The 56,391-nt window shown below is 72.0% G+C and carries 50 protein-coding genes and 1 pseudogene (2 of these 51 cut by a window edge); 23 read left to right on the top strand and 28 right to left on the bottom strand.

What is annotated here, in order from left to right; all coding sequences use genetic code 11:
- The 4 genes from WJM95_RS20570 to WJM95_RS20555 form a co-directional block, all read right to left on the bottom strand.
- On the bottom strand, positions 1 to 660 hold the 5' portion of the coding sequence (locus WJM95_RS20570; RefSeq protein WP_339131152.1) for a glycosyltransferase family 2 protein. It extends 552 nt beyond the left edge of the window; 660 of the gene's 1,212 nt are visible here — the first part of the coding sequence; its start codon is at positions 658 to 660; the stop codon falls past the left edge of the window.
- On the bottom strand, positions 657 to 2,351 hold the full coding sequence (locus WJM95_RS20565) for a phospholipid carrier-dependent glycosyltransferase (RefSeq protein WP_339131151.1): 1,695 nt from the start codon (positions 2,349 to 2,351) through the stop codon (positions 657 to 659). The genes WJM95_RS20570 and WJM95_RS20565 overlap by 4 nt, the downstream gene beginning before the upstream one ends.
- Positions 2,348 to 3,610, bottom strand: coding sequence for a glycosyltransferase (locus tag WJM95_RS20560; protein ID WP_339131150.1), 1,263 nt, complete (start codon positions 3,608 to 3,610; stop codon positions 2,348 to 2,350). Before WJM95_RS20560 ends, WJM95_RS20565 begins: the two co-directional genes overlap by 4 nt.
- Positions 3,611 to 3,789: 179 nt before the next feature.
- Positions 3,790 to 5,826 (bottom strand): thioredoxin domain-containing protein, encoded by a 2,037-nt coding sequence (locus tag WJM95_RS20555; protein ID WP_339131149.1) that lies wholly within the window; start codon positions 5,824 to 5,826, stop codon positions 3,790 to 3,792.
- A gap of 116 nt (positions 5,827 to 5,942) precedes the next feature.
- On the opposite strand from WJM95_RS20555, the gene WJM95_RS20550 reads away from it, so the two are divergent.
- Complete coding sequence (locus WJM95_RS20550; protein WP_339131148.1) at positions 5,943 to 9,137, top strand: tetratricopeptide repeat protein; 3,195 nt, start codon at positions 5,943 to 5,945, stop codon at positions 9,135 to 9,137.
- Between the two features lie 17 nt (positions 9,138 to 9,154).
- On the opposite strand, the gene WJM95_RS20545 is transcribed toward WJM95_RS20550, so the two are convergent.
- On the bottom strand, positions 9,155 to 9,415 hold the full coding sequence (locus WJM95_RS20545; protein ID WP_339131147.1) for a hypothetical protein: 261 nt from the start codon (positions 9,413 to 9,415) through the stop codon (positions 9,155 to 9,157).
- On the bottom strand, positions 9,408 to 10,268 hold the full coding sequence (gene mca, locus WJM95_RS20540; RefSeq protein WP_339135719.1) for a mycothiol conjugate amidase Mca: 861 nt from the start codon (positions 10,266 to 10,268) through the stop codon (positions 9,408 to 9,410). Before mca ends, WJM95_RS20545 begins: the two co-directional genes overlap by 8 nt.
- Positions 10,269 to 10,440: 172 nt before the next feature.
- Here mca and WJM95_RS20535 point away from each other — a divergent pair, with 172 nt between their 5' ends.
- Both WJM95_RS20535 and greA read left to right on the top strand, forming a co-directional pair.
- Positions 10,441 to 10,836: a DUF4307 domain-containing protein gene (locus WJM95_RS20535; RefSeq protein ID WP_339131146.1), complete on the top strand. Its 396-nt coding sequence runs from the start codon at positions 10,441 to 10,443 to the stop codon at positions 10,834 to 10,836.
- 215 nt (positions 10,837 to 11,051) lie between these two features.
- On the top strand, positions 11,052 to 11,549 hold the full coding sequence (greA, locus tag WJM95_RS20530) for a transcription elongation factor GreA (RefSeq protein ID WP_326785819.1): 498 nt from the start codon (positions 11,052 to 11,054) through the stop codon (positions 11,547 to 11,549).
- Between the two features lie 93 nt (positions 11,550 to 11,642).
- Here greA and WJM95_RS20525 read toward each other — a convergent pair whose 3' ends face one another.
- The 3 genes from WJM95_RS20525 to ilvA form a co-directional block, all read right to left on the bottom strand.
- On the bottom strand, positions 11,643 to 12,500 hold the full coding sequence (locus WJM95_RS20525; protein ID WP_339131145.1) for an ABC transporter permease: 858 nt from the start codon (positions 12,498 to 12,500) through the stop codon (positions 11,643 to 11,645).
- Positions 12,497 to 13,507, bottom strand: coding sequence for an ATP-binding cassette domain-containing protein (locus tag WJM95_RS20520; RefSeq protein ID WP_339131144.1), 1,011 nt, complete (start codon positions 13,505 to 13,507; stop codon positions 12,497 to 12,499). Before WJM95_RS20520 ends, WJM95_RS20525 begins: the two co-directional genes overlap by 4 nt.
- 205 nt (positions 13,508 to 13,712) lie before the next feature.
- Entirely contained in the window at positions 13,713 to 14,942 is a 1,230-nt protein-coding gene (gene ilvA, locus WJM95_RS20515; RefSeq protein ID WP_339131143.1) for a threonine ammonia-lyase, read from the bottom strand.
- Positions 14,943 to 15,107: 165 nt separating this feature from the next.
- Between ilvA and WJM95_RS20510 the strand changes: the two genes are divergently transcribed.
- The 3 genes from WJM95_RS20510 (at position 15,108) to WJM95_RS20500 (ending at position 16,621) form a co-directional block, all read left to right on the top strand.
- A complete protein-coding gene (locus WJM95_RS20510) occupies positions 15,108 to 15,614 on the top strand; it encodes a MarR family transcriptional regulator (protein WP_339135717.1) in 507 nt (168 codons plus the stop codon).
- 261 nt (positions 15,615 to 15,875) lie between these two features.
- Entirely contained in the window at positions 15,876 to 16,373 is a 498-nt protein-coding gene (locus tag WJM95_RS20505; RefSeq protein ID WP_339131142.1) for a sigma factor-like helix-turn-helix DNA-binding protein, read from the top strand.
- Positions 16,370 to 16,621 (top strand): hypothetical protein, encoded by a 252-nt coding sequence (locus WJM95_RS20500; protein WP_339131141.1) that lies wholly within the window; start codon positions 16,370 to 16,372, stop codon positions 16,619 to 16,621. Before WJM95_RS20505 ends, WJM95_RS20500 begins: the two co-directional genes overlap by 4 nt.
- Positions 16,622 to 16,750: 129 nt before the next feature.
- Here WJM95_RS20500 and WJM95_RS20495 read toward each other — a convergent pair whose 3' ends face one another.
- Complete coding sequence (locus WJM95_RS20495) at positions 16,751 to 17,905, bottom strand: cystathionine gamma-synthase (RefSeq protein ID WP_339131140.1); 1,155 nt, start codon at positions 17,903 to 17,905, stop codon at positions 16,751 to 16,753.
- Between the two features lie 113 nt (positions 17,906 to 18,018).
- On the opposite strand from WJM95_RS20495, the gene WJM95_RS20490 reads away from it, so the two are divergent.
- Entirely contained in the window at positions 18,019 to 19,137 is a 1,119-nt protein-coding gene (locus WJM95_RS20490) for a hypothetical protein (RefSeq protein WP_339131139.1), read from the top strand.
- 183 nt (positions 19,138 to 19,320) lie between these two features.
- Positions 19,321 to 19,998 carry a DUF4389 domain-containing protein gene (locus WJM95_RS20485; protein ID WP_339131138.1) on the top strand — a complete coding sequence of 226 codons (678 nt, stop codon included), beginning with the start codon at positions 19,321 to 19,323 and terminating at the stop codon, positions 19,996 to 19,998.
- A 25-nt stretch (positions 19,999 to 20,023) separates the two neighbouring features.
- Here the strand turns inward: WJM95_RS20485 and WJM95_RS20480 are convergent, their stop codons facing one another.
- Positions 20,024 to 20,851, bottom strand: a complete 828-nt coding sequence (locus WJM95_RS20480; protein ID WP_339131137.1) for a ZIP family metal transporter — start codon at positions 20,849 to 20,851, stop codon at positions 20,024 to 20,026.
- A gap of 198 nt (positions 20,852 to 21,049) precedes the next feature.
- Positions 21,050 to 21,604: a hypothetical protein gene (locus WJM95_RS20475; RefSeq protein ID WP_339131136.1), complete on the bottom strand. Its 555-nt coding sequence runs from the start codon at positions 21,602 to 21,604 to the stop codon at positions 21,050 to 21,052.
- A 309-nt stretch (positions 21,605 to 21,913) separates the two neighbouring features.
- Between WJM95_RS20475 and WJM95_RS20470 the strand changes: the two genes are divergently transcribed.
- Positions 21,914 to 23,143, top strand: a complete 1,230-nt coding sequence (locus WJM95_RS20470; RefSeq protein WP_339131135.1) for a serine hydrolase domain-containing protein — start codon at positions 21,914 to 21,916, stop codon at positions 23,141 to 23,143.
- 127 nt (positions 23,144 to 23,270) lie between these two features.
- Here WJM95_RS20470 and WJM95_RS20465 read toward each other — a convergent pair whose 3' ends face one another.
- Complete coding sequence (locus tag WJM95_RS20465; protein ID WP_339131134.1) at positions 23,271 to 24,311, bottom strand: NAD(P)-dependent alcohol dehydrogenase; 1,041 nt, start codon at positions 24,309 to 24,311, stop codon at positions 23,271 to 23,273.
- Positions 24,312 to 24,483: 172 nt separating this feature from the next.
- Between WJM95_RS20465 and WJM95_RS20460 the strand changes: the two genes are divergently transcribed.
- A complete protein-coding gene (locus tag WJM95_RS20460; RefSeq protein WP_339131133.1) occupies positions 24,484 to 25,398 on the top strand; it encodes a helix-turn-helix transcriptional regulator in 915 nt (304 codons plus the stop codon).
- A 67-nt stretch (positions 25,399 to 25,465) separates the two neighbouring features.
- Here WJM95_RS20460 and WJM95_RS20455 read toward each other — a convergent pair whose 3' ends face one another.
- From WJM95_RS20455 to WJM95_RS20435, 5 genes are all read right to left on the bottom strand, one after another.
- A complete protein-coding gene (locus WJM95_RS20455; protein WP_339131132.1) occupies positions 25,466 to 26,236 on the bottom strand; it encodes an antibiotic biosynthesis monooxygenase in 771 nt (256 codons plus the stop codon).
- A gap of 96 nt (positions 26,237 to 26,332) precedes the next feature.
- Positions 26,333 to 27,016 (bottom strand): ABC transporter ATP-binding protein, encoded by a 684-nt coding sequence (locus WJM95_RS20450; RefSeq protein ID WP_339131131.1) that lies wholly within the window; start codon positions 27,014 to 27,016, stop codon positions 26,333 to 26,335.
- A 32-nt stretch (positions 27,017 to 27,048) separates the two neighbouring features.
- Positions 27,049 to 28,512, bottom strand: coding sequence for an ABC transporter permease (locus WJM95_RS20445; protein WP_339131130.1), 1,464 nt, complete (start codon positions 28,510 to 28,512; stop codon positions 27,049 to 27,051).
- Positions 28,513 to 28,677: 165 nt separating this feature from the next.
- The gene (locus WJM95_RS20440; RefSeq protein WP_339131129.1) at positions 28,678 to 29,946 is read right to left on the bottom strand and encodes an Ig-like domain-containing protein; all 1,269 of its coding nucleotides are present in this window, start codon (positions 29,944 to 29,946) and stop codon (positions 28,678 to 28,680) included.
- A gap of 244 nt (positions 29,947 to 30,190) precedes the next feature.
- Complete coding sequence (locus WJM95_RS20435; RefSeq protein ID WP_339131128.1) at positions 30,191 to 30,535, bottom strand: hypothetical protein; 345 nt, start codon at positions 30,533 to 30,535, stop codon at positions 30,191 to 30,193.
- 110 nt (positions 30,536 to 30,645) lie between these two features.
- On the opposite strand from WJM95_RS20435, the gene WJM95_RS20430 reads away from it, so the two are divergent.
- Together WJM95_RS20430 and WJM95_RS20425 are read left to right on the top strand one after the other, a co-directional pair.
- Positions 30,646 to 31,062, top strand: a complete 417-nt coding sequence (locus tag WJM95_RS20430; RefSeq protein ID WP_339131127.1) for a hypothetical protein — start codon at positions 30,646 to 30,648, stop codon at positions 31,060 to 31,062.
- A 39-nt stretch (positions 31,063 to 31,101) separates the two neighbouring features.
- Positions 31,102 to 31,854: a DUF2625 family protein gene (locus tag WJM95_RS20425; RefSeq protein ID WP_339131126.1), complete on the top strand. Its 753-nt coding sequence runs from the start codon at positions 31,102 to 31,104 to the stop codon at positions 31,852 to 31,854.
- Between the two features lie 173 nt (positions 31,855 to 32,027).
- Here WJM95_RS20425 and WJM95_RS20420 read toward each other — a convergent pair whose 3' ends face one another.
- The 5 genes from WJM95_RS20420 to WJM95_RS20400 all read right to left on the bottom strand — a co-directional run bounded on the left by WJM95_RS20420 (position 32,028) and on the right by WJM95_RS20400 (position 38,100).
- Entirely contained in the window at positions 32,028 to 33,818 is a 1,791-nt protein-coding gene (locus WJM95_RS20420) for a DEAD/DEAH box helicase (RefSeq protein WP_339131125.1), read from the bottom strand.
- 132 nt (positions 33,819 to 33,950) lie between these two features.
- The gene (locus WJM95_RS20415) at positions 33,951 to 34,154 is read right to left on the bottom strand and encodes a cold-shock protein (RefSeq protein ID WP_055556530.1); all 204 of its coding nucleotides are present in this window, start codon (positions 34,152 to 34,154) and stop codon (positions 33,951 to 33,953) included.
- A gap of 223 nt (positions 34,155 to 34,377) precedes the next feature.
- Positions 34,378 to 35,916, bottom strand: a complete 1,539-nt coding sequence (hutH, locus tag WJM95_RS20410) for a histidine ammonia-lyase (RefSeq protein WP_339135715.1) — start codon at positions 35,914 to 35,916, stop codon at positions 34,378 to 34,380.
- Between the two features lie 124 nt (positions 35,917 to 36,040).
- Positions 36,041 to 37,195, bottom strand: coding sequence for a diguanylate cyclase (locus WJM95_RS20405; RefSeq protein ID WP_339131124.1), 1,155 nt, complete (start codon positions 37,193 to 37,195; stop codon positions 36,041 to 36,043).
- 77 nt (positions 37,196 to 37,272) lie between these two features.
- Positions 37,273 to 38,100 (bottom strand): enoyl-CoA hydratase-related protein, encoded by an 828-nt coding sequence (locus WJM95_RS20400; RefSeq protein WP_339131123.1) that lies wholly within the window; start codon positions 38,098 to 38,100, stop codon positions 37,273 to 37,275.
- Between the two features lie 203 nt (positions 38,101 to 38,303).
- On the opposite strand from WJM95_RS20400, the gene WJM95_RS20395 reads away from it, so the two are divergent.
- Positions 38,304 to 40,190 carry a hypothetical protein gene (locus WJM95_RS20395; RefSeq protein ID WP_339131122.1) on the top strand — a complete coding sequence of 629 codons (1,887 nt, stop codon included), beginning with the start codon at positions 38,304 to 38,306 and terminating at the stop codon, positions 40,188 to 40,190.
- Between the two features lie 10 nt (positions 40,191 to 40,200).
- Here the strand turns inward: WJM95_RS20395 and WJM95_RS20390 are convergent, their stop codons facing one another.
- A complete protein-coding gene (locus WJM95_RS20390; protein WP_339131121.1) occupies positions 40,201 to 41,565 on the bottom strand; it encodes an adenylate/guanylate cyclase domain-containing protein in 1,365 nt (454 codons plus the stop codon).
- A 521-nt stretch (positions 41,566 to 42,086) separates the two neighbouring features.
- The gene (locus WJM95_RS20385; protein ID WP_339131120.1) at positions 42,087 to 42,956 is read right to left on the bottom strand and encodes a biotin--[acetyl-CoA-carboxylase] ligase; all 870 of its coding nucleotides are present in this window, start codon (positions 42,954 to 42,956) and stop codon (positions 42,087 to 42,089) included.
- 181 nt (positions 42,957 to 43,137) lie between these two features.
- On the opposite strand from WJM95_RS20385, the gene WJM95_RS20380 reads away from it, so the two are divergent.
- The 4 genes from WJM95_RS20380 to WJM95_RS20365 all read left to right on the top strand — a co-directional run bounded on the left by WJM95_RS20380 (position 43,138) and on the right by WJM95_RS20365 (position 45,990).
- Positions 43,138 to 44,730, top strand: coding sequence for an acyl-CoA carboxylase subunit beta (locus WJM95_RS20380; RefSeq protein WP_339131119.1), 1,593 nt, complete (start codon positions 43,138 to 43,140; stop codon positions 44,728 to 44,730).
- A gap of 32 nt (positions 44,731 to 44,762) precedes the next feature.
- A complete protein-coding gene (locus tag WJM95_RS20375) occupies positions 44,763 to 44,972 on the top strand; it encodes an acyl-CoA carboxylase epsilon subunit (RefSeq protein ID WP_339131118.1) in 210 nt (69 codons plus the stop codon).
- Between the two features lie 177 nt (positions 44,973 to 45,149).
- Positions 45,150 to 45,278 (top strand): hypothetical protein, encoded by a 129-nt coding sequence (locus tag WJM95_RS20370; RefSeq protein WP_339131117.1) that lies wholly within the window; start codon positions 45,150 to 45,152, stop codon positions 45,276 to 45,278.
- A gap of 91 nt (positions 45,279 to 45,369) precedes the next feature.
- Entirely contained in the window at positions 45,370 to 45,990 is a 621-nt protein-coding gene (locus tag WJM95_RS20365; RefSeq protein WP_339131116.1) for a nucleoside triphosphate pyrophosphatase, read from the top strand.
- Between the two features lie 269 nt (positions 45,991 to 46,259).
- On the opposite strand, the pseudogene WJM95_RS20360 reads toward WJM95_RS20365, so the two are convergent.
- Positions 46,260 to 46,676, bottom strand: a pseudogene (locus tag WJM95_RS20360) (hypothetical protein); the annotation flags it as partial.
- 353 nt (positions 46,677 to 47,029) lie between these two features.
- Between WJM95_RS20360 and WJM95_RS20355 the strand changes: the two are divergent.
- Complete coding sequence (locus WJM95_RS20355; RefSeq protein WP_339131115.1) at positions 47,030 to 48,802, top strand: biotin carboxylase N-terminal domain-containing protein; 1,773 nt, start codon at positions 47,030 to 47,032, stop codon at positions 48,800 to 48,802.
- A gap of 269 nt (positions 48,803 to 49,071) precedes the next feature.
- Positions 49,072 to 49,689, top strand: coding sequence for a helix-turn-helix domain-containing protein (locus WJM95_RS20350; RefSeq protein WP_339131114.1), 618 nt, complete (start codon positions 49,072 to 49,074; stop codon positions 49,687 to 49,689).
- A 170-nt stretch (positions 49,690 to 49,859) separates the two neighbouring features.
- Here WJM95_RS20350 and WJM95_RS20345 read toward each other — a convergent pair whose 3' ends face one another.
- Complete coding sequence (locus tag WJM95_RS20345; protein WP_339131113.1) at positions 49,860 to 50,828, bottom strand: DeoR/GlpR family DNA-binding transcription regulator; 969 nt, start codon at positions 50,826 to 50,828, stop codon at positions 49,860 to 49,862.
- 167 nt (positions 50,829 to 50,995) lie between these two features.
- On the bottom strand, positions 50,996 to 52,444 hold the full coding sequence (locus WJM95_RS20340; protein WP_339131112.1) for an NAD(P)H-quinone dehydrogenase: 1,449 nt from the start codon (positions 52,442 to 52,444) through the stop codon (positions 50,996 to 50,998).
- A 107-nt stretch (positions 52,445 to 52,551) separates the two neighbouring features.
- Between WJM95_RS20340 and WJM95_RS20335 the strand changes: the two genes are divergently transcribed.
- The 4 genes from WJM95_RS20335 to WJM95_RS20320 all read left to right on the top strand — a co-directional run.
- On the top strand, positions 52,552 to 52,989 hold the full coding sequence (locus tag WJM95_RS20335) for a gamma-glutamylcyclotransferase (RefSeq protein WP_266762095.1): 438 nt from the start codon (positions 52,552 to 52,554) through the stop codon (positions 52,987 to 52,989).
- A 186-nt stretch (positions 52,990 to 53,175) separates the two neighbouring features.
- Entirely contained in the window at positions 53,176 to 54,000 is an 825-nt protein-coding gene (locus WJM95_RS20330; protein WP_339131111.1) for a purine-nucleoside phosphorylase, read from the top strand.
- A gap of 85 nt (positions 54,001 to 54,085) precedes the next feature.
- Positions 54,086 to 55,717 (top strand): phospho-sugar mutase, encoded by a 1,632-nt coding sequence (locus WJM95_RS20325; RefSeq protein WP_339131110.1) that lies wholly within the window; start codon positions 54,086 to 54,088, stop codon positions 55,715 to 55,717.
- 309 nt (positions 55,718 to 56,026) lie between these two features.
- A protein-coding gene (locus WJM95_RS20320; protein WP_339135713.1) for a hypothetical protein crosses the window boundary here: on the top strand, positions 56,027 to 56,391 show its 5' portion. 742 nt of this gene lie beyond the right edge of the window; the window shows 365 of its 1,107 coding nt (coding positions 1-365); its start codon is at positions 56,027 to 56,029; its stop codon lies beyond the right edge, outside the window.

Genomic DNA, 56,391 nt, shown 5'->3' with positions numbered 1-56,391 from the left:
GCGCACGGCGAGTTCGAGCAGGATCTTGTAGCCGAGCGGCCGCAGCGCCTCGGCGGTGACCGCGCTGCGCCGGATCGCGAAGAACCCGCTCATCGGGTCGCTGATGCCCCGCAGCGCGCGCGGGAAGAGGGCCTTGGTCAGCCAGGTCGCGGCGCGCGACACGGCGATCCGGTAGCCGCCCGCGAGTCCGGCCCTGCTGCCGCCCTCGACGTACCGGCTGGCGACCACGAGGCTCGCGTGCGTGCGCTCCCCCGAGGCGATCAACTCCGGTATCAGGGAGGGCGGATGCTGGCAGTCCCCGTCCATGACGACGATCCACTGGGAGCTCGCCGCCCTGAGTCCCTCGACCACCGCCCCGCCGAGCCCGCCCTCGGGCACCTCGCGGTGCAGGACGGTCACCGGGAACGGGCAGTCCCGGGCCGCCTGCTTGATCACCTCGGGGGTGTCGTCCGTGGAGTCGTCCACGAAGACCACCTCGCAGGGCAGCCCGGCCGGCACCGAGTCGGTGATCTGGTGCAGCAACTCCCTTATGTTCGCTGCCTCGTTGAAGGTCGGTACGACGACGGTGACGGCGCCGGGTTCGGGGATCGCGGCGACGCGTACCGCCGGATCGCCCAGTTCGCCCAGTCCGCCGGGGGCGGTGCTCTCGAAGCTGCTCATCGACTGCCTCCGGAACGGGCCGTGGTGGTGGTGTCCTTGCTGTCGCCGGTGTCGCCGGTGTCACCGCCGCCGTCGATCCGCCGGATCTCGATGCGGTCCTCGCCCGTGCCGAAGGTGGCGACGGCCGTGGAGTGCTCGATCGCGGCCCTCACGTTCGGCAGGTCGGGCGCGTCGCGCCGGACCGTCGGGGAGGCGACCACGTAGTCGAGGTCCCTCCAGCCGCGTGGCAGCGTCCTGGTGACCGCGGGGTCGAGGTCCGCCTTGTAGAACCAGATGGCGCCGAGGCCCGGCCGGTAGCCGTCGTGCACCAGGTCGAGCCAGAGCGCGTCGTCGACCAGGACCCGGGTGTCCGCGGGGTCCTTCACCTCGGTCCTGAGCCAGGAGGAGGCCGCCCGGTAGGGGGCGTTGGCGTCCGCGGTCACGGCGGTGCGGTCGCCGTCGTACCAGCGCGGCACGACGAGGGCGCAGGCGGCCACCGCCAGCGCGGCGGCCAGTCCCCGCCGCCCCCACGTCACATACGCCCGTTCCGCGTCCGTGCGCCGTCTGCGCAGCACGGCGTGGGCGACGCTCGCGGTGCCTCCGGCGAGGACGAGGGCGAGGAAGGGCAGCGCCTGGATGACGTACATCGCGGGCAGGTAGCCGTTCGGGCGCAGGGCCACCACGGCGAGGATCGCCACGGTGAGCGCGGGTCCGGCCAGGGCGCGCGCGGTCACCGACCAGCGGAAGGTGACCAGGAGCAGCAGGGCTCCGGCGAGCCCGCCGAGCGGCAGGATCTGGTCGTAGTACAGCCAGGAGTGCAGCACACCGTACGAGCCGGTGCCGTGCTCCAGGACGAAGCCCGAGCCGGGGCGGCTCATCTGGTAGGTGATGCCCTCCCACAGCGAGACATGCCCGCCGCCGGGGAGCAACTCGCCTTTGAGCAGGGCGAAGAGCGGGTAGGCGGCGCCGATCAGGACGCAGGCGGTGACGGCGCCGGTGAGCGCGAACTTGCGGGTGTCGCGATGGCTGTGCCGCCACATCGTGACGAACAGCGCGGGCAGGACGACCAGCATCGTCTCCTTGGTCAGCACGGCGGCGGCGGCCGCGAGGCCCGCGCCGAAGTGGTGCCAGAGGTGACGGCTCGGCGACGCGGCCAGGCAGAACGCGAGCAGCGTCCACATCACCGCGATGTTGTCGAGGAAGATCTCCCGCTGGAGCACGACCGAGAGCGGGGAGAGACCGAAGAGGACCATCGCGAGCCCGGCCGCCCAGCGCGGCAGGGACAGCCGCCGCGCCAGGACGTACAGCAGGACCGCGCTCACCGCGCTGATCACCAGCATCATCGGGCGCATCGAGCCGACCGTCATCAGCGACGGGCCGATGCGCGCGGGAATCCAGGTCACCAGGGCGATCTGGAGCCAGCCGAGCGGCGGGTGGTCGTACCAGTACGTGTAGTGGGCCAGGCCCCTGCCCTGCTGGACGGACCAGGCCTGGGCGAGGTAGGTGCCCTCGTCGTCGCTCAGGGCCGGATAGGCGGCGATGTTCCAGCCCTGCACGACGAGGATCGCCGCGAGCAGCACCGCGCACAGGACCAGATCGGGGCGCGAGCCGCGGAAGAGCGGGCCGGGAGGCGCGACGGGAACGCTTTCGGGCGCGGGAGGCCGCTGCGCGGGGACCGTGGGTGCGGTCGCCGCGGGAAGGGTGGAGGTCACGCGGGGACGTCCTCTCGGATCGCGTCGGTGAGATGCGCGCCGACATGACTGGTCAACTCCCAGTCGTTGCGCCCCCGTTGCTCACGCCAGACGGCGCGCACGGCGGCACCCGCGAGCAGCACCTGGTAGAAGGGACCGCCGGCGACCAGCTTCAGGTAGTGCACGGGGCGGACGCGCAGCCCGTACTGCTTGCCGAAGTCGTGCAGTCCGACGATCTCGAAGACGAAGGTCACCAGGGCGGTCACGGCGGGCAGGAAGGTGACGAAGGCGATCCCGACGGGCACGTCGAGGAAGAGCGCCACCGCCACGTTCAGCGGGATGATCACTCCGGAGAACGCCTGGAGATACGGCGTCATCAGCGTGTAGCGGGCGAGCAACCGCTGTCCGAAGCCGGGCAGTTGCTTCCAGTCGCGCTTGCGGTAGACCTGGAGGAAGCCCTGGTTCCACCGGGTGCGCTGTTTGAGCAGCGACATCAGGGAGCCGGGCGTCTCCTCCCTGGTCACCATGGCGGAGTCGTAGGCGACGACGACCTTCTTGCCGACGCTGGACAGCCGTACGCCCAGGTCGCAGTCCTCCGCGAGGCAGTCGGGGTCCCAGCCGCCGGCCTCCCGCAGGACCGCCGTCCGTACGAAGACGGTGTTGCCGCCGAGCGGGATGAACCCCTTCTGCGCGTGCAGGTGAAGGCGGGAGCGGAACCAGAAGAAGTACTCCAGGCAGTTGCGCAGGCTGTACCAGCTGGAGTGGAAGTCGATGAGCTGCACCCCGCCCTGGACGACGTCCGCTCCCGTCGTGCGGAACGCGTGCTCGACATGGGCGAGCAGCTCCGGATGGACCTGGTCCTCGGCGTCGAAGACCCCGACCACGTCGCCGCGGCAGTGCGGCAGGGCCGTGTTCATGGCCTTCGGCTTGTTCTTCCTCTCGTGGCGGTCGACGACGACCCGGACGCGCGGATCGCGCGCCTCGGCGCTCCGGGCCACCTCGGTGGTCTCCGGATCGTCGTGCCCCACGATGACGATGATCTCGAAGTCGGCGTGGCCGGATTCCAGCAGCCGCCGGATGGTGTGGTCGAGCACGGCCTGCTCGTGCCGCGCGGGGAGCAGCAGCGAGAAGGACAGGCCCTCACCCCCGTCCGGACTGGCGAACCGGGTGGAGGCGAGCACTTCGGGCGTACGCCACGCGTGCATCTGCCACCACAGGGTGAAGGCGGCCATCCAGAAGAGCGACAGAGAAACAGCAGCGATGAAGGCAGACGTGAGCACAGATCCCCCCAGATCCCCTAACCCCCGTCGTGACAGCGCGTAACGGCTGCCACGACCCCACGCAGAAGCTATGGGTGATCTGTGAAGGACACGGGTTGCCCCGATGAAGAGCGTGTTTCATCACGCTCGGTCAAATTGCCGAACAAACCGCCCTCTGGGGCCTTTGGACCGGTTGGGGGTTACGTGTTTCGGCCGTTCAGAGCCGCGCGAAGACGGTCGGGATCGGTCGTCGGGGCGTCACACGCGAAGTTACGGCAGACGTACGCGGCCGGCCTCCCGTCCACCAGGGGGCGCCCGGCGAGCAGCGGCAGCTCGTCACTGCCCGGTTCACCCACCGCCACCACGGTCCCCGGCGTGGTGCCCAGAAGTGCCGCCCGCCGCAGGGCCGTTGTATCGGGATCGTCCGTCCCGCCGACCACCGCGACCTCCCGGGGACCGTCGAGCAGCGCCTCGGCCACCGCGAGCCCCCAGCCGATGAAACGGGGCGCCCGGGGCCCGAGCGCCTTCACGACACCGAGCGCCCGCTCGGCGGCGGTGCGATGGGGTTCGGCGCCGGTCTGCGCGCTGTAGGAGAGCAGCGCCCCGGCCGCGGCGCTCCAGCCCGAGGGCGTGGCGTTGTCGGTGGGGTCCTGCGGCCGGCGGATCAGCCGCTCCGCGTCGGCGGCCGTGTCGTAGAGCGCACCCGACTCGGCGTCCGTGAACTGGGCGAGGACGTGGTCGAGCAGGAACCCGGCGAACTCCAGCCAGACCCCTTCCCCGGTCACGGACGTCAGCGCGAGGAAGCCCTCGGCGACGTCCGCGTAGTCCTCAAGGACCCCCGCGTGGGCGCCGGCCCGGCCGTCCTTGCTCGTACGGACCAGCCGCGCCCGGTCGTCCAGGTGCAGCCGTACGAGGAGGTCGGCGGCGCCGATCGCGGCCTCCACCAGGTCGGGGCGGCCGAAGTAGGCGCCGGTCTCCGCGAGGGCGGCCACCGCGAGCCCGTTCCAGGCGGCGACCACCTTGTCGTCGCGTCCGGGGGCCGGGCGCCCGGCCCGGGCCGCGAGCAGCCGCTCCCGCACGGAGGCGATCCGCTCCGCCTCGAAGACGCCCTCCTGCTGCGGAAGCTGGAGCACGGAGGCGCCCTCCTCGAAGGTGCCCTCCTCGGTGACCCCGAAGTACTGCGCGGCGAGTGCGGCGTCCTCCTCACCGAGCGCCTCGCGCAACTGCGCGGGCGTCCACACGTAGTAGGCGCCCTCGACGTGCCGGCCGCTGCCGTCGTCGCTGTCGGCGTCGAGCGCGGAGGCGAACCCGCCCTCGGTGGTGCGCAGTTCACGGACCATGAAGTCCGCGGTCTCCAGCGCGACCCGCCGCGCGAGCTCGGACCCGGTGGCCCGCCAGAGATGGGCGTAGGCCCGGCACAGGAGGGCGTTGTCATAGAGCATCTTCTCGAAGTGCGGGACCACCCACTCCCGGTCGACGGAGTAGCGGGCGAAGCCACCGCCGAGCTGGTCGTAGAGACCGCCGCGCGCCATCCGCTCGCAGGTGTCCACGGCCATCTGGAGGGCGCCCTCGGAGCCGGTCCTCGCGTGGTGGCGCAGCAGGAACTCGATCACCATGGACGGCGGGAACTTGGGCGCGCCGCCGAATCCGCCGCGCGCGGCGTCGTAGTCCCGGGTGAGCCCGAGCAGCGCTCCGGCCAGGTCCTCCTCGCCCGGCACCCGGCTGTCCCCGAAGGACATCTCCCGCTCGGCGAGATCCCGCGTGATCTTCCCCGCGACCTCGGCGACCTCGTCCCGCCGGTCCTTCCACGCGGTCGCCACGCCCTCCAGCACCTGGCCGAAGGACGCCATGCCGTGCCGGGGCTCGGGCGGGAAGTAGGTGCCGAAGTAGAAGGGCTCGGCGTCCGGGGTGAGGAACACGGTCATCGGCCAGCCGCCCTGCCCGGTCGCCGCCTGCACCGCCTCCATGTAGACGGCGTCGACGTCGGGCCGCTCCTCGCGGTCGACCTTGACGCTGACGAAGTGTTCGTTCAGATAGGCGGCGGTCGCCTCGTCCTCGAAGGACTCGTGTGCCATGACGTGACACCAGTGGCAGCTGCTGTACCCGACGCTCAGCAGAACGGGCCGGTTGCTTCTGCGGGCCTCGTCGAAGGCCTCGGCCGACCAGGGCCACCAGTCGACGGGGTTGTCGGCGTGCTGGAGCAGATACGGGGACGTCTCATGGGCCAGTCGGTTCACCCTGCCACTCTCCCACGGCGTCCGGTACGGCACGAATGATCGACGCCCCCTCGCGTTCGCGTCTTCGCCGAAGGACACTCGTAGGCCAGACAGTTGCTGCCGGAGGGGGACGTGACATGCGGGACGGCCATCGGGCGGAGGCCGAGCGGCTGTTGGTCCGGGCCGTCGAGGAGGAGGTACGCCGCTCAGGGGGGCGCGCGGACCGCGGCGCCCTGTTGTCTCGGGCGCGGGCCTCGCTCGACGCGATGGCGGAGACGGCCGCCGAGGAGTACACGGCGTACACCCGGGCGCTGGACGAGGCGGAGGAGGGACGGCAGACCTTCGGGCAGCGGTTCGCGCGCGAGGGATCCGGAACCGCGTTATGGGTGGCCGCCGTCGGCGCGCTCGCGGCCGTCGCCGCCGACCTCGCCCTCGGCACCGGCGCGGGCACGGCCGTGGGCACCGGAGCGACGGTGGCCGTGGCGGGCGCGACGGCCACCGTCCTCAAGGTGACGGCCTCGCACATGCCCGCCGAGAGCCGCCGTGCCGGAGCGCTCGGCCGGCCCGGCGGGCCCGAACAGCTGCGCCTCCAGTGGCTGACGGCCCTGGAGGTACGGGGCGTGCGCCCGTTCCTCGACCAGCAGCGGGTGCTCACCGCCACCACCGGCGCCAAGAAGGGCGCGCCCCAGCTGCGGCGCACCGACAAGAGCGCCGCGGCCCGCCGGCGCAGCGTGCTGGAGCACTCCTTCGGTCAACTTCCGGAGCGGGACGGCCCGTTCACCGGACGCCGGACCGAACTGTCGCGGATCGCGCAGTGGGTGCACGCGGCCCGGGCGAGCACGGAGACGAAACCGACGGTGGTGGTGCTGCACGGCGCGCCCGGCTCCGGGCGGAGCACCCTCGCGGTCCGCGCGGCGCACGCCCTCAAGGACCAGTTCCGCGGGGCCTGCGTGGTCGACCTGCGGGGCGACAGCCCGGACGATCCGCCGCTGCCCACCCGCGACGCGCTGCTCCATCTGCTGAACCGGCTGGGCGCCCCGCGCGAACAGCTCCTGTTCCGCGAGCGCGCCTCGCAGGACCAGCAGGTCAAACGGCTGGGCGAGCTGTACCACCAGCATCTGACGGGCCTGCCCGTGACGATCGTGCTGGACGACGCGAGCGACGCCGAGCAGGTGCGCACCCTGGTCCCCGAGCGCTCCGAGAGCCTGGTCCTGGTCACCGCGCGCAAGCCGCTCGACCTGCCGGCCGACCTCGCCGCCTGGGTGCACCAGCTCCCCGTGGACGTGCTGGACGCGGCGGGCTCCGAGGAGCTGCTGACCGCGGCGGCGCAGGACGCGTCGGGCCCGTACGACGCCGAATCCGCCGACCGGATCAGGGAGTTGTGCGGCGGCCTGCCGCTGGCCCTGCGGATCGCGGGCTCCTCGCTCGGCCCCCGCACTCCCCGCGCCCTGGCCGGCGACCTCGCGGCCTACGGCCCGGTGGAGCCCGTCGAGCGGGTGCTGTGGCTGCGCTACACCGACCAGTCGGACATGGCACGGCGGCTGCTGCGCAGGCTGGCCCTGGCCGGCCGGGCCTCGCTGGGCGCGGCCGCGGCGGCGTCGCTGCTCGCGACGGACGAACCCGAGGCCGTCCGTCATCTGACCGCCCTGTCCCGGGCGGGCCTGATCGACCATGTGCGCGGCAGCCGCTACCGCCTGCACGATCTCGTGCGGACGTTCGCCGGGGCCCGTCTCCTGGACGAGGAGGAGGCCTCGGAGCGCACGGCGGCGCAGGAACGCCTGATCGTGAACTACGCGGAGCTCGCCGACTCGGTGATCCGCCTGGTGGACGGCAAGACCTCGACGCGCGCCGACCAGTTCGGACCGCACGGCTTCACCTCGCTGGACGCCGCCCTGCGCTGGCTGGACGACGAGTCGAGCTTCATCACGGCGGCCCTGCGGCACGCGGAGGGGGTGGACCAGGCGGCGGTGCTCCATCTCCTGGGCGCCCTGTGCGACTACTGCCTGCTGCGCGGCGACCTGTACCGGCTGGGCGAGATCAGCGAGCTGACCCAGGCCGTCGACCAGGGGCTCCTGGTCCGCTCGGTGCAGTGGCGCACCGGTATCGCGGCCCGCCAGCTCGGCGAGCTGGACAAGGCGCGCACGACCCTCGCCGCGGTGGTGGACCTGTACTTCGAGGCCCATCACGACGCGGGGGCCGCCCGGGCGCTGTGCTCCCTCGGCATCACGCTGCACCACCAGGGCGGTCTCGTCGAGGCGGCGGCCAAGCTCCAGGAGGCCATGGATCTCCAGGCCTCACCCGAGCTGGCGGCCGACCGTGCCTGGACGATGCACGCGCTGGCGGCGGTGGAGCGCGACCGGTCCCGGCTCGGCCAGGCACTGGGCCTGCTCACCGAGTCCCTGGTGCTGCACCGCGAGAGCGGCTCGGTGCACGGCGAGGCCTGGGCCCACTTCCAGCTCGGCCAGCTGGGGCTGCGGATGGGTGACGTGCCGCGTGCCGAGCGTGAGCTGCGCGCGGCACTCGATCTGTACGGGCGGACGCGCGACGCCCGTGGCGAGGCCTGGGCGCTCACGCAGCTGGCCCGTGCCCGGCTCGTCGAGGGCGACGCGTCCGCGGCGGTCGACGGGCTGCGCCAGGCGGCCTCCCGGCACCGCGAGAACGAGGACGCGCGCGGCGAGGCATGGACGGTCTACTACCTGGGCCAGGCCCTGGAGGAGACCGGTGATCTGGACCGGGCGGTGCGCGAGCTGGAGCGCTCCCGGACGATGTTCTCGCGCATGCGGGACGTGTACGGACTGGCCTGCGCCCGCCATCACTCGGCCCGCGTGACCCGCGACCAGCGCGCGGCGCAGACGGGCTCGCTGCGCAACTCGGGATTCGCCCGGCAGCTCCTCGTCGACGCCCGCGCGGACTTCCAGCGCATCGGGGTGGCGCACGGCGAGGCGTGGACGTGCCTGGAGCTCGCCGTCGTCGACGCCGGCAACGCCCGTACCCAGCAGGCGCTGGACCTGTGCGACGAGGCCGTCGGGCTGTTCGCCTCGTACGGTGACCGCCGCGGGGAGGACTGGGCCCGCTTCCTGCGCTGCACGCTGCTGCCGTACGCGGCGCCGGGCGGCCACGAGGTGGGTGCCGCGGTGGCCGCCGAGGAGCTGGCGCAGCTCTCACGGGCCGGCCACGCCACCCGGGACGGCAGGCTGGACGGCTTCACCGAGGCGTATCAGCTGCTGCTGGAGCGCGGCGTGGACCTGGACGGCGGCTGGCAGGCCTGGCGTCTGGGCATGGTCCCGGACCGGCACGCCCGCGATGTGATGGGCGTACCGGTGACGACGTGAGCCGTGCCGGGGGTCGCTCAGCCCTTGGCCGGGCTGGGCTTGCCGCCGGAGGCGGAGCGGTCCGCGTCGGCGGGGCCCTCCGCCCCGGCCTCGGGGTCCTGCTCGAAGGTGACCTTGCCCATGTGGCGGTTCATGGACTTCATCAGACCCCAGACGGCCAGGGCCATCACCGCGAAGACGATGAAGCCGAGGACGCCGGGGGTGACCTTGTTCTCGTCGACCTCCTTGGCCAGGGGGACGAGGTGCGTCAGTGCCAGGCTTGCGCTCATGTCAGGCATTGTCGCGGATGCCCGCAAAGAGGTCGTCCTCGGGGAGGGATGTGTCCACGAGGGACTTCGCGAGCTCGTACTCCTCGGTCGGCCAGACCTCCCGCTGGATGTCCATGGGGACCTTGAACCAGCCGCCGTCGGGGTCGATCTGCGTGGCGTGCGCGATCAGCGCCTTGTCACGGATCTCGAAGAAGTCCGCGCACGGGACATGCGTGGTCAGCGTGCGTTCGGCGCGCTCGAACTCGCTCCAGCGCTTGAGCCAGTCCCCGTACGGCGACTCCATCCCGCGGTCCAGGAGCGCGTGGTGCAGCGCCTCGGTGCGCGGGCGGTTGAAGCCCTGGTTGTAGTACAGCTTCTGCGGCCCGAACGCCGGTCCGAACTCGGACTCCGGGTACTTCTCGGTGTCCGTCGCGCCCTCGAAGGCGACCATCGAGATCTTGTGGGTCATGATGTGGTCGGGGTGCGGGTAGCCACCGTTCTCGTCGTACGTGGTGATCACCTGCGGGCGGAACGAGCGGATCTGCTTGACCAGCTCGCCGGCCGCCTTGTCGATGTCCTCCAGGGCGAAGCAGCCCTCGGGCAGCGGCGGCAGCGGGTCGCCCTCGGGCAGGCCCGAGTCCACGAAGCCGAGCCACTCCTGCTTGACCCCGAGGATCTCGCGGGCCTCGTCCATCTCCTTCTTGCGCACCTCGTGGATGTTCTCCTCGATGTACGTGTCGCCCTGGAGCTTGGGATTGAGGATGGAGCCGCGCTCCCCACCCGTGCAGGTCACGACCAGCACGTCCACCCCCTCGGACACGTACTTCGCCATGGTGGCCGCGCCCTTGCTCGACTCGTCGTCGGGGTGGGCGTGCACGGCCATCAGTCGCAGCTGGTCAGTCAAGACTCAATCCTCGGTCAGTCGGCTGTCGCCTGGGTGGGTCGGCTGTCGGCGCCCGGCGTGAATCCGCGCTGCGGGCGGCTTCTATAGTGACGGAATCGGGGGGCGAATAATTCCGGGGTCCGCCCCAGGAACCCCGGCCGAGAGGACGATCATGAGTACGGCGAGCGCGCAGCTGCCCGAGGGCCGGTACGGCCGCTCCGCCGACGAGCGTGCCGACCGCAAGCTCAGGATCGTCGGCGCCGTACTGGGGGCCGTCCTGATCGGCGTGGTCGGCTGGTTCGGCTACGACTACATCGCCGGCGCCAGGATCAGCGCCCAGGTGATCACCTTCGAGGCGGTCTCGGACAACGCGGTGGAGGTGCACCTCGAGGTGCACAAGGACACCGGTACGAAGGGCTACTGCACCCTGCGGTCGCAGAGCGCGGACGGTACGGAGGTGGGCCGCGCGGACTTCCGCTTCGACCAGCGCGCGTCCCGTCTCGACAAGGTGGTCACGCTGCGGACGACGGCCCGGGGCTCCACGGCGGAACTCCTCGGCTGCCACTAGGGCTGAGCGGCACCGCCGACCCCGGTCGATGCCCTCGGCCACGGCCGGAATCACTCTGCGCTACCAGGGCTGACCTGCGTCGATGAAATTCTGATGTCTTATGTCCTCCCCTCGGAGCCGCTGAATTGTTAGGCTCGTGGTTTCGCCCACCCGTGAGAGAACATGCTTCTGGGTAGGGCGATGCTTTGTATTCCCAGTACCTACGAGGAGCACCTGTGACCCAGACCAGCGAGAACGTCACCTGGCTGACCCAGGAGGCGTACAACCAGCTCAGGGCCGAGCTGGAGTACCTGTCTGGTCCCGCGCGCACGGAGATCGCCGCCAAGATCGCGGCCGCGCGCGAGGAGGGCGACCTGCGCGAGAACGGCGGGTACCACGCGGCCAAGGAAGAGCAGGGCAAGCAGGAGCTCCGTGTGCGCCAGCTGACCCAGCTCCTGGAGAACGCCAAGGTCGGCGAGGCTCCCGCGGCGGACGGCGTGGTCGCACCGGGCATGATCGTGACCATCGCCTTCGACGGCGACGAGGACGACACCCTGGACTTCCTGCTCGGTTCCCGCGAGTACGCGAGCTCCGACATGGAGACGTACTCTCCGCAGTCGCCGCTGGGCGCCGGAGTGAACGGCAAGAAGGTCGGCGAGGACGCCCAGTACGAGCTGCCGAACGGCAAGCTCGCCTCGGTGAAGATCCTCAAGGCCGAGCCGCACCGGGGCTGAGCCCGCGACCGACGACGATGCCCCCGGACGCGTGCCGGGGGCATTGCCATGTCCGCGTCGATCGAGGTGGTCACCTCGACCGGCGCGACCGCCTCACGCCGTCGCCGAGCGGTACTTGCGGACGGCGAGCGTCCGGAAGATCACCACGATGAGGACCGAGTAGATCACCGAGGCCCAGACCGGGTGCTGCATGGGCCATGCGTCGGACGTCGACACGCCGGGGTTGGCGAACAGCACACGGCAGGCCTGCACGGTGGCGCTGAACGGGTTCCAGTCCGCGACATGCCGCAGCCAGGGGGTCATGTTGCTGGTGTCCACGAACGCGTTCGAGATGAACGTGACCGGGAAGAGCCAGATCAGCCCGCCGGAGGTCGCCGCCTCGGGCGTGCGGACGGACAGGCCGATGAGCGCGCCGATCCAGGTGAACGCGTACCCGAGCAGGAGCAGCAGCCCGAAGGCTCCGAGGACGCGGAACGCGTTGGTGCTGCCGTCCGAGCCGACTCTCCAGCCGACCAGTACGGCGACCACCGCGAGGACGAGCAGGGTCAGCGCGGTCTGCACGAGGTCGGCCAGGGTGCGGCCGGTGAGCACCGCGCCCCGCGCCATGGGCAGCGACCGGAAGCGGTCGATGAGGCCCTTGTGCATGTCGTCGGCGATGCCCGCGCCGGCGCCCGCGGTGGCGAAGGTGACCGTCTGGGCGAAGATGCCGGCCATCAGGAAGTTGGTGTAGGCGGTGGCGCTGGTGCTGCCGCCGATCTTCATGGACCCGCCGAAGACGTAGGTGAACAGCACCACGAACATGATCGGCTGGATCAGTCCGAAGATCACCATTTCCGGGATCCTGGACATTCTGATCAGGTTCCGCCTGGCGATGACCAGGGAGTCCCTGATGGATTGGTAGACGGGGTTCGAGGGTGCCGTGACCTGCACGGCGTCACTGACGGCGCTCACTTCGCGGCCTCCTTCTTGCTCTTGCCCGTCCGGGTGTCCGCCGGCCCGCCGTTCTCTTCGGACTTCTCCTCGGCCACGTGGCCGGTGAGCGAGAGGAAGACGTCGTCGAGGGTGGGGCGGCGCAGGCCGATGTCGTCGATCTCGATACCGCGGCCGTCCAGCTCGCGGATCACCTCGGCGAGGAGCTTCGCGCCGCCGGTGACGGGCACCGTGAGCTTGCGGGTGTGCTCCTCGACCGTCGTCTCGCCCTTGCCGAAGCCGCGCAGCACCTCGGAGGCGGTCGCGATGTGCTCGCGCTCGTGCACGACGACCTCGACGCGCTCGCCGCCGGTCTGCGCCTTGAGCTCGTCGGCGGTGCCGCGGGCGATGACCCGGCCGTGGTCGACCACGCAGATGTCGTGCGCGAGGTGGTCGGCCTCCTCCAGATACTGGGTGGTCAGCAGCAGGGTCGTACCGCCGGAGACCAGCCGCTTGATGACGTCCCACAGCTGCTGGCGGTTGCGCGGGTCGAGGCCGGTGGTGGGCTCGTCCATGAACATCACCGGGGGCGAGACGACCAGGGCCGCCGCCAGGTCGAGCCGGCGGCGCATACCTCCCGAGTACGTCTTCGCGGTGCGGTCGGCGGCGTCGGCGAGGTTGAACTGCTCCAGCAGCTCCTCCGCGCGGACCTTCGCGGCCTTCGCCCTCATCTGGTAGAGCTGTCCGACCATCTGGAGGTTCTCGCGGCCGGTCAGGTATTCGTCGACCGCCGCGAACTGGCCGGAGAGGCCGACCCTGCGCCGTACGGCGTCGGGGTCCTTGAGCACGTCGACGCCCGCGACGACGGCCTTGCCGCTGTCGGGGCGCAACAGGGTCGTCAGACAGCGGACCGCGGTCGTCTTGCCCGCGCCGTTCGGCCCGAGCAGGCCGAGCACGGTGCCCTCCGGGACATCGAGGTCGACGCCGTCCAGAGCCCTTACGTCACCGAAGGTCTTCACCAGGCCTTCGGCGTAGATGGCGCCTGGCATGAGTGTTCTCCACGTCGTTGGGGAATTTTCGGATGTGCGCGTGCTTGCGGATGTGCGCGTACTACTGGGGACTCGCGCACGACGAGAAAGTCATCGGCCCGACTGCGTCGCACCGATCCGGACTCCCACCGTAACGCGATGTATCGCGTCACTCAATGCATTTTCACCGAACGGGTCGACCGGGCCCCCGCGGGCGGCTCCGGCCTCAGTCGATGACGGTGTAGCCCGCCTCGCGCAGCGCCAGGTTCACCTCGGCGCAGTGGTCGTGGCCCTTCGTCTCCAGGTGCAGCTCGACCTCCACCTCCGTGAGCCCGAGCCGGGGATCGGTCCGCACATGGCTCACGTCCAGGACGTTAGCGTCCGCCACTGACAACACCCCCAGAAGCGTGGCCAGGGCCCCGGGCCGGTCGGTCAGCCGCAGCGTGACGGCCAGGTAGCGGCCGCCCGCCGCCATGCCGTGGCGCAGGATGCGCTGCATCAGCAGCGGATCCACGTTCCCGCCCGACAGCAGCGCCACCACCGGGCCCTCGAAGCTCCCGGGATCGCGCAGCAGCGCCGCGACCGAGCTCGCGCCGGCCGGTTCGACGACCAGCTTGGCCCGCTCGAGGCACAGCAGCAGTGCGCTGGACAGGTCGTTCTCGGAGACCGTGCGGACCTCGTCGACCAGCTCCTCGACCAGCCGGAACGGCACGTCGCCTGGACGGCCGACCTTGATGCCGTCGGCCATCGTGGCCGGGTTCGCGATCGACAGCGGCCGCCCGGCCGCGAGCGAGGGCGGGTAGGCCGCCGCGCCCTCGGCCTGCACCCCGATGATCCGTACGTCCGGACGCAGCGACTTCACCGCGAGGGCCACGCCCGCCGCGAGGCCGCCGCCGCCGATCCCCAGGACGATCGTGCGCACCTCGGGGCACTGCTCCAGGATCTCCAGGCCCACCGTGCCCTGGCCCGCGATGACGTCCGGGTGGTCGAAGGGGTGGATGAACACGGCACCCGTCCGCCGCGCGTACTCCTGGGCGGCGGCCAGGGTCTCGTCGACCACCTGGCCGTGCAGCCTCACCTCGGCGCCGTAGTCGCGGGTGGCGGCGACCTTGGGCAGCGGGGCGCCGTTCGGCATGAACACCGTGGAGCGCACGCCGAGCAGCGAGGAGGCGAGCGCGACCCCCTGCGCGTGGTTGCCCGCGCTCGCCGCGACGACCCCGGCCGCGCGCTCCTCGGGGAGCAGGCCCGCGATCCGCACATACGCGCCGCGCAGCTTGAACGATCCCGTCCGCTGGAGGTTCTCGCACTTGAACTGCACCGGCGCGCCCACCAGCTGGGACAGATACCTGCTGCCCTCCATCGCGGTCACCCGCGCCACACCCGAGAGCATCTTCTGCGCGCCGCGCACGTCGTCGAGAGTCACACTGGGAAAGGAGTCAGCCGTGCTGTAGCTCATGACCACCAGTCTCGCAGTTCACGCGGGCGCACCTCCGTGGTGACCACGCTCCGAGACCCGGTTTGCGCAGCGCCGGTACGGCCCGCGCCCCGGCCGCGTAACCTGTCCCCCAACCCAGCTCCCCACGCATGAATTGAGCCCCCGGCCATGCCCACTACACCAGAGATGTCGATGGACATGACGACCGTCGGTGACACCGGTCTTCTCGAAGCCCTTCAGCACGAGGTCGCGGTCTTCGCGCGCCGTGCGGAACAGACCCGGCTCGGCGGGGTGGGGCAGGTGCGCAACTCCATGGACCGGGCCGCCTACCTGCTGCTCAACCGCCTGGACAAGGAAGGCCCGATGGGCGTCAAGGCGCTCGCGGCGAGCATGGGCATCGACTCCTCGACGGTCACCCGGCAGGTCGCCCCGCTGGTCGACACCGGCCTCGTCAAGCGCACCTCGCACCCCGAGGACGGCCGCGCCGTCGTGCTCCAGCTCTCCCCGCGCGGCCAGTCCCGGCTGGACGAAGTACGCACCTCCCGGCGTCAGTTGATGGCCGAGCTGACACACGATTGGGCACCGGAGGAGCGTGAGGCGTTCTGCGCGCTCCTCACCCGCTTCAACGGCGCGCTCTCGGCCCGCCAGGCCACCCAGGGCATGCCGGCCACGGAGTCCGAGCCGACCTCCTGAACACGGCCGCGGGCGGACCGGGCCCAGTGGTCCCGGGCCGCCGCTCCCCATCCCGCGCGCGTACGGACGCCTCCCGCGCGCGGGCCTCACGCCCGTACGTCACGCGCGCGCGTACGTCCCGCGCGCGTGCATGTGCGCCGGGCTCTTGACCGGAAGGCGCCACCTGGCCTCATATGAGACCGGGTCCTCGTCGTACGGGGTACGACGGGTCGCACGTGGCCGCGGGCCCCTTCTCAGAGCGGTCCTCGGGCGGGAGGCGTGGTGCGAGAACGGCGTGCCTCCCAAGGCGTCCGCCGGGCGCGGGAGTTCGAGGCGTTCGTGGCGGGCGCGGCGGGGCGGCTGCTGCACACCGCCACGCTGCTCACGGCGGAGCCCCGGGACGCCAACCCGCGCGCGCGGCGGCTGCTGACGCTGGCCCTCGCCCACACGTACGCCTCCTGGGACCGGCTGCACGGCGAGGACCCCTACGACAGCGCCCGCCGGCAGCTGGCCGCGCGGTTCCAGCGCACGGCCTGGTACCAGTACGGGGGCTTCGGGCGCCGGCGTACCTCCCCGGACCACATCCTGGCCCGGCTCACGCCCCAGGAACGGCTGATCCTGGTCCTCAGGCTGTACGAGGGGGTCGCGGAGGAGCAGGCGGCGGCCCTGCTCGGTCTCCCGGCGGAACGGGTACGGGCGATCTGCGCCCGCGCCATGGCGACACTGCTGCACCCGCCGCGCGGTCCGGCGCCCGCCCGTATGGAGGTGGCGCCGTCATGAACCTGCCGGAGCGCGAGGCGGCCGTACGACGGCTCCTGGAACAGGCACCGCCGCCCGTGGTGCCGCCCGACCTGTACGGCGAGGTCGTGCGGCGCGGTGGCCGCATGCTGCGGCGCGGGAGGGCCGCGCGGCGGCTGCTGTGGCTGGCACTGCTCGGCGCGGTCGTCGTCTTCGCGGTCTGGGCGGCCACGGCCCGCCCCTGGGTGGAGCCGCCGTCGGAGACGACTCCCCTCGTGACGGACTGGTGAACCGGCCGGCACGGGCGGGACGGGGTGGGACGACCGCCGACCGTGGCCTGCCGCCGCCCGCGACCCGGTGATCCGGGCCCGCGGGCGGCGGACGGCGGGGAGCTGCGGAGGCCCGCCGGGGCCCCTGCCTCAGCCCAGGGCCTGCTGGAGGTCCTGGAGCAGGTCGTCGATGTTCTCGATGCCCACGGAGATACGCACGAGGTCGGCGGGGACCTCCAGCGCCGAGCCGGCGGCCGAGGCGTGCGTCATGCGTCCCGGGTGCTCGATCAGGGACTCCACTCCGCCCAGCGACTCGCCCAGCGTGAAGATCTTGGCGCGGTTGCAGACCTCGACGGCCGCCTCCTCGCCGCCCGCGACCTGGAAGGAGACCATGCCGCCGAACGCCCGCATCTGCTTGGCGGCGGTCTCGTGACCGGGGTGCTCCGGCAGACCCGGGTACAGGACGCGGGTCACGCGCGCGTGCCGGGTGAGCATCTCGGCGATCCGGCCCGCGTTCTCGCTGTGCCGGTCCATGCGCACGGAGAGCGTCTTGGTGCCGCGCAGCACCAGCCAGGAGTCGAAGGGCCCGGCGACCGCGCCCATCGCGTTCTGGTGGTACGCCAGCTCCTCGCCGAGTTCCTTGTCCCCGGTGATCAGGGCGCCGCCGACGACGTCCGAGTGGCCGCCCATGTACTTGGTCAGGGAGTGCACGACGACGTCCGCGCCGAGCGCGAGCGGCTGCTGGAGGTAGGGGGTCGCGAAGGTGTTGTCGACGACGAGCCGGGCGCCCGCCTCCCGCGCGATCTGCGCGACCACAGCGATGTCCGTGATGCCGAGGAGGGGGTTGGAGGGCGTCTCGACCCAGATCACCTTGGTCTTGGGGGTCAGGGCGGCCCGCACCGACTCGGGGTCGCTGGTGTCGGCCACCGACCATTCCACGCCCCAGCGGGAGACGACCTTGGCGAAGAGCCGGAAGGTGCCGCCGTAGGCGTCGTTGGGGATCACCACGTGGTCGCCGGGGCTGAGCAGCGTACGCAACAGGCAGTCCTCGGCCGCCAGTCCCGACGCGAACGCGAGGCCGCGGCGACCGCCCTCCAGGGCTGCGAGGTTCTCCTCCAGGGCGGTCCTGGTGGGGTTGGCGCTGCGGCTGTACTCGTAACCGCCGCGCAGGCCGCCGACGCCGTCCTGCTTGTAGGTGGAGACCTGGTAGATCGGCGGGACGACCGCTCCGGTGAGGGGGTCGGCGGTGTTGCCCGCGTGGATCGCGATCGTCTCGAAATGCTGACTGATGTGCCTGTCGCTCATGAGTCCCGAGCGTAGTGCTCTCCGGATGTTCATGACGTCGCGACGGGACCGTCCTCGAAGCCGTCCCGGGACCGGGTTCGCCAATTGCCGGACCCGTCTGGTTCGCTTGAGCCATGGAGATTCTCTGGGTCCTGATGGCGCTGGCCATGTTCAGCGTGGTCCTGCTGCCGGTGCTCCGGCGCAGGCGCACCGGTATACAGCTCGTCACGCCCGGTGACCCGGACGCCGCGGACCCGGCGAACTACGGCTTCCTGCGCCAGGAGGAGCTGGACATCCGTATGCCGGGACCCGACGCGGATCTGCTGAGCGTCCTGGACGTGGTGCAGCGGACCCAGGACTACCGCGCGGCCTCGCAGCTGCTGGCCGGCACGGAGACCGAGGGCGAGATCCGCTGGCAGCGGGTGCAGGCCTTCGCGGGCGCCGCGTCGCTGGAGCTCCAGCAGCGGCCCGGCGGGGTCAGCGAGACGCCGGGCGGCCAGTGGCTGCGCGTGTGGCGTGCCGAGGCCCCCAAGGACGCCGGCGGCGCCGCGGTGCACGCCGAGTTCCTGGTGCAGCAGGCCTGGCGGACGTCGACCCCGGGGACCGACGACTTCCGGATCATCATGGAGGAGGCGCGGTCCGCGTGCGGCGAGGCGGCGCTGCTGTCCCCCGGTGACCCGATCCCGTACATCGTCGAGCTGTCGGTGGCCCGTGGACTCGGCTACTCCCAGCCGGAGTTCGAGAAACTCTGGCTGAAGATCCTGGACCGCGCGCCCTCCCACATGGGCGCGCATCTGGCGGCCCTGCACTACTGGTGCGAGAAGTGGCACGGTTCGCGGGAGACGGCGCAGGCGTTCGCCGAGGCGGCCGCGGCCCGCGCGCCGCAGGGCTCCCTGCTGGCGGCGATGCCGCTCTTCGCGGTCTTCGAGCACCTTCCCGAGGTGAACCTGGTCCGCAGCTTCTACCAGAGCGAGGTCGTCACCAAGGCCGTCCACGGCGCGCTGTACGCGGTCCACGCGGCCCGCCCCGACGACCCGATGCTCGCCCACGTACGCCATCTGCTGGTCTGCTTCCTGGTCCGCGGCGAGCGCTGGGCCGAGGCGATGGACCAACTGGTGCACGTGGACGGCCACGTGGGCGCCCTCCCCTGGACCCTGAGCCCCGACCCGGCCTCGGACTACGCGATCTACCGCGCCCTGGCGGTGGCAGGCTACGAGGCGAACGGCGGAAGCCCGGCGACACTGTCGCACTGAGGCCGGTACGGGGGGCGGTGCCGCCTCGTCGGCACGCACAGGTGGCGGAAGCACCCGAGTCGCGGCCCTCCGTCTCGCGTGCGAGCCTGAATTCATGATCGGGCGATCGCCTGCCTGCCCGTACAGGTGAGGGCAGCCGCGGACGGCCCGCCGGGCGGGGACGCTCGAAAGGGGTTTGCCCACATGATTCCTGGCACCGCGTCACCCGTGCGCGTCGAGGCGTTCGTCGATCCTCAGCTGTCCAGATGGATGTGGCTGGTGAAGTGGTTCCTCGCCATCCCGCACTACATCGTGCTGTTCTTCCTGTGGATCGCGTTCGCCTTCGTCACCCTCTTCGCCTTCTTCGCCATCCTGTTCACCGGCCGCTACCCCCGCTCCCTCTTCGACTTCAACGTCGGCGTGATGCGGTGGAACTGGCGTGTCAGCTACTACGCGCACACCGTGCTCGGCACCGACCAGTACCCCCCGTTCACCCTGGCGGACGTGCCCAGCTACCCGGCGCGTTTCGATGTCGCCTATCCCGAGCGTCTGTCCCGCGGCCTGGTCCTGGTGAAGTGGTGGCTGCTGGCCATCCCGCAGTACATCGTCGTCGGGATCTTCTTCGGCGGCTGGGGCGATTGGGAGAACTGGCGTGGCGTCGGCCTGATCCCCTTTCTCTCCCTGGTCGCCGTGATCATCCTGATGTTCACGGGCCGCTACCCGGGTCACCTCTTCGGCTTCCTGCTCGGTCTGGCCCGCTGGGTCGCACGGGTCGGCGCCTATGCAGCGCTGATGACCGACGAGTACCCGCCGTTCCGCCTCGACCAGGGCGGGCAGGACTCCCCTCTCACGAAGATCCCGGCGAGCGGTTCCCGTCCGTAGCCCGAGCAGGAAGGACGGTCCCCGTTCAGGCGCCGGCGGCCGTGACGACGGCGTCCGTGGCGAAGCCGAGCAGCAGGCCGGCCAGGATGCACCAGGTGGTGAGCGTCTTCAGTCCGGTCTTGCGGGCGACGGCCAGCAACTCGATCACCACGTAGAGGATCGAGCCGGCGGCGAGGCCGAGGAAGGCGATCGAGAGGGTGTCGTTCACCAGGTGCTGGCCGACGACCGTGCCGAGGAAGGTGGGGCCGCCGCCTATCAGGCCGAGCCACAACAGCGTGGACCAGGAAGGACGTTCGCCCTCGGCGGCGAGCGGGGCGACGATGCCGAAGCCCTCGGTGGCGTTGTGCAGGCCGAACCCGATGATCAGTAGGACGGCGAGGGAGAGTTCGCCCTTGGCGGCGGAGTTGCCGATGGCCAGCCCCTCGGCGAAGTTGTGCAGGCCGATACCGGTGGCGATCATCAGCGCGAGCGAGCCCGCCTGACTGCGGGTCGCCGGGGCCAGCTCGGTGGTGGCGGCGGCGCCGGGTCCCGCGGGGCGCGCGGCGGCGGCCCGGCGGCGGGCCATCCAGCCGTCGTAGTGCACGAGCCCGGCCAGCCCGAGCGTCAGCCCCACGGCCAGCGTGCCGCCTCCGGTGGCGACCGAGCCCCAGTCGTGGCCGGCGAGCGCCCCGTCGACCGGCTCCCAGGCGTGTGCCAGGACGTCCCACACGAGGAAGACCAGGATGCCGATGGCGACGGCGTTCAGGCCCGCCTTGAGGCGGGGTGTCGGCGTCCGCAGGCGGCCGATGGGGAGGCCGAGATAGATGGTGAAGCCTGCGATGGCACCGAGCAGGACGACGTTCGCGCTGGACATGGATTCTCCGGTCTGGGGTTCGAGGACGCCCCAGAAGGTAAGCCAGGGAAGGCTTACCTAACAAGACAGAAGACGGACCTGCGGAGAACCTTGGTCAAGCCATTACGCAACGACACACAGCCCCTGGAACCCGGCTTCGGGCCAACTGCGGTGCGGCCCATCGGAATTGGCCTCCCCGGCCCGGCCGACGCCGCTCCGTCACCCCCAGCCCCCAAGTGCCCCCGCCATCGCCGCCACTCCCCCGATGAGCGCGCTCGCCAGTGTCGCGGCCAGCAGTGCCCCGAGCAGTTTCGTCAGGGCGCGGGGGGTGTCCCGGGAGCCCGTCACGGCGCTCGTCACCGCGGCGCCCAGGACCAGCACCATCAGGCCGAAAAGGGACACCGCCAGCCAGCCGAACACGGCGCCCGCGCCCGTCCGTTCGTAGCCGCCCGAGGCCGTCCGGCGCAGGCCCACCACTCTGCCGACCGACAGGTGGTTGTCGATCGTGGCGTCCGGATCCACCATCGTCCCGTCGTCGGAACGGAAGACGCCGTGGCAGTGTGGAGACCGGTGGCCTCCGATCCCGCTCCATGTGCAGGCCTCGACCTTGAGATGGCCGGACGTGCCCGCCAGGCCCGAGGCGTAGACGAAGTGCGTCACCGCCAGCCAGGTGATCGCCGTGCCGATCGCGAACAGACCGGCGATCACCAGGAGCAGGATCCCCGTCGGCTTCGCCCGCCGCAGGCGCTCACGGCGGCTCGTCCCTTCCGTCATCCCGTCCCCCGTTCCCGCTCGCGCGATCCCGTTCCCGCTCCCGTCGCCCGCCCCCGCGTTCCCGCTCCCGCTCCCGTTTTCGTCACCGCTCCCGCCCGGACCAGGGCCGTCCTGATCCCTCACGCCGTACAGCAGACCCGCGAGCGCACCGAAGGGTTGCGGGCGGCCGCGTCCCTGCGTGGCTCCGATCGAGTGGACTTGCCGGAACGCTGATCGGACCGGCGCTCCTGTCGACGGCCCGGATGGTGGTGTTGCCGTCTGTTCCCGTGTCCCCCGTGACCTGGACCTGATCCGGAAGAGGCGCCCCCCATGCGACATCGCTCCTACCGCCGACCGTTCGCCGCCGCCCTGCTCGCAGCGTCCGTGCTGGCCCCGATCACAGCCACCCCCGCCGCGGCCCTCCACCCGACGGGCGCCCGCGCCACCGTCGCCCGCGCGGCGGACACCGGCGGATACGGAACGGACGACAACGCGCGCGGCAGTCTGAGCCCCGCGCTGAGCGCACGGCTGGACAAGGCCGTCGCGGACGTCCGGCGGCAGGCGAACATCCCCGGTGTCGTCGTCGGACTGTGGATGCCCGGCAAGGGGAACTACGTCCGCGCGACCGGCGTCGCCGACACCACCACCCGCAAGCCGATGTCCGTCGACTCCTACGTCCGGATCGGCAGCGAGACCAAGACCTTCACCGTCACCGCGCTGCTCGAACTCGTGGACCGGCACCGGGTCCGCCTGGACGACCCGATCTCCCGCTACATTCCCGGCGTCCCGAACGGCCGGAACATCACCCTGCGCCAGCTCGCCGAGATGCGCAGCGGACTGTTCCCGTACACGTCCGACCCGGACTTCGTGCACGACCTGCTGAGCGACCCCCAGCGGGTCTTCACCCCGCGGGAACTGCTCGCGTACGGCTTCAAGCACCGGAACACGTTCGCGCCCGGCGCGCAGTTCCAGTACTCCAACACCAACCTCGTCCTGCTCGGCCTGGTCGTCGAGAAGGCCGGCGGGCAGAAGCTGCGCGACTTCATCCACCAGCGCGTCCTGCGCCCCGCGGGCCTGCGCCACACGCTGTTCCCGAAGGGGAACGAGTTCCCGAAGCCGCACCCGCAGGGCTACACCGACCAGACGCTGAGCGGCGAGGTCGCGAACTCCACGAACTGGAACCCGAGCTGGGCCTGGGCCGCGGGGGCGATGATCTCGAACCTGCACGACCTGCGGCGCTGGGCGAAGGTCGTCGCCACCGGCACCCTGCTCAGCCCCCAGACCCAGGCCCAGCGCCTGAAGACACTGCCGACCGGCTTCCCGGGAACGACGTACGGCCTCGGCATCTTCAACGCCAGCGGGTGGATCGGGCACAACGGCTCCCTGCCGGGATACGAGACCGTGACCGTCTATCTGCCCTCGAAGAAGGCCACCCTGGTCATCATGATCAACACCGACATCACCTACCAGGGCCAGGAACCGTCCACGCTGGTCGCCCGGGCCGTCACACAGATCGTCACCCCGGACAACGTCTACGCGGGCGCGGTCGTCGGCCGCTGAGGCCGATCGCCAGGAGCCGGACGCCGGACTCCGACAGGAAGGTGCCGCCCCGGTCGTACGACCGGGGCGGCACCTTCCTGTCCTGTCCGCCCGGCACGGCGACGCCATCGCCGGGCCGACGGCGCCGTCAGATCGTGGCCGCGTCGATCACGAAGCGGTAGCGGACGTCGCTCGCCAGCACCCGCTCGTACGCCTCGTTGATCTCGGAGGCCTCGATGAGCTCGATCTCGGCGCCGAAGCCGTGCTCGGCGCAGAAGTCCAGCATCTCCTGGGTCTCGCGGATGCCGCCGATGCCGGAGCCCGCGAGGGTCTTGCGGCCGCCGATCACGGAGAAGAGGTTGAGCCGGACCGGCTCCTCGGGCGCGCCCACGTTCACGAACGCGCCGTCCGTGCGCAGCAGGGAGAGATAGGCGTCCAGGTCCAGCGGCGCGGAGACGGTGGACAGGATCAGGTCGAAGGTGCCGCGCAGCGCCTTGAAGGTCTCCGGGTCGCTGGTGGCGTAGTAGTGGTCGGCGCCCAGCTTCAGGCCGTCGTCCTTCTTGCGCAGCGACTGGGAGAGGACCGTGACCTCGGCGCCGAGCGCGTGCGCGATCTTGACGCCCATGTGGCCGAGACCGCCCATGCCGAGGACCGCGACCTTCTTGCCGGGGCCCGCGTTCCAGTGCTTGAGCGGGGAGTACGTGGTGATCCCGGCGCAGAGCAGCGGCGCGGCGACATCGAGGGAGATGCCGTCGGGGATGCGCAGGGTGTAGTTCTCGTCGACGACGATCTTCTGGGAGTAGCCGCCGTAGGTGGGCTCGCCGTCCTTGCCGACGGAGTTGTACGTGCCGACGCCGCCGCCGGTGCAGTACTGCTCCAGACCGGCCACGCAGTTGTCGCACTCACGGCAGGAGTCGACCAGGCAGCCGACGCCCACGCGGTCGCCGATCTTGAACTTGGTGACGCCGGATCCGACCTCGGCGACGATCCCGGCGATCTCGTGGCCGGGCACCATCGGGAAGGCGGCCTTGCCCCAGCCCTCGCGGGCCTGGTGGATGTCGGAGTGGCAGATGCCGGCGAACTTGATGTCGATCAGGACGTCGTGCTCCCTGACCGCGCGGCGCTCGATGGTGGTGCGCTCCAGCGGAGCCTTGGCGGCGGGTGCGGCGTACGCGACGACAGTGGTCATGCCGGGGTTCTCCTCGGGAGGGGGGTGGTCCGTGCCCTGCGGTGTCTTCGGGCACGGCGTCCAGCCTGCCCGGTCCCCCGCGTTTCACCCAGACCACGGCTCTGCGTACGTTCGCTGGTCCTACCACTGGCGGGGTCAGGCTCCGTGTCGTACGACCGTTGATACTGGACATATGGATGAACAGCCCTCCGTGGGTCCCACCGGTGAGGCGGCCCACTCCCTGGACCGGCGCGCCGAGCTGAGCGAGTTCCTGCGCAGCCGCCGTGCCCGGCTGAAGCCGGAGGACGTCGGGATGCCCGACTTCGGACGGCACCGCCGGGTGCCCGGGCTGCGCCGCGAGGAGCTGGCCCAGCTCGCCGGGGTGTCCGTGGCCTACTACACGCGTCTGGAACAGGGCCACGGCCGCAACGTGTCGGCGGAGGTGCTGGACGCCATCGCGCGGGCGCTGCGGCTGACGGACGCCGAGCACAACCACCTCACGCATCTCGCGAAGCCCAAGCAGCACAAGAAGAAGCAGACGGCCAGGCCGCAGCAGGTGCGCGGCTCCCTGCGCCAGCTGCTCGACACGCTCGACGGCGTCCCCGCGTACATCACCGGACGGCGCTCCGACGTGCTCGTCTGGAACCGGATGGCGGCCGCCGTCTTCGGGGACTGGTCGGAGCTGCCGGCGCAGGAGCGGAACTGGGCGCGGATGGTCTTCCTGCGGCCCGAGTACCGGGAGCTGTTCGTGGAGTGGGAGCAGAAGGCGATCGACATCGTCTGCATGCTGCGCATGGACGCGGGCTGCCATCCGGACGATCCGCGGCTGTCCGCGCTGGTCGGGCAGCTGTCGGTGAAGAGCGAGGACTTCCGGAGGCTGTGGGCGACGCACGACGTCAAGGAGAAGAGCCACGGGGTGAAGCTGCTGCGGCATCCGCTGGTGGGTGATCTCGCGTTGCAGTTCGAGTCGTTCCGGCTGATCGGCGACAGCGAGCTGGCGCTGGTCACGTATCACGCGGAGCCGGAGTCGAGTTCGGCCCAGGCCCTGCGGCTGCTGGCCTCGTGGGGAACGGACGCGACCCGCGCGGGCTCGTCCGCTCCCCGCTGAGCTCTCCCGCCCGACGCTCCTGGCGAACGCCCCGCCGGACACTCCGGCGACCGGCCGGGACGCCTGCTCACGGCTGGTACGGCGGTGCCGCTCCCCATGTCCACTTCGGTACGGGCTGCTCCGCCGGAGGTGTCGCGTCCGGGCTCGAGTAGTACACGGCCAGCCGCGTGCCCCACTCCGCGTACGCGAGGAAGGCGGAGCGGAACTCGGCGTCGGTGGGCAGTCCCGCGTCGTCGGCGGCGTCCTGGAGCAGATTGACCCAGCGGCGGCGCTGCGGCTCCGTGATGCCCTTGCCCAGGTGCTTGGCGACCATGTGGCCGTGGCCGCCCTGGGTCTCGGAGTACGCGGCCGGTCCGCCGAAGACCTCGCCGAGCCAGAGGGCGACATGGGCGGCGTGTTCGGGCGCGAGGCCGGCGAACAGCGGCGCGAGGAGGTCGTCCTTGAGGACCTTGTCGTAGAACGCCTCGGTGAGACGGGAGAACGCCTCGGCGCCGCCCGCCCAGGCGTAGAGCGTGGGTTCGGAGGCACCCCGGCCGCGCACCGACGTGGGCTTGTAGTGGCGCATCTCCTCGATGCTGCCGATGTACGGGCGGATCTCGGCGAGGAAGCCGGGGAAGAGCTCGGAGGTGCGGAAGCCCTCGATGTGGTCCTCGGTGGAGGTCCAGGTGATCCTCAGGACGAAGTGCTCGAAGTCCTCCTCGCAGCGCGCGAGTTCGTAGTCCACGCACTGCGGCGCCTCGGCGAGCAGGCGGGCGGCGCGGGTGTAGGCGGCCAGGAACCCGGCCGACTGGTCCTCGGGAATGCGGTACCGGATGTATTCGACTGTCGAGACGGTCATGTCCCCACACAAACACGGAAGGGCCACCGGAGGCTCTCTTTCCGGTGGCCCTTTCGCTGCGGGCTCATTCCCGCACCGGCGTCCGGCGGGGTACCGCTACGCTCCCGCGTTCTCCTTGACGGTGATCGTCCCCTTGCGGATCGTGGCGAGGCGCGGGGCCTTCTTCGCGATCGCGGAGTCGTGGGTGACCATGATGAAGGTCAGCCCGTGCTCCTTCCACATGGCTTCGAGCACGTCCATGATCTCGTCGCGCATGCCCTCGTCGAGGTTGCCGGTGGGCTCGTCGGCGAGCAGCACCTTGGGCTGCTTGACCAGGGCGCGGGCGATCGCCACACGCTGCTGCTGGCCGCCGGAGAGCTCGGCGGGCAGGTGCCCGAGGCGCTCGGCGAGCCCCACGGACTCCAGGGCCGCGGCGGCCCGCTCACGCCGTTCCTTCGCCTTGACCCGCAGCGGTACGAGCGCGGTCTCGACGTTCTCCTGGGCGGTGAGCGTGGGGATCAGGTTGAAGCTCTGGAAGACGAAGCCGATGTTCTCGCTGCGCACCCGGGTGAGCTTCGCCTCGGACAGCTTCGCCATGTCGACGCCGTCGAGTTCGACGCTGCCCGCGGTGGGACGGTCGAGCCCGCCGAGCATCTGGAGCAGGGTGGACTTGCCGCCGCCGGTGGGGCCCTGGATGACGAGCCGGTCGCCGTCGCCGATCGTCAGATCGATCCCGGCGAGCGCGTTGATCGATTCCTTGCCCCGCGCATAGCGCTTGGTGACGCCTCTGAGTTCGTACATGGTGCTACTCCTGGGATCCGTGGTGGCGGGGCTTATTCGACGCGACGCAGGGCGTCGGCGGGACGCAGCCGGGAGGCGCGCCAGCCGCCGAAGGCGCCGGCGATCAGGCCGCCGGTCACGGCCAGGGCGACGGCGAGGACGATCGTGTTGACGCTGACGGGCGCGGTGAGCGCGACGTCGAGGGCCTTGGAGGCGCTCTGCCGTCCCGGGCCGCCGAAGCCGCCGCCCCCGAAGCCGCCGCCTCCGCCCGGACCGCCGCCCCGGCCCGCGCTCGCCACCTGCGCCGAGAGGCTGGGGCTGATCTCGGTGACGGCGTAGGCGCCCGCGAGGCCGAGGGCGATGCCGAGGACACCGCCGACCAGGCCGTTGACGATGGCCTCGCCGACCACCTGGCGGGTCACCCGGCTCGACTTCCAGCCGAGCGCCTTGAGCGTGCCGAACTCGCGCACGCGGCGGGAGACGGCGGAGGAGGTGAGCAGACCGGCGACCAGGAACGCGGCCACGAGCACCGCGATCGACAGCCACTTGCCCACGTTCGAGGCGAGGTTGGAGGCGGTGGACAGGGATCCGGAGACGGTGCTCGCGAGGTCCGCGGAGGTGGTGACCGTCGTGCCCGAGATGTTCTTCTGGATGGTGCTCTTGACGCTGGAGATCTGCTGCGAGTCCGAGGCCTTGACGTAGATCGTCGTGACCTTGTTCTTGGAGCTGCTGAGCGTCTGCGCCTGCTGGAGCGGGATGTAGAGGTTGGCCGCCGCGTCGCCGCTGTCGGGCGTCGCGATGCCGATGACCTTGTACTTGACGCTCTTGATGGTGACGGTGCCACCGACCTTGAGCTTCTTCTCCTTGGCGTAGGACTTGTCGGCGACGACGACCTTGGCGTTCGTCTCGGAGGTCGTGAACGTGCGACCGCTGGTGATCTTCGACGAGGTCAGCGGGCCCAGGGCCGGCTTGGTGACGTCGGTGCCGTAGACCGTGTAGTTGTTGACGTCGAAGTTGGCGCCGCCGCCCTCGACGCGGCCCTGCGGAGCCTGTCCGCCGCCGCCCCGCTGCCGGCTGCCGCCGCTGCTCGGGTCCTGCTTGAACTGGCCGCGGGTGAACTGGCCGTTGATGCGGATGACCGTGAGGCTCAGACCGCCGACGGAGTCCGCGACGCCCTTCTGCGCGTCGACCTTGGAGACGGTCGAGGAGGCCAGGGTCTGGAACCCCTGGACCATGACCCGGTCGCTGCTCTGGTCGGTGCCGGAACCGCTGTCCTTCGCGTCGAAGTTGAAGCGCGGACGGTCGCTGGTGCCGCTCGCCGCGGCGGCCTTGGTGACCGTCATGTCGGTTCCCAGCCCGTACAGCGACTGGAGAACCTTGCCCTGGGCCTTCTCCATGCCCGAGGACACGGAACTGACCACGATGACCAGGGCGATGCCCAGGGCGAGCCCGGAGGCGACGACGAGGGCCGCCTTTCTGCGGCGGCGCAGTTCGCGCCTCAGGTAGGTGAAGAACATGTGCCGCAAGCTAGTTACGGCGCGTGATGAAGGAATAAGGCTGAAATAAGAGAAGCATGAGAAGGCTGTGGCCGGGCCAAGAGGCCCGTGGGAGACGCCGATGCGGCGGTGGCCCGGGGGGCCACCGCCGCATCAGTGTTCGTCCTCGTCCTGCTCCCGGCTGTCTCAGACGGCCGAACCGGCCTTCCAGGCCGCCCAGTTCAGGTTCCAGCCGTTGAGGCCGTTGTCCGGGGCGATGGTCTTGTCGCCGGTGTTCTTGACGACGACCACGTCACCGACCAGCGAGTGGTTGAAGAACCACGAGGCGGGGGTGTTGGGGTCGTTGGCGCCCTTCGTGTCGGACAGGCCGACACAGCCGTGGCTGGTGTTGACGGAACCGAAGATGGACTTCGCGCCCCAGTAGTTGCCGTGGATGAAGGTGCCGGAGTTCGACAGACGCATCGCGTGCGGCACGTCCTTGATGTCGTACTCGCCCTTGCCGTCGTCGTTCGTGAAGCCGACCGTCGAGCCGTCCATCCGGGTCTCCTTGAACTTCTCGGAGATCACCATCTGGCCCTGGTACGTGGTGTGGTCAGGGGCGCCCGCGGAGACGGGGATGGTCTTGACGACCTTGCCGTCCTGCATGACCTGCATCGTCTTGGTCTTGGCGTCGACGACGGAGACCTGGTTGCGGCCGATCTTGAAGGTGACCGTCTTCTGCTGCACGCCGTAGACACCGCTCGCGCCCTGGACCCCGTCGAGGTTCAGCTTGAGGGTGACGGTGGAGCCGCCGGTCCAGTAGCTCTCGGGGCGGAAGTCCAGGCGGTTGGCGTTGAACCAGTGGCCGACGACCTCCTGGCCGCTGCTGGAGGAGACCGTGATCCCCTTCTGCACGGCGGCCTTGTTCGTGATGGCCTTGTCGAAGTTGATCGAGACCGGCATGCCGACACCGACGGTGGAACCGTCCTCGGGCGTGAAGTTGCCGATGAAGCTGTTGGCCGGGGAGACCGTGGTGAAGGACGCGTTCTCGTGGGCCGTGCGGCCCGCGGAGTCGGCGGCCTCGGCGGCGATCTTGTACGTGGTGGCGCGGTCGAGCCGGTTCAGGGGCTTCCAGCTCTTCTTGTCGGCCGATATCTGACCGGCCACGGCCGTGCCGGTCGCGGTCTTCATCGTGACGGACGTGAGCGAGCCCTTGGTGACCGTGACGGCGGTGCCGTTGTTGATCGAGGCGTTGTCGGAGCCGTCCTTGGGCGTGATCTTGATCTGCGCCTCGGACGTCTTCTTGGCCGCCGCCTCGTCGACCTTGGCCTGCGACGTGGGGTCGCCGCTGTTCGAAGCGTTGGCGTCGCCTCCGCCTCCGCTGCACGCAGAGAGCATCAGCACCCCGCCGAGCAGTACGGACGCAGACGTCAGACGCTTGCGCCGCTTACTGTTCGTCATCACACGCTTCTCCATCGTCGCCGATTCCCGAAAAGGGCCACGGGGGCCCGTGAACTTCAACGCGGCAACCGGTTCGCCCCGTTCCACTTCACGAGGAAGTGTGGCCCACACCACGTCCACTCCCCCACCACGTCCACCGCGTTCGGACCGGGGGACCGGGTCGGTGTGCCGGTGCGGCGCGGAGGAGGGCCGTGCCGCGCCGGGGACGAAAGGGCCCCGGACGGCGGTCACCGGCCGGGGTCTCGTCTCCCGGACCGCGTCAGCCGCGCACGTCTTCCTCGTCGTCCTCCTCGGCATCATCCTCGTCGATGTCCCAATCCGGCGAATCCGGATCGTAGTCAATGGGCTCGCTGCTCCAGGAAGCCTGCGCGAGTTCGACTCCGGGCACCTCGCTGACCAGGTCGAACGGGTCGACGAGATAAGCCAGCGCCTCCGCCGTGTCTTCCGTCACTGCACCCTCGGCGTGCGCCCTTTCCTCGGCCGGCATGTCCGCGTCGTCGCCGATCCGGCTCAGCGCGGCCCGGGTGACGGCGTCGGCGTCGTCGATCTCCAGCACGAGTTCGACACGAAGCCGGACAAACCGTGAAGTCTCAGGGGTAGTCATGGGAGGGAGCGTACGGCCCGTGGCATGCGCGACTTTCCCGCGACCCGCGCCTTTCATTAGCATCGGCCCACACGGCCAATTCGCCAGCGCCACAAGGGGATCGATATTTCGTGTCCGCCGCACGTCGATCGTTGCTGACCGCCACCGCAGCGGGGACCCTCCTGGGTGCCCTGTGGTTCGTCCCGTCCGCCAACGCGACCCAGGACGTACCCACACCGACCACGACGGCGCCGGCGTCCGCACCGACCGTCAGCGGGACGACTCCGAAGTCCGCCGGATCGGACGACACCGGCACGCGCACGCTCTCCGGCCAGAGCGGCACACGCCCGCTCTCGGAGGACGACGGGCCGCGCGCGCTCTCCGGCGGCGACGGGACGGGCACGCCCTCCGGCGGCGACGGGACCCGGCTCGCGGACACCGGCGCCGTGGACACGACCCCGTACCTCGTCGGCGGCACGCTCTTCCTCGGCCTGGGCGCCGGATTCGTGACCTATTCCGTGCGCCGAGAGCGCATGATTGCCTACTGAGCGCATCGACCGCGCGCCTGACGAACCCCCAGGGAAGCCATGCGAGAGCTGAGCGAGCTGACCGAAGTCGAGGAACCGGCCTGGCCTCTGCTGTCCAAGGCGCTCGCCGCCAGCGGGGTGTCCATGGACGTCCCGCCGGTGGACGCCGATCTGGGCCGTGCGAGTCTGCTCCAGCTCCAGGTCACCGCACGGTCCTGGCTGGGCGGGATGGTGCTCAACTGCGGTGGTGTGGTGCTGGACAGCGGATGGCTGCGGATCTACGGCAGTCCGGCCGAGGAGCCCCCGACGGGAGTGCCCGACGGGACGACGGACCTGCCCTCGCTGGCCGAGGTCAACGAATTCCCCGAGTACTTCGATCCGCACTGGCGCCCGCGGGACGGCGGACTCGTCGTCGGACACGACGTGCTGGGCGGGGTGTTCGTCCTCAACGGTCCCGACCCGGAGTCGGTGGGGCGTCCCGGACGACCGGGCGAGATCGTGTACTTCGCGCCCGACTCGCTGAAGTGGGAGTCGCTCGAAGTGGGCCACGGGGCATGGCTCCAGTGGCTCCTGGACGAGGGCACGGACCAGTTCTACGACACGCTGCGCTGGCCCGGCTGGCGGGCCGAGTCCGGTGCCCTCACGGGCGCGCAGGGGCTCTCCGTGGTGCCGTTCCTGTGGTCGGCCGAGGCGCGCCGCGACCTCCAGTCGACCAGCCGCCGCGCGGTGCCGCTGGGCGAACTGCTCGGCCTGCACCGGGACTTCGCCATCAAGCTGGACGGCGTGGACCCGGGGTTCCTCGGCGACGTCTGAACCCCGGCGCACGGGAGCCCTGTTCGGGCACGGACCGCTCACAAACCCTGTTCGGGCACGGACCGCTCGCAAGCCCTGTTCGGGCACGGGCCGCTCGCACGGCGGCCCCGTGTCCCGGGCGATGGCCAGGGGTCACGGGGCCGCGGCGAGGATGCCGAGGTGATCCGGTCGGGTCAGGCGGCCCTGCGGCCGCCACCGCCCTGGCCGCCGTTCTGGCCACCGCGCTGCGGAGCACGCCCGCGGCCGCCGGAACGAGTGGCACCCGAGCCGCCGGCGGAGTCCGTACGACGGCCGGAGCCGCCCCCGGTCTCACCGCGACGGCCCGTGGCCGCGCCTCCCGCGTCCGCGCGACGGCCCGTACCGGCGCCGGTCTCACCACGACGGCCGGTGGCCGCTCCCCCGGTGCTCGAACGGCGACCGGTGGCCGTGCCGCCGGTCGCGGCGCCGGTCGCCGGGCGTCCGCCGCGCTGCCGGCGGGCCTGGCCGTCCGACCCGGTGCCCGTGCGTCCGGCCGCGTCGCCGCCGGCGACCGCCGGGCGCCTGGCCCCGCCACCGGTCGCGCGCCGCGTCTTGGAGCGCGCCTTCGGCTGCTCGACGACGGGCTGCGGAACCTCGATGACGACCGGGACACCGGAGGGCTCGCGGGCGCCGGTGAGACGGGTGAGCTCCTCGTCGCTCGACTTGACCCGGGCGGTGCGCGGCGTGATGCCGGCGTCCGCCATCAGCCGGGTCATCTCACGCTTCTGCTCGGGCAGCACCAGGGTGACGACGCTGCCGGACTCACCGGCGCGGGCCGTACGGCCGCCGCGGTGGAGGTAGTCCTTGTGGTCGGTCGGCGGGTCGACGTTGACCACGAGGTCGAGGTCGTCGATGTGAATGCCGCGCGCCGCCACGTTGGTCGCCACGAGCGCGGTGACCTGCCCGTTCTTGAACTGGTCGAGTGTGCGGTTGCGCTGCGGCTGGCTGCGCCCGCCGTGCAGGGCGGAGGCCCGGACACCGCTGGCGAGGAGCCGCTTGGTGAAGCGGTCGGCGCCGCGCTTGGTGTCGACGAAGAGGATGACCCGGCCGTCACGGGCGGCGATACGCGTGGCGACGGCCTTCTTGTCGGTCTCGTCGGCGACGTGCAGCACGTGGTGCTCCATGGTCGTCACCGCGCCCGCGGACGGGTCGACGGAGTGCACCACGGGGTCGGTGAGGAACATCTTGACGAGCCGGTCGATGTTCTTGTCGAGCGTCGCCGAGAAGAGCAGCCGCTGGCCGCCCGCCTCGACCTGCTTGAGCAGCGCGGTGACCTGCGGCATGAAGCCCATGTCGGCCATCTGGTCGGCCTCGTCCAGCACGGTGATCGCGACCTGGCCGAGGGCGCAGTCGCCGCGCTCGATGAGGTCCTTGAGGCGCCCCGGGGTGGCGACGAGCACCTCGACACCGCGGCGCAGCGTGCCGGCCTGGCGGCCGATCGACATCCCGCCGACGGCCGTGGCCACGCGCAGGTTGACGGCGGTGGCGTACGGGGTCAGCGCGTCGTCGACCTGCTGGGCGAGTTCGCGGGTGGGGACCAGGACGAGCGCGAGGGGGCTGCGCGGCTCGGCACGGCGTCCGGCGGTGCGGGCGAGGAGCGCGAGGCCGAAGGCCAGCGTCTTGCCGGAGCCGGTGCGTCCCCGGCCGAGGACGTCGCGCCCGGCGAGGGAGTTGGGCAGGGTGGCGCCCTGGATCGGGAACGGCTCGGTGACGCCCTGGGCCGCGAGGGTCTTCGTCAGGGCGGCCGGCATGTCCAGCGCGTCGAACGAGTCGACCGCGGGCAGCGCCGGTGTGATCGTCTCGGGCAGGGAGAACTCCTGCGGAGGCGCGACCTTGCGGGCGCCGGCGCGGCCGGCTCCCCGGCCCGCGCTCTTCGCGGAGCCGCCGGACTGCGCGGCACGTGCGTTCGCCGGCCGCTTACGGACGGGACGTTCGGATCGAGTCATGCTGGATCTGTTTTCCTTCCTGGGCCCACGGACTGCACACACAGCGCTCACCGACTGCATGAGCTGTCACAGCGCTGAGCCGGGTCCCGCACCCGAAGGCGCGGGACCCGGCTCTGGAAAAGCGCGTTCGAACTAGGCGGGAACGATGTTCTCCGCCTGGAGGCCCTTCTGGCCCTGCGTGACCTCGAAGGAGACCTTCTGGCCCTCGACGAGCTCACGGAAGCCGGAGCTGGCGATGTTCGAGTAGTGGGCGAAGACGTCCGGGCCGCCGCCGTCCTGCTCGATGAAGCCGAAGCCCTTTTCCGAGTTGAACCACTTCACGGTGCCAGTAGCCATGTTGTTCTCCTGAACAGGTAGTTGGGCCCCCATCCGGAGATGCACCGGGTAATGCCGGAGATGCCGGTAAAACAAAACGCGCCTGCGGAGGATTCCGATCAGGCGCACAAAGTAAATGGGTACCAAAAACGTATCAATGAGACAGTAGCACACCCTGATACCAGAGGGCGAGGCGAAGCGTGTGGGCCGGGACACAGCCCCGGCCCCCACGCTACGGGCTCCGCTACGCGAGCGGGCCGGTCACCGGCTCCACCGCGGCCAGCACACCGCCGGCGCGCACGAACGCGTCCGCCGCCGCCAGGTCGGGGGCGAGGAAGCGGTCGGGGCCCGGGCCCTGGACACCGGCCGCGCGGACCGCGTCGATGACCGCCCGCGAGGCCGGGGCCGGGGTCAGGCCCTCGCGCAGTTCGACGGCGCGGGTGGCGGCGTACAGCTCGATCGCCACGATGCGGGTCAGGTTGTCCACGGCGGTACGCAGCTTGCGCGCGGCCGACCAGCCCATGGAGACGTGGTCCTCCTGCATCGCGGAGGAGGGGATGGAGTCGGCGGACGCCGGTACGGCGAGCCGCTTCATCTCGCTGACCAGCGCGGCCTGCGTGTACTGGGCGATCATCAGGCCGGAGTCGACGCCGGCGTCGTCCGCGAGGAACGGCGGCAGGCCGTGCGAACGGTTCTTGTCGAGCAGCCGGTCGGTGCGGCGCTCGGCGATCGAGCCGAGGTCGGCGGCGGCGATGGCGAGGAAGTCGAGGACGTAGGCGACCGGGGCGCCGTGGAAGTTGCCGTTCGACTCGACGCGGCCGTCGGGCAGGACGACCGGGTTGTCGACGGCGGAGGCCAGCTCGCGCTCGGCGACCGTGCGGGCGTGCGCGAGGGTGTCCCGGCCGGCGCCCGCGACCTGCGGGGCGCAGCGCACGGAGTAGGCGTCCTGGACGCGCGGGGCGTCGTCCTGGTGGTGACCGGTGAGCTCCGAGCCCTTGAGCACGGCCAGCATGTTGGCGGCGCTGGCACCCTGGCCCGGGTGCGGGCGGATGGCGTGCAGCTCGGGGGCGAGGACCTTGTCGGTGCCGAGGAGCGCTTCGAGGGAGAGCGCGGCGGTCACGTCGGCCGACTTGTAGAGGGCCTCCAGGTCGGCGAGGGCCATGACCAGCATGCCGAGCATGCCGTCGGTGCCGTTGAGGAGGGCGAGGCCCTCCTTCTCGCGCAGCTCGACGGGAGCGATGCCGGCCTCGGCGAGCAGTTCGCCCGCGGGCCGCACGACGCCGTCGGGACCCTCGGCGTCGCCCTCGCCCATGAGGGTCAGGGCGCAGTGGGACAGCGGCGCCAGGTCGCCCGAGCAGCCGAGCGAGCCGTACTCGTGGACGACGGGGGTGATGCCCGCGTTCAGGATGTCCGCCATGGTCTGCGCGACCTCGGGCCGCACACCGGTGTGCCCGGAGCAGACGGTCTTGAGCCGCAGGAACATCAGCGCGCGCACGACCTCGCGCTCGACGCGCGGGCCCATGCCGGCGGCGTGCGAGCGGACGATGTTGCGCTGTAGCTGGGCGCGCAGTTCCGGGCTGATGTGCCGGGTCGCCAGGGCGCCGAAGCCGGTGGAGACGCCGTAGACGGGCTCCGGCTTCGCGGCCAGCGCGTCCACGATCTCGCGGGCCGCGGCGAGGGCCGCCACCGCCTGGTCGGAGAGCTCGATCCGGGCGCCTTCGCGCGCCACGGCGAGAACGTCGGACGCGGTCACTCCGGACGTCCCCACCACCACAGTGTGCATATCCATATTCAGGAGCGTACGCAGTGAATTCCTTGATGTCACTAGTGGGTGGCGGGTTGACCCCTTACTCCGGCGTACGTCACAACGGCCGCCTCGCGTCGGCCGCGGGGCGTGTGGGGGCCCGTCACGTACGGGGGCTGTCGTGGCGTCCGCGGAACCTGCGGCGTTCGCCCGCCGTGGGCGAGGGAGCGTCCGCGAGCCGCACCACGGGGTCGTCGGGGCCCTCGCGCCCGGCGACCACGGGCTTCGCGGCCCGGACGGCCTTCGCCCGGTACTGGGCCGCGTCCGCCAGCCGGAACAGCCGGCGCGCGGACCGTACGGGGCCGATCGGGTCGCCGGTCGAGGCGACCCCGCACGCCACCCCTTCCCCCAGCTCCAACTCGGCCGCGCGGCAGCAGAGTTCACCGGCGATACGGACCACGTCGTCCGCGGGCGGGCCCACCGCGAGCAGACAGAACTCGTCGCCGCCCAGCCGCGCCGCGAGGGTGCCGGGGAGCATGGCCCCGCAGAGCGAGAGCACCGACCCGAACCGCTCCAGGAGCCGGTCGCCGACGGCGTGACCGAGGGTGTCGTTGACGCGCTTGAGTCCGTTGAGGTCGCAGACGACGAGACTGACCACGGCGTCGTCCCGCCGGTGCCGTTCGACGGCCTCGTCCAGCCGTACGTCCACGGCGCGGCGGTTGGCGAGTCCGGTCAGGGAGTCGGTGTACGCGAGGCGCCTGGCCTCCTCCAGACGCTCGGTCTGGGCGATCCCGGCGGCGACGACGGAGGCGAGGACGGTCGCGAAGTCGGCGTCCTGCGGGCCGAAGACGGGCGCTCCGGCCGGGCGCGCGACATAGAGCTCGCCCCACGCCCGTCCGTGCAGCACGACGGGCGCGACGACGCAGCAGCCGCGGCCCCGCCTGCGCAGGGCGGCCACGCGCTGGTGGCAGTACCCGGCGGGCCCGGCCGCCGGGCCGTCGGCGGTCTCCACCCAGGCGTTGGGCTCGCCGCCGCCCGCCCAGCGCTCGTGCAGGAACTCGGCGATCTCCGGGAACTGGTGCACCGGATAGGCCTCCCCTTCGGGGAACTCCTCCTCGCCCGGGGCGCGGTCGCCCACGTTGGCGAGCACCCGCAGCCGGCCGAGTTCGCGCTCCCACACGGAGAGCGCGGCGAAGCTCCCGGCCAGCGCGTGACACGCGCCGAGCGCCGCGGCCCGCCACGACTCCCGCGGGGTGTGCGCCGCCGCCATCCCCTGCGCCAGCGTCACCACGGCCCTCAGCCGACTGTCCTCGCCCATCATCCCAGGCTAGGTATATTTGCCCGCATTTGGGACATCGGCGGGGCGAACAGGGGTACGGGCCCGGGTCCCGCGCGCTACTCCCCCGGCCACTCCGGCTTGCGCTTCTCGTTGAACGCGGCGACGCCTTCCGCCCGGTCGCCGGAGAAGGCGACGGACCGCCAGGCCGCGTCCTCGACCTCGAGACCGGCCCGCAGGTCGAGCCCGTGGCCGAGTCGCAGGGCACGCTTGGCGGCGCGCAGCCCGACCGGGGAGTTCGCGGCGATACGGGCGGCGAGGGCGAGCGCCTCGGCCCGGTCCCGTCCGGCCTCCACCAGCTCGTCCACCAGACCCAACTCCCGCGCCTCGGCGGCCTCCAGACGGCGTGCCGAGAAGATGAGCTCGGCCGCGCGCGCGGCGCCCACCCGGCGCGGCAGCAGCTGCGTGCCGCCGCCTCCGGGGATCACGCCGACGGACACCTCGGGCAGTCCGACGACCGCCGAACGGTCGGCGACGATCAGGTCGCAGGACAGTGCCAGCTCGAACCCGCCGCCCAGCGCGAAGCCGTGCACGGCGGCGACGGTCGGCATCGGCAGCTCCAGGACACCGGTGTAGGCGGCCCGCGCGAGGGGCCGCTGACGTACCAGTTCGGCGTCGGTGAAGGAGTTGCGCTCCTTCAGGTCGGCGCCGACGCAGAAGGCGCGCTCGTGGGTGGAGGTCAGCACGACGACGCGTACGTCCCGGTCGGCGGCGAGGGCCTCGCAGGCGCCGGCGATCGAGCGTGCCATGTCCGTGGACACGGCGTTCATCGCCTTGGGTCGGTCGAGGACGAGCTCGGCGACGTGCCCGTGCCGCCGCACGGCCACGAACTCCCCGAACCTCCGCTCGTCCGACTCCGCCGGCCGGTCCGCCTCTTGCTCCGCCATGACACCCTCCCGGTTAACGCGGGTTAACAGTCGATGAACCGATCATCGCAGCCCGGGCCGTCCGGCGAAAGCCGTGCCCTCGGGCCGTACCTCCTCGTTCGAGTGACATGTCAGCCAACTTCGTTTCCGCGCTCGCACACCGTGCATAACCTGCGCACCGCCGCAGCGCATCAGGGACACCGGCTCACCGGGGAGGGACGACCATGACGAACCGCGAGACACCGCAGGCAGCGGACACCCGGCCGGGCCGGCGAACCGCACTCACGCGACCGCCGGCCCAGAGGACGGCCTCCGAGCCGGCGGAGGGCCCCGCGCCGGTGGACGACGGCTGGATCCGCGTCACACCGCTCAACCGGGCGATGCCCGCCCCGGCACGGCGCGGAGCCCCCGGGCCGGACGCCCAGGACGCGCCCACCGTGAGGACACCCACCGCCGGAATGGGCGCGACGCTCGCGGACGCCAGGAAGCGGGCGGACGCCGCCCTCGCGAGGACCGGGACCGCACCGGACAGGGCCGCGAAGTCCTGGGCCCCCGCGAGCGCGTCCGCGGCGACCACGCGGGAGACGGCGGCGGAGACCCCGCCGCCCGGGACGACCCACGAGCCGGGAGCCGCGCCGGCCGTGGCCCGGCCCCGAGAGACCGGAGCCGCGCCGGGTGCCCGCTCCGCGGAGACCGGTGCACGTGAGGGCTCGGTCGCGGGAGCCGGGGCGGGGGCACCCGCCGCGGTAGCGGCTCAGCCGCGAGAGGCCGGGTCCGGGGCGCGCGGGATCGCGGGAGACGCCCAGGGGGCGGAGGCGGGCGCCACCGCGGGCGCGGCTCAGCCCCAGGAAGGCGGCGCGGAGGCCGGGTCCGGGGCGCCCCAGGTCACGGCCGAGGCCCGAGGGACGGAGTCCGTCCCGGCGGACGCCGGCGAGGCGGAGACCGTGGTCCCGCCGCACACCGCCGAGACCACGGGGAACGCCCGCGAGAGTGAGGCCCGAACCGAGAACCCCGAGGCCGTCGTCACGGCGGGAACCCACCGGGCGGAGGCCGATGCGCCGGCGTCGGGCACCGGGACCAAGGCACTCGGGACCACGGGCCCCCGGGGTGCGCAGACCGGGCCGAGGACACCCACAACCGTCGTTACGGCCGGAACCCGCAGGGCAGAGACCGGTACGCCGGCCTCCGGCACCGGGACCAAGGCGCTCGGGGCCACGGGCCCCCGGGGTGCGCAGACCGGGCCGGGGACACCCACAACCGTCGTCGCGGCCGGAACCCGCCGGGCAGAGGCCGATACGCCGGCCTCCGGCACCGGGACCAAGGCGCTCCTCGGGGCCACGGGCCTCCGGGGTGCGGAGACCGGGCCGAGGACACCCGAGGTTCCGGCCGGTGCGGGCGTTCGGGAGGCGGCGGGAACGGCGGACGGCCGCCTGCGAGGGATCGTTCCGGCAGCGCGGGCGGGCGGCGGGCGCGGGAGCGCGTACGCGCCCGCCGGCGACGAGACGGCGCCGGTCCCGCTCCGTACCGTCCGGGGCCGGCACCGCAAGCCCCGCAGGCGCCGGGTGCTCTTCGCCGCAGGAGGACTCGCGCTCGCCGCGGGGGTGCTGACCCTCGCCCGGATGACACCGGACGCGGTGACCGGGGGCACGGCCGGCGGGAACGCGGAGGCCGACCCCGTCGCGACGGCCACCGACCACGACACGGCGGGCGACGCCGTCCCCACCGTCGCGGCGATGCCCTCGCCCACGGGAGCCGGAGCCGCGCCGGCGAGCCCCGCGATGGGCGGGACGAGCCCGGCACCGACCTCGGACACCGACCGGCGGACCCCGGCGCCCGGCCCGACCCCGGCGGCAGCGATCCCCACGGCGCGCGGCGGGGGCCCCGCCACGGCGGCACCGGGCGTCACCGGCATCCCCACGGCTCCCGTGACGACGCCCCCGGCCGCCCGGCCGACACCGGCGGCCACCACCCCGACCACCGAACCGCCCCGGCACACCCCGCCCCCGGCCCCGGCCACCTCCGCGCCGTCCCACCAGGCGCCGGGCGTGTGCGTACCGATCGTGGGGATCTGCGTGAACGGACTGCTCTCCCCCGGTCAGAACGAGCAGTGACCGGGAGGCGCTACGCGTCGTCGGTGCGGCGGGCCAGCAGCCACGGCTCGATGACACCGAGCCCGCGCACGGGCCGCTGCCACATCGGCTGGAGCGCGAAGCGGTACGAGGGGGGCTCCTCGCCCTCCTTCTCCGCGGCGGCCGCGGCCTCGGCGGCCTCCGCCTCGGAGGCGGGCGCGTCACCGGTGCGGGTCAGTTCCTCGGCCAGGGCGCCGTCGACGAGCACGGCGTCGCGCGGCGCTATCGACGTGAGCCGGCTCGCCAGGTTCACGGTCGTACCGAACACGTCGCCCATCCGGGTGGTGACCGTGCCGAAGGCGATGCCGACGCGCAGCTCGGGCATCGTCTCGTCGTTGGCCATCGTCTCGATGAGCCGCAGCGCGATCTCGGCGGCGACGCCGGCGTCGTCGGCGGAGTAGAGGACCTCGTCGCCGAGGGTCTTGATGAGCCGGCCGCCGTGGGCCGCCACCAGGTCCGCCGCGGTGGTCTCGAAGGCCTCGACGAGTTCGCCGAGCTCCTCCTCCTCCATGCGGCGGGTCAGCCGGGTGAAGCCGACCAGGTCGGCGAAGCCGACGGCGAGCCGGCGGTCGACCATCTCCTCGTCGTCGGCCGCCTGCACGACCCGGCCGGTGGCCGCGGCGAGCTGACGGCGCCAGACGTAGACGAGGAACTCCTCCAGTTCGGGCAGGAGCAGTTCGATCAGGGGGTAGGTCACCTCGGTGCGGGTCATCCCCGGCTCCGGGGGCTCGGTCAGACCCTCCAGGAAGGAATCGATCTGCCATTCGGCCAGACGGGCGGTGGTCTGCCCGGTGGACCGGGCGACCTGCACGGCCATGGCCTCGCTCAGCAGGCCCGCCTCGACGAGACCGGCGAGGCGGCGCAGGGCGAGCACGTCCGCCTCGGTCAGCGCCTTGGCCTGGCCGATGTCCGCGAAGCCCATCGCCCGCCAGAAGCGGGAGGCCAGCTCCATGGACACCCCCGCGCTGCGGGCGGCCTGGAACGGGGTGTAGCGCCGCTCGGCGCCGAGGATCAGCCCCTCCAGGCGCAGCGCGAGCGGGTCCTCGCCGGAGTCCGGCTCGGCCTCGGAGTCGACCCGGCCGTTCGCCTCGTGCCGCGCGTCGGGCCGGACGTCCGTCCGTGTGCCGCCCGCGGCGGTGCCGTGGTCGTCCTTGACGACGTCGCCGCCCGCGTCCGGGCGGTGGTCCCTGCGGTCCTGCGGGCGGGTGCCGGTCCCGGGACGGGCGTCCTGCCGGGCCTCACCGTCCGCGGCGGCCCGTGCGGCTGTCGCGTCCGTGACCGGCCCGGCGGTACGGCCGGGCTCGCCGCCGGGGGCGGGATGGGCACCCGTGCCGGAGCCGGTGTCGTCGACGGTCACTCCTGCTGCCCTTCCGATCTGCCGTGGTCAGGTTCGACCGCGCTCAACTCTACGGCAGGTGTGCGCTGGCTCACTCCCGATGGCGGGACCGGGGCCAGGGACGGTGCCGAAGGACTGGACCACTCGTGGTCGTACGCCGTCACACCCCTCACCGGACCACGCCCGCGCCCCGCCCGCCGCACGAAACCAGGCCCTCCCCCGCCCGCCGCGCCGGACCACACCCTTCACGCCCCCGGCGGCGACCCACCGCAGCCGCTCCCGGAGACTCCGGAGGAGGGTTCGACCGGCTGGGGGACGACTCCCCAGGGCACCGCCCGGCACGCCCGGGAAGCCCGGCCGGCTCACGCGGGCCACGGGCCGGCAGGGCCCACGCCCCGCGCGGGTCGGCAGGGCGCCGGGGACGGTCCACACAGACCATCAGGCCGACGGTGCCGACTGCTCACACGGCCGGCAGGGTGCCGGGGCCGACTGATTCACGCGGGCCGGCAGGGTGCCGGGGCCGACTGTTCACGCGGGACGGCTCACGCGGGCCTGAGGTGCACCACGTCTCCGGCGCCCACGGGCTCCCGCACGCCGTCCTCGGTCGCGATGACCAGGCGTCCGTCCCCGTCCAGGGCCACCGCCTCCCCGACGACCGACCGGCCCCCGGGCAGCTCGGCCCGTACCGTGCGCCCGAGCGTCGCGCAGCCGGCCGCGTACGTCTCCTGGAGGCCGGAGGCGACCGGGTCGCCGCCCGCGTCGCGCCAGCGCCCGTACCACTCCTCGAGCGAGCGCAGCACGGCCCGCAGCACGGTGTCGCGGTCCGTGGTCGTCGCGCCCGCGAGCGCCAGCGATCCGGCGCCGGGGACGGGCAGTTCGTCGGCGCGCAGCGAGACGTTCACGCCGATGCCGACCACGACCGCGTCGGAGCCCGCGCGCTCGGCGAGGATGCCGCCGGCCTTGCGCTCCTCGCCGTCCACGGTGACCAGCAGGTCGTTGGGCCACTTGAGCGCGGTGTCGACGCCCGCGGAGCGCGAGAGGGCCGTGGCGACGGCGACGCCGGTGAGCAGCGGCAGCCAGCCCCAGCGTTCGACGGGCACTCCGGCGGGCTTCAGCACGACGGAGAAGAAGAGGCCGGAGCGGGCGGGCGCCGTCCAGCGGCGGTCGAGGCGGCCGCGCCCGGCGTTCTGCTCCTCGGCGACGAGGACCGCGCCCTCGTCGGCGCCCTTCTCCCCGGTCACGACGGCGGCCAGATCGGTGTTGGTCGACCCGGTGCGGTCCACCACCTCCACGTCGCTCCACAGCCCGCCGTCGCGGACGAGCGCCCTGCGCAGGGCGGCCCCGTTGAGCGGCGGGCGGTCCAGATCGGACCACCGGTTGTCGTTCGCGTCTGCTGCATCTCGCGGCGTCATGCAACCCAGCCTAGGTGTGGTAAACGCCGCACTGCCGATCGGTAGGCACGCCACTACGCTACGGATGAGTAGCAAGCCCCCCTTCTGAGCGTCCCGTTTCAGAGCATCTCGTTCCCGAGCACCGCGTTTTCCGAGCAGTCACCCTCACGTCCCCTTAGATCAGGCAGGGAGCCGCATCCCGATGTCCGAGCCGGAAGAGCTGCACCACCCCGACATCCACACCACCGCGGGCAAGCTCGCGGATCTTCAGCGCCGTATCCAGGAAGCGACGCACGCCGGCTCGGAGCGCGCCGTCGAAAAGCAGCACGCCAAGGGCAAGTTGACGGCTCGTGAGCGCATCGACCTGCTGATGGACGACGACTCCTTCGTCGAGTTCGACGAGTTCGCGCGGCACCGGTCGACCGACTTCGGCCTGGAGAAGAACCGCCCGTACGGCGACGGTGTGGTGACCGGCTACGGCACGGTCGACGGCCGTCCGGTCGCCGTGTTCTCCCAGGACTTCACCGTGTTCGGCGGTGCTCTCGGCGAGGTCTACGGCCAGAAGATCATGAAGGTGATGGACTTCGCGCTGAAGACCGGCTGCCCGGTCATCGGCATCAACGACTCGGGCGGCGCCCGGATCCAGGAGGGCGTGAGCGCTCTCGGCATGTACGGCGAGATCTTCCGCCGCAACACGCACGCGTCGGGTGTCATCCCGCAGATCAGCCTGGTCGTCGGTCCGTGCGCGGGCGGTGCGGTGTACTCCCCGGCCATCACCGACTTCACGGTGATGGTCGATCAGACCTCGCACATGTTCATCACGGGTCCCGACGTCATCAAGACGGTGACGGGCGAGGACGTCGGCTTCGAGGAGCTGGGCGGCGCCCGGACGCACAACGCCGTGTCGGGCGTGGCCCATCACATGGCGGGCGACGAGAAGGACGCCATCGAGTACGTCAAGCAGCTGCTGTCGTACCTGCCGTCCAACAACCTCAGCGAGCCCCCGGTGTTCGCGGAGGAGGCGGACCTCGCGCTCACGGACGAGGACCGCGAGCTGGACACGATCGTGCCGGACAGCGCGAACCAGCCGTACGACATGCACACGGTGATCGAACACGTCCTGGACGACGCCGAGTTCTTCGAGACGCAGCCGCTGTTCGCGCCGAACATCCTGACCGGCTTCGGCCGGGTCGAGGGCCACCCGGTCGGCATCGTCGCCAACCAGCCGATGCAGTTCGCCGGTTGCCTCGACATCGACGCGAGCGAGAAGGCCGCGCGCTTCGTGCGGACCTGCGACGCGTTCAACGTGCCCGTCCTGACCTTCGTGGACGTGCCCGGCTTCCTCCCGGGCGTCGACCAGGAGCACACCGGCATCATCCGGCGCGGCGCCAAGCTGATCTACGCGTACGCCGAGGCGACCGTCCCGCTGATCACGGTCATCACCCGCAAGGCGTTCGGCGGCGCGTACGACGTCATGGGCTCCAAGCACCTGGGCGCCGACCTCAATCTCGCCTGGCCCACCGCGCAGATCGCGGTCATGGGCGCGCAGGGCGCGGTGAACATCCTGCACCGCCGCACCATCGCGGCGGCCGAGGACCAGGACGCCACCAGGGCCCGGCTGATCCAGGAGTACGAGGACACGCTGCTGAACCCGTACACGGCGGCCGAGCGCGGCTACATCGACGGTGTGATCATGCCGTCGCAGACCCGCTCCCACGTCGTGCGCGGCCTGCGTCAGCTGCGGACGAAGCGGGCGTCACTGCCTCCGAAGAAGCACGGCAACATCCCGCTCTAGAACCCCGCAGACCCCGGATCCTGGGAGCAGACATGACGATCAAGGTCGTACGGGGCAATCCGACCCCGGAGGAGCTGGCCGCCGCACTGGCGGTGGTCCGCGCGCGCGCCGCGGCGGTGGCGTCCGCCCCGTCCGGCGCGTCCGGGCCGCGTGACTCCTGGTCCGACCCGGCCCGTATCGCCGCGCGCCGGCTCCCGCGGCCGGGCCCGGCGACGTGGGGCCGCACCTACTGGCCGGGCTAGTCCCGCCGGCAGGACGTGGGCGCCGCCGATCCCCCGTGGACCCCGTCCCCGGGGGATCCCGGCTTTCCCCGACCACCGCACCGCCGGTCCTGCCGCGGTGCGGTTTTCACAGGATGCCCGCAAGTTGAGTACGCGTACTCAGGCGTCCGGCGGCCCCGCCGTCGCACGATCGGGAGCATGCTGTGGTCCGACCCCGAGAACGAACCCCCGGATGAGCTGCGCGACATGCAGGACATGTTGCGGCGGCTGGGTGTTCTCCTCGCGGTGGCCATGGTGGTCGCGATGGTCCTGCTCGGCGTCCACTGAGCGGACCCGGCGCCGGGGCGGGAGCGCGGCCGCCCGCGCCCCGCGAACGGCAGCCGAGGCAGGGGCCGAACGGCGCCGATACCCTGATCACATGACCGATCAGCCGCGCCGCCGTCTCGTCCTCGCCTCCCAGTCCCCCGCCCGCCTCAATCTGCTGCGGCAGGCCGGACTCGCCCCCGAGGTGATCGTGAGCGGGTTCGACGAGGACGCCGTCACCGCGCCCACGCCCGCCGAACTCGCCCTCGCGCTGGCCGAGGCGAAGGCATCCGTCGTGGCGGCCAGGCCCGAGGTACAGGGCGCGCTGGTGATCGGCTGCGACTCCGTGCTCGACCTGGACGGCCAGGCCCTCGGCAAGCCCGCGGACGCCGAGGAGGCCACCGCGCGCTGGCGGGCGATGCGCGGCCGGGCGGGCACGCTCCAGACCGGGCACTGCGTCTGGGACACGGAGCAGAAGCGGTGGGAGTCCGCGATCGCCTCGACCGTGGTCCGCTTCGGCGAGCCGACCGACGCGGAGATCGCCGCGTACGTCGCCACGGGTGAACCCCTGCACGTGGCGGGGGCGTTCACCCTGGACGGCCGGTCCGCCCCGTTCATCGAGGGCATCGACGGCGACCACGGCAACGTGATCGGCATCTCCCTGCCGCTCGTCCGCAGGCTGCTCGCCGAACTGGGCGTCGGCATCACGGAGTTGTGGACGCCCCGGGAAGCCTGAGGTCCACGGCGGGAGCGGTCGGACCGCCGTCAGGAGACGGCGGCGGCCGCGACCGCGGCCTCCTCTTCGACGGCGCCCGTCGCCTCGGCCCCCTCGGCCTCGGCGCCGCTCGCCCCGACGCCCTTCGGACCGGAGTCCTTCTCCAGGCCGACACGCCCCGCCGCGGCGCCGTCCTCGCCGGGGACCGCGCCCCGGGTGCCGGCGGCCTCGCCGGGAACGGTGCCCTCCTCGGCGGTGTCGCCCTCGCCGTCACCCGTCCCGCCGGTCTCCGGCGCGGCGTCGACGGGGCCCGTCTCCCGGCCGTCGTACGCCAGGAGGGTGAACACGGTCAACGCGAACCCGACCATCATGAAGGTGAAAGCTCGCCAGCCCACCAGGCCCACAGTGAAGGCGCCGAGCAGGGCGTGCACCACGGCGGCGCTGATCAGCAGGACACGCCCGAACAGACCCGGGGGACGCTGCCTGAGCGCGACCAGCAGGGCCGCGACGGCACATGCCAGGAAGTAGAGACCGAAGACCAGGCCGCCGATCTTCGACGACCGCGCCATCAGGTCGGAGTCGAGTCCCGCCATCGACATGTCCTGGCGGTCGACCACCATGCCCAGGTACCAGTTGAGGAGAGCGATCCCCATCGCCTCCACGAAGAGCACGATCGCCGCCACCCACACCAGCGGTCTGCGCACCACCGGCCCCACCCACTTCCGCGCTGTTACCCCAAGTACGTTCTGGACATCCCGAACGCTACTAACGGGTAAACCCAGGGACAAGGGTTCCGTCAAGGGCAAAGAATCATTGGGCCATTCGTAGGGACTCGACAAAGAATCGTTGTGGGCCGCAGCACGGAGTCACAGAGACCTTGGCCACACAGGAGGGCTAGGGTTCAGGGAGGGATTCCCGCGTGCCTTGGCACGACAAGGGATTTCACGGGTAGGGCGAGCCTCGTATCACGCTCCGTGTGGGCAAGCTCACCACTGGGGACAGCTCGAAACGTCGTGTTGGCTGTCCCTAAACTCGGCTTGTTTTCAAGGAGGGAGCCATCGTGCGCAAGGTGCTCATCGCCAACCGTGGCGAAATCGCTGTCCGCGTGGCCCGAGCATGTCGGGATGCCGGGATCGCGAGCGTTGCCGTGTATGCGGAACCGGACCGGGACGCTCTGCATGTCCGTGCAGCGGACGAGGCGTTCGCGCTGGGCGGTGACACTCCGGCCTCCAGTTACCTGGACTTCGGCAAGGTGCTCCAGGCCGCCAAGGACTCGGGCGCGGATGCCATCCATCCGGGTTACGGCTTCCTTTCGGAGAACGCGGACTTCGCCCAGGCCGTTCTCGACGCCGGGCTGATCTGGATCGGCCCGCCGCCGCAGGCGATCCGCGACCTCGGTGACAAGGTCGCCGCCCGGCACATCGCGCAGCGCGCGGGCGCGCCGCTGGTGGCCGGCACCCCGGACCCGGTCTCGGGTGCCGACGAGGTCGTCGCGTTCGCCGAGCAGCACGGCCTGCCCATCGCGATCAAGGCCGCCTTCGGTGGCGGCGGGCGCGGTCTGAAGGTCGCCCGGAACCTGGAAGAGGTGCCGGAGCTGTACGACTCGGCGGTGCGCGAGGCGGTCGCGGCCTTCGGTCGCGGCGAGTGCTTCGTGGAGCGCTACCTCGACAAGCCCCGGCACGTCGAGACCCAGTGCCTGGCCGACAGCCACGGCAACGTGGTCGTCGTCTCCACCCGTGACTGCTCGCTCCAGCGCCGGCACCAGAAGCTGGTCGAGGAGGCCCCCGCCCCGTTCCTCTCCGAGGCGCAGGTGGCGGAGCTGTACGCGTCCTCCAAGGCGATCCTGAAGGAGGCTGGCTACGTCGGCGCGGGAACCGTGGAGTTCCTGGTCGGCATGGACGGCACGATCTCCTTCCTGGAGGTCAACACCCGTCTCCAGGTCGAGCACCCGGTCACCGAGGAGGTCGCCGGCATCGACCTGGTCCGCGAGATGTTCCGTATCGCCGACGGCGAGGAACTGGGCTACGGCGACCCCGAACTGCGCGGCCACTCCATCGAGTTCCGCATCAACGGCGAGGACCCGGGCCGCAACTTCCTGCCCGCCCCCGGCACGGTCACGGCCTTCTCGGCGCCGACCGGCCCCGGTGTCCGTCTGGACGCGGGCGTCGAGTCCGGCAGCGTCATCGGCCCTGCCTGGGACTCCCTGCTCGCCAAGCTGATCGTCACCGGCGCCACCCGCGAGCAGGCCCTCCAGCGGGCCGCCCGCGCCCTGGCCGAGTTCCAGGTCGAGGGCATGGCGACCGCGATCCCCTTCCACCGCGCGGTGGTCGAGGACCCGGCGTTCGCCCCCGAGCTGACCGGCTCCGCCGACCCGTTCACGGTCCACACCCGCTGGATCGAGACCGAGTTCGTCAACGAGATCAAGCCGTTCGCCGCCCCGGCCGACGCCGAGACCGACGACGAGCCCGGCCGTGAGACGGTGGTCGTCGAGGTCGGCGGCAAGCGCCTCGAGGTCTCGCTGCCCGTCTCGCTGGGCATGTCGCTGGCCCGTACGGGTCTGGCCGCGGGCGCCAAGCCCAAGCGCCGCGCCGCGAAGAAGTCCGGCCCGGTCGCCTCGGGCGACACCCTCGCCTCCCCGATGCAGGGCACCATCGTCAAGGTGGCCGTCGAGGAGGGCCAGGAGGTCAAGGAGGGCGATCTGATCGTCGTCCTGGAGGCCATGAAGATGGAACAGCCCCTGAACGCGCACCGCTCCGGAACCGTCAAGGGTCTGAGCGCGGAGGTGGGCGCCTCCATCACCTCGGGCGCCCCCATCTGCGAGATCAAGGACTGAGCACGGGACGGGTGATCCATCCGTCCCACGGCGCGTCAACAGCGCCCGGCGAACCGCGTCCGCGGCCCGCCGGGCGCTTTCGTGTACGAGCCCGCCGGGCACTTTCGCGTACGGAGTGCGTCCCGGGCGGGACGGCGCCCGGTTCCCCGCCCGCGCAACCGCCCATGATGCTTCGAGCCGTCCGGCGCGGAGCCCGCGGGCGTCCGGCGAGGCGCCGCCGGTGGCATCCTGGAGCGCAGCCGGGCGGCGGGAGAGGGCAGGTGGAAGCCATGGCGGGCGCGACCGCGAAGGAGTGGGCCGGGACGTCGGAGCCCGCCCGGGGTCCGGGAGCGCCGCGCGTGATGCGCGCGGACGCCCGGCGCAACCACGGACGGCTGCTGGACGAGGCGCGCTCCGCGTTCGCCGAGCACGGCACGGACACGTCCCTGGAGGACGTGGCCCGGCGCGCGGGCGTCGGCATCGGCACGCTGTACCGGCACTTCCCGAATCGGCACGCCCTGATGAGCGCGGTCTTCGAAGAGGCCGTGAGCGATCTGCTGGCCCGCTCGCGCGAGTTGCTCGACGCGCCGGAGCCGTGCACCGCCCTGGTGCGGTGGCTGCGCGAGATCATCACGCACGCGGGTGAGTACCGGGGACTCGCCCGTGCCCTCATGTCGGCCTCGCGGGACGAGGGTTCCCACCTCGCCCGGTGCAGCGGCCCGATGCGTGAGGCGGGCAGCGCCCTGCTGCTCCGCGCCCAGGAGTCGGGGGCCGTGCGCCCCGACGTCTCGATCGGTGATCTCCTCCAGCTGACCAACGCGATCGCGCTGGCGGCGGAGGAAACCGCGGACGACCCCGCGCTGGCCGACCGCCTGCTGAACCTGACACTGCGCGGCCTGAAGCCGTGAACCGGCCTCCGGCCCGAACCGCAGGGCCCGGCCTGCGCCCGGGAGCTCGGACCGCCCCGCCCGCGGTGGTGTGCGACCGTGAACCGGCCTGGTTCACCGTGCCGGCCCGCGGGCCGGTCCGGTCGGCCGGCCGAAGGGTTCGGCCGTCCGCCTCACCGTCCCGACGCCTCTCAGCGACGTCGAAGATCGGCCACGCGCGCTCTTTCGGCCGGGGGCTGGTCCCCCATGACCGCCGCGCTGCGTAGTTGCGGTCCCGAGCCCGGGACCACCTGGCCGCGGCGCGGGCCCGGGAGGGGTACGTCCCGGCGCGGCTGGCGCCCCGCCGGGAGCGGATCACCTCCCGCGCCGCCCGAGGCCGATGACCCGGCCACCGCGATCTGCACGCCCTGATCGGCCAGGGCCTGGAGTTCGGTGGCCGCGCGGTCGTCGTGGGCGGGCGGCTCGTCCGTGACCAGACGGGTGATGAGGTCGGTGGGCACCGTCTGGAACATGGTGTCCGTCCCGAGCTTGGTGTGGTCGGCGAGGACCACGACCTCGGCGGCCGCCTGGACGAGGGCGCGGTCCACGGAAGCCGAGAGCATGTTGGACGTGGAGAGTCCGCGCTCGGCGGTCAGACCGCTCCCGGAGAGGAACGCCCGGGACACGCGCAGCCCTTGCAGGGACTGCTCCGCACCCGAGCCGACCAGGGCGTAGTTGGAACCGCGCAGGGTGCCGCCGGTCATCACGACCTCCACGCGGTTGGCATGGGCCAACGCCTGGGCCACCAGCAGGGAGTTGGTGACGACGGTCAGACCGGGCACCCGCGCGAGCCGGCGGGCCAGCTCCTGCGTGGTGGTACCCGCCCCCACCACGATGGCCTCGCCCTCTTCGACGAGACCCGCGGCGAGATCGGCGATGGCCGTCTTCTCGGCGGTCGCGAGATGCGATTTCTGCGGGAAGCCGGACTCGCGCGTGAACCCGCCCGGCAGTACCGCACCGCCGTGCCGGCGGTCGAGGAGTCCTTCTGCCTCCAGCGCGCGCACGTCCCGCCGTACGGTCACTTCGGAGGTCTGGACGACGCGGGCGAGCTCACGGAGCGACACGGCCCCGTTCGCTCGCACCATTTCGAGGATCAATTGGCGACGTTCTGCAGCGAACACGAAACTGACAGTAACCCCAACGACCGTCTGCTTTCAGCAGTTTGCGCCGAATAACAGAAGTTGTTCGCATGGTGGGGTGCTCAGTGGTATACGTGCCCACTCGCACCGCCCCTGCCGTGTTCGGCGTCACCAACTCCCCCTGACCGGCGGGGAGTCGCCGGAAGGGGTCAGCCCTCGCCCGTGATCTTCCGTGTGTGCAGCTGCCGGGCCACCTCGGCGATCGAGCCGGACAGGGACGGGTACACGGTGAACGCGTTCGCGATCTGTTCGACCGTCAGATTGTTGTCGACCGCGATCGAGATGGGGTGGATCAGCTCCGAGGCGCGCGGGGAGACGACCACGCCGCCGACCACGATGCCGGTGCCGGGACGGCAGAAGATCTTGACGAAGCCGTCGCGGATGCCCTGCATCTTGGCGCGCGGGTTGCGCAGCAGCGGCAGCTTCACGACCCGGGCGTCGATCTTGCCCCCGTCGACGTCCGCCTGGCTGTAGCCGACGGTGGCGATCTCGGGGTCGGTGAAGACGTTCGAGGAGACCGTCTTCAGGTTCAGCGGGGCCACGGCGTCGCCGAGGAAGTGGTACATGGCGATGCGGCCCTGCATGGCGGCGACGGACGCGAGGGCGAAGACGCCGGTCACGTCACCGGCCGCGTACACGCCCGGGGCGGTCGTGCGCGAGACCTTGTCGGTCCAGATGTGCCCGGAGTCGCGGACCTTGACGCCGGCCTCCTCCAGGCCCATCCCGCTGCTGTTCGGGATGGCGCCGACGGCCATCAGGCAGTGCGTGCCGCTGATGACCCGGCCGTCGGAGAGCGTGACCTCGACGCGGTCGCCGACGCGCTTGGCCGACTCGGCGCGGGAGCGGGCCATGACGTTCATCCCGCGGCGGCGGAAGACGTCCTCCAGGACGGCGGCGGCGTCCGGGTCCTCGCCCGGCAGCACGCGGTCACGGCTGGAGACGAGGGTGACGCGGGAGCCCAACGCCTGGTAGGCACCGGCGAACTCGGCGCCGGTGACACCGGAGCCGACCACGATGAGCTCCTCGGGGAGCTCGTCGAGGTCGTAGACCTGGGTCCAGTTCAGGATGCGCTCGCCGTCGGGCTGCGCGTCGGGCAGCTCGCGCGGGTGTCCGCCGGTGGCGATGAGCACGGCGTCGGCGGTGAGGGTCTCCTCCGTGCCGTCCGCGGCGCTCACGACGACCTTGCGGGAGCCGTCCAGGGACTGCATGCCCTCGAGCCGTCCGCGTCCGCGCAGGACGCGGGCGCCGGCGCGGGTCACCGAGGCCGTGATGTCGTGCGACTGGGCGAGCGCGAGGCGCTTCACCCGGCGGTTGACCTTGCCGAGGTCGACGCCCACCACCCTGGCCGCCTGCTCCAGCGGAGGGGTGTCGTCGGCGACGATGATCCCCAGCTCCTCGTAGGAGGAGTCGAACGTCGTCATCACCTCGGCCGTGGCGATGAGAGTCTTCGACGGCACGCAGTCGGTGAGCACCGACGCCCCGCCCAGACCGTCGCAGTCGACGACGGTCACCTCCGCGCCGAGCTGCGCGGCCACCAGGGCCGCTTCATATCCGCCGGGTCCGCCACCGATGATCACGATCCGAGTCACGTACTCCATTGTCCCGCACGCTTCAAGGTGCTTCCGCCCAGGGGCCCCGGGACGGGTGCATCCGAGCCACTTTGTTACGCGAGAGGCGTGCGGGCCGCTGCCGTACCCTCGACCCCATGTCGCTCTACGCCGCGTACGCCGGCAATCTCGACCCGCGGCTCATGACGCGCCGCGCCCCGCATTCGCCGCTGCGCGCCACGGGCTGGCTGAACGGCTGGCGGCTGACCTTCGGCGGCGAGCACATGGGCTGGGAGGGGGCGCTCGCGACCATCGTCGAGGCGCCGCGGTCCCAGGTCTTCGTGGCGCTGTACGACATCGCGCCGCTGGACGAGGACTCCATGGACCGCTGGGAGGGCGTCGGCCTCGACGTCTACCGCCGGATGCGTGTACGGGTGCACACCCTGGAGGGTGAGGAGCCGGCGTGGGTCTACGTACTGAACGGGTACGAGGGGGGACTGCCCTCGGCGCGTTATCTGGGCGAGCTGGCGGATGCCGCCGAGTCGGCGGGAGCACCCCACGACTACGTCATGGAGCTCCGCAAACGCCCCTGCTGAGCCGCGCCCACGCCGCCGCGCCCCGGCGGTTCTCCCCACTCGCCCGCCCGGTCCCGCTCCGTCGCGAGGGCGCCCTGTCGACGCCCTCGCCCCGCACCCGTTCGTCGGAAACGACAAGACAACGATCGCAAGACCGTGAGCTCCGTCATCTACGCGCGTAGGCCCAGACCGGCTACGCTCTTGCGCGTGAACGCATCTCTTCTTCCGGACGACATCCAGGGCGACCCCCACGCCGCCGCCGACGCCGCCGCCACGCGCCTGCGCGAGCTCACCGGCGCCGAGACCCACGACGTCGCTCTCGTGATGGGCTCCGGCTGGGCCCCCGCCGTGGACGCCCTCGGCACCCCCGAGGCCGAGTTCCCGGTCACCGAGCTGCCCGGCTTCCCGCCGCCGGCGGTCGAGGGCCACGGCGGCACGATCCGCTCGTACCGCATCGGCGACAAGCGCGCCCTGGTCTTCCTCGGCCGCACCCACTACTACGAGGGCCGTGGTGTCGCCGCCGTCGCGCACGGGGTCCGTACCGCCGTCGCCGCCGGCTGCAAGACCATCGTGCTCACCAACGGCTGCGGCGGTCTGCGCGAGGGCATGCGCCCCGGTCAGCCCGTGCTGATCAGCGACCACATCAACCTGACGGCCACCTCGCCGATCGTCGGCGCGAACTTCGTGGACCTCACCGACCTGTACTCGCCGCGGCTGCGCGCGCTGTGCAAGGAGGTCGACCCCTCCCTGGAGGAGGGTGTCTACGCCCAGTTCCCCGGCCCGCACTACGAGACGCCCGCCGAGATCCGGATGGCCCGTGTCATCGGCGCCGACCTCGTGGGCATGTCGACGACCCTCGAAGCCATCGCCGCGCGCGAGGCGGGCGCCGAGGTGCTCGGCATCTCCCTGGTCACCAACCTCGCCGCCGGTATGACGGGCGAGCCCCTCAATCACGAGGAAGTCCTCCAGGCCGGCCGCGACTCGGCCGCGCGCATGGGGGAACTTCTGACCCAGGTGCTGGATCGTCTGTAGGCGACGGCGAGTCCGCCCCCGGCGCCGGGGGCGCGACGACCCGGGCACACGGAACCGTACGACCGAAGAGAGAGGTGCACCCCAGGTGCAGGACGAACTCATCGCGCGGGCCAAGGCGTGGCTGGCCGAGGACCCCGACGCGGAGACCCGTGACGAACTCGCCAAGCTCGTCGAGGCCGAGGACGTCACGGAGCTGACCGCCCGTTTCAGCGGCACGCTCCAGTTCGGCACCGCGGGTCTGCGCGGTGAGCTCGGCGCGGGGCCGATGCGGATGAACCGATCCGTGGTCATCCGCGCCGCGGCCGGACTCGCCGCGTACCTCAAGTCCAAGGGGCAGACCGGCGGCCTCGTGGTGATCGGCTACGACGCCCGCCACAAGTCCGCCGACTTCGCCCGCGACACGGCGGCCGTGATGACGGGCGCCGGCCTGCGCGCCGCCGTCCTGCCCCGGCCGCTGCCCACCCCCGTCCTCGCCTACGCCATACGGCATCTCGGCGCGGTCGCGGGCGTGGAGGTCACCGCGAGCCACAACCCGCCCCGGGACAACGGCTACAAGGTGTACCTCGGCGACGGTTCGCAGATCGTCCCGCCGGCCGACGCGGAGATCGCCGCCGAGATCGACGCGGTCCGCGCGCTCGCCGACGTACCCCGCCCGGACTCCGGCTGGGAGACCCTCGACGAGAGCGTCCTGGACGCCTACCTGGCCCGTACGGACGCCGTCCTCGCCGAGGGCTCGCCGCGCACCGCCCGCACGGTGTACACGGCCATGCACGGCGTCGGCAAGGACGTGCTGCTCGCCGCCTTCGCGCGGGCCGGCTTCCCCGAGCCGGTGCTCGTCGCCGAGCAGGCCGAGCCCGACCCGGACTTCCCGACCGTGGCCTTCCCCAACCCGGAGGAGCCCGGGGCGATGGACCTCGCCTTCGCGACGGCCCGCGCGGCGGAACCCGACCTGATCATCGCCAACGACCCGGACGCCGACCGGTGCGCCGTGGCCGTGAGGGCCGGCGCCGACTGGCGCATGCTGCGCGGCGACGAGGTCGGCGCGCTGCTCGCCGAGCACCTGGTGCGACGCGGCGCGCGGGGCGTCTTCGCCGAGTCGATCGTCTCCTCCTCGCTGCTCGGCCGGATCGCCGAGGGCGCGGGTCTGCCGTACGAGGAGACGCTCACCGGCTTCAAGTGGATCGCCCGCGTCGAGGGACTGCGGTTCGGGTACGAGGAGGCGCTCGGCTACTGCGTCGACCCCGACGGCGTACGCGACAAGGACGGCATCACCGCCGCCCTCCTGATCACCGAGCTGGCCTCGGAGCTCAAGGAGCGGGGCCGGACCCTGCTGGATCTCCTCGACGACATCGCCGTCGCCTACGGACTGCACGCCACCGACCAGCTCTCGGTGCGGGTGGAGGACCTCTCGGTCATCGCGGACGCCATGCGCCGGCTGCGCGAGCAGCCGCCCACGGAGCTCGCGGGCCTCGCCATCACGAAGGCCGAGGACCTGACCCGGGGGACGGACCGCCTGCCGCCCACGGACGGCCTGCGCTACACGCTGGACGGTGCCCGGGTCATCGTCCGCCCGAGCGGCACCGAGCCCAAGCTGAAGTGCTACCTGGAGGTCGTGGTGCCCGTCGGCGGCCACGACGCCCTCCCGGCGGCCCACGCCGAGGCGGCCGGGCTGCTGACGGCGATCAAGCGGGACCTGTCGGCCGCGGCCGGCATCTGACCGCGGCTCTTCGAGTCCGCTCCAGGGCCCCGGTGGGAAGCGGCCGCGCGCCGCCTCCCACCGGGGCCCTGGCATGAACACCCACCCTTCTTACGGGTGATTTCCGCACGGCAGTTGACGCAGCGCTCCCGTGCGCCACCGGACGACCGAGGAACGGTTACCGGCAGCGCACCATCGAGTCCCAGGAGCCGCCGCGTGCCCTCGACCGATTCCCGGCCGACGTCCGCCCCTCCCCGCAGCGCCCCGGGCGGGAGCGTTCCGGGTGTCCCGGCCGCCCGGCGCGCGCCCGGCGCGGCCGGTCTCCTCGCCGTGGTCCGCGCCCGTCTGCGGCACGCGGCCCCCGCCCTCCTCGCCTACGCGGCCGTCCGCCTCACCGGGCTGCTCACGCTCACCGTCTGGGCCCACCGCAGACATCACGGCGTCTGGCCGGTCCTGGCGTCGCAGTGGGACGCGGTCTGGTACCTCGGCATCGCCGACCACGGCTACGCCCGTCACCTGGGCACCGCCTTCGACGCGAACAGCCTGGCCTTCTTCCCGCTCTACCCGGTCCTGGTGAAGGCGGTCGCCGCCCTGACCCCCGGCTCGCGCGCCTCGACCGGGCTGGCGATCGCCGTCGTGTGCTCGTTCCTCGCCGCGTGGGGCGTGCACGCGGTGGGCAGCCATCTGCACGGCCG

The sequence above is a fragment of the Streptomyces sp. f51 genome (assembly GCF_037940415.1).
GTDB lineage: Bacteria > Actinomycetota > Actinomycetes > Streptomycetales > Streptomycetaceae > Streptomyces.
The sequence above is the reverse complement of the archived record's forward strand: the minus strand, read 5'-3'. Positions and strand labels throughout refer to the sequence as shown.

Coding starts and splice junctions, on each gene's coding strand:
- WJM95_RS20550 (WP_339131148.1), top strand. CDS start 5,943: ATGCGGGACGGCCATCGGGCGGAGGCCGAGCGGCTGTTGGTCCGGGCC.
- WJM95_RS20545 (WP_339131147.1), bottom strand. CDS start 9,415: ATGCCTGACATGAGCGCAAGCCTGGCACTGACGCACCTCGTCCCCCTG.
- mca (WP_339135719.1), bottom strand. CDS start 10,268: ATGGCCGTGCACGCCCACCCCGACGACGAGTCGAGCAAGGGCGCGGCC.
- WJM95_RS20535 (WP_339131146.1), top strand. CDS start 10,441: ATGAGTACGGCGAGCGCGCAGCTGCCCGAGGGCCGGTACGGCCGCTCC.
- WJM95_RS20520 (WP_339131144.1), bottom strand. CDS start 13,507: ATGCCAGGCGCCATCTACGCCGAAGGCCTGGTGAAGACCTTCGGTGAC.
- ilvA (WP_339131143.1), bottom strand. CDS start 14,942: ATGAGCTACAGCACGGCTGACTCCTTTCCCAGTGTGACTCTCGACGAC.
- WJM95_RS20510 (WP_339135717.1), top strand. CDS start 15,108: ATGTCGATGGACATGACGACCGTCGGTGACACCGGTCTTCTCGAAGCC.
- WJM95_RS20500 (WP_339131141.1), top strand. CDS start 16,370: ATGAACCTGCCGGAGCGCGAGGCGGCCGTACGACGGCTCCTGGAACAG.
- WJM95_RS20495 (WP_339131140.1), bottom strand. CDS start 17,905: ATGAGCGACAGGCACATCAGTCAGCATTTCGAGACGATCGCGATCCAC.
- WJM95_RS20490 (WP_339131139.1), top strand. CDS start 18,019: ATGGAGATTCTCTGGGTCCTGATGGCGCTGGCCATGTTCAGCGTGGTC.
- WJM95_RS20485 (WP_339131138.1), top strand. CDS start 19,321: ATGATTCCTGGCACCGCGTCACCCGTGCGCGTCGAGGCGTTCGTCGAT.
- WJM95_RS20480 (WP_339131137.1), bottom strand. CDS start 20,851: ATGTCCAGCGCGAACGTCGTCCTGCTCGGTGCCATCGCAGGCTTCACC.
- WJM95_RS20475 (WP_339131136.1), bottom strand. CDS start 21,604: ATGACGGAAGGGACGAGCCGCCGTGAGCGCCTGCGGCGGGCGAAGCCG.
- WJM95_RS20470 (WP_339131135.1), top strand. CDS start 21,914: ATGCGACATCGCTCCTACCGCCGACCGTTCGCCGCCGCCCTGCTCGCA.
- WJM95_RS20465 (WP_339131134.1), bottom strand. CDS start 24,311: ATGACCACTGTCGTCGCGTACGCCGCACCCGCCGCCAAGGCTCCGCTG.
- WJM95_RS20460 (WP_339131133.1), top strand. CDS start 24,484: ATGGATGAACAGCCCTCCGTGGGTCCCACCGGTGAGGCGGCCCACTCC.
- WJM95_RS20455 (WP_339131132.1), bottom strand. CDS start 26,236: ATGACCGTCTCGACAGTCGAATACATCCGGTACCGCATTCCCGAGGAC.
- WJM95_RS20450 (WP_339131131.1), bottom strand. CDS start 27,016: ATGTACGAACTCAGAGGCGTCACCAAGCGCTATGCGCGGGGCAAGGAA.
- WJM95_RS20445 (WP_339131130.1), bottom strand. CDS start 28,512: ATGTTCTTCACCTACCTGAGGCGCGAACTGCGCCGCCGCAGAAAGGCG.
- WJM95_RS20440 (WP_339131129.1), bottom strand. CDS start 29,946: ATGGAGAAGCGTGTGATGACGAACAGTAAGCGGCGCAAGCGTCTGACG.
- WJM95_RS20435 (WP_339131128.1), bottom strand. CDS start 30,535: ATGACTACCCCTGAGACTTCACGGTTTGTCCGGCTTCGTGTCGAACTC.
- WJM95_RS20425 (WP_339131126.1), top strand. CDS start 31,102: ATGCGAGAGCTGAGCGAGCTGACCGAAGTCGAGGAACCGGCCTGGCCT.
- WJM95_RS20420 (WP_339131125.1), bottom strand. CDS start 33,818: ATGACTCGATCCGAACGTCCCGTCCGTAAGCGGCCGGCGAACGCACGT.
- WJM95_RS20415 (WP_055556530.1), bottom strand. CDS start 34,154: ATGGCTACTGGCACCGTGAAGTGGTTCAACTCGGAAAAGGGCTTCGGC.
- hutH (WP_339135715.1), bottom strand. CDS start 35,916: ATGCACACTGTGGTGGTGGGGACGTCCGGAGTGACCGCGTCCGACGTT.
- WJM95_RS20405 (WP_339131124.1), bottom strand. CDS start 37,195: ATGGGCGAGGACAGTCGGCTGAGGGCCGTGGTGACGCTGGCGCAGGGG.
- WJM95_RS20400 (WP_339131123.1), bottom strand. CDS start 38,100: ATGGCGGAGCAAGAGGCGGACCGGCCGGCGGAGTCGGACGAGCGGAGG.
- WJM95_RS20395 (WP_339131122.1), top strand. CDS start 38,304: ATGACGAACCGCGAGACACCGCAGGCAGCGGACACCCGGCCGGGCCGG.
- WJM95_RS20385 (WP_339131120.1), bottom strand. CDS start 42,956: ATGACGCCGCGAGATGCAGCAGACGCGAACGACAACCGGTGGTCCGAT.
- WJM95_RS20380 (WP_339131119.1), top strand. CDS start 43,138: ATGTCCGAGCCGGAAGAGCTGCACCACCCCGACATCCACACCACCGCG.
- WJM95_RS20375 (WP_339131118.1), top strand. CDS start 44,763: ATGACGATCAAGGTCGTACGGGGCAATCCGACCCCGGAGGAGCTGGCC.
- WJM95_RS20370 (WP_339131117.1), top strand. CDS start 45,150: ATGCTGTGGTCCGACCCCGAGAACGAACCCCCGGATGAGCTGCGCGAC.
- WJM95_RS20365 (WP_339131116.1), top strand. CDS start 45,370: ATGACCGATCAGCCGCGCCGCCGTCTCGTCCTCGCCTCCCAGTCCCCC.
- WJM95_RS20350 (WP_339131114.1), top strand. CDS start 49,072: ATGGCGGGCGCGACCGCGAAGGAGTGGGCCGGGACGTCGGAGCCCGCC.
- WJM95_RS20340 (WP_339131112.1), bottom strand. CDS start 52,444: ATGGAGTACGTGACTCGGATCGTGATCATCGGTGGCGGACCCGGCGGA.
- WJM95_RS20335 (WP_266762095.1), top strand. CDS start 52,552: ATGTCGCTCTACGCCGCGTACGCCGGCAATCTCGACCCGCGGCTCATG.